Annotated in this window: 59 protein-coding genes, 1 tRNA gene and 1 pseudogene (2 of these 61 only partly in view); 35 read left to right on the top strand and 26 right to left on the bottom strand. The window is 71.6% G+C overall.

Features of this window, described 5'->3' with window-relative positions:
- The 4 genes from DVK06_RS03460 to DVK06_RS03445 all read left to right on the top strand — a co-directional run.
- On the top strand, positions 1–299 hold the 3' end of the coding sequence (locus DVK06_RS03460) for a PGF-pre-PGF domain-containing protein (RefSeq protein WP_121599288.1). Its footprint begins 1,237 nt before the window's first position; only the last 299 of its 1,536 coding nucleotides appear in the window; its start codon lies beyond the left edge, outside the window; its stop codon occupies positions 297–299.
- Between the two features lie 115 nt (positions 300–414).
- Complete coding sequence (locus tag DVK06_RS03455; protein WP_121599287.1) at positions 415–1,305, top strand: hypothetical protein; 891 nt, start codon at positions 415–417, stop codon at positions 1,303–1,305.
- Positions 1,306–1,487: 182 nt separating this feature from the next.
- On the top strand, positions 1,488–2,651 hold the full coding sequence (locus DVK06_RS03450; protein ID WP_121599286.1) for a signal peptidase I: 1,164 nt from the start codon (positions 1,488–1,490) through the stop codon (positions 2,649–2,651).
- A 3-nt stretch (positions 2,652–2,654) separates the two neighbouring features.
- The gene (locus DVK06_RS03445) at positions 2,655–3,932 is read left to right on the top strand and encodes a DUF5305 domain-containing protein (protein WP_121599285.1); all 1,278 of its coding nucleotides are present in this window, start codon (positions 2,655–2,657) and stop codon (positions 3,930–3,932) included.
- Positions 3,933–3,968: 36 nt separating this feature from the next.
- On the opposite strand, the gene DVK06_RS03440 is transcribed toward DVK06_RS03445, so the two are convergent.
- Complete coding sequence (locus tag DVK06_RS03440) at positions 3,969–4,859, bottom strand: NAD(P)-dependent oxidoreductase (RefSeq protein WP_121599284.1); 891 nt, start codon at positions 4,857–4,859, stop codon at positions 3,969–3,971.
- Positions 4,860–5,036: 177 nt separating this feature from the next.
- On the bottom strand, positions 5,037–5,231 hold the full coding sequence (locus DVK06_RS03435) for a heavy-metal-associated domain-containing protein (RefSeq protein ID WP_053771772.1): 195 nt from the start codon (positions 5,229–5,231) through the stop codon (positions 5,037–5,039).
- A 127-nt stretch (positions 5,232–5,358) separates the two neighbouring features.
- Here DVK06_RS03435 and DVK06_RS03430 point away from each other — a divergent pair, with 127 nt between their 5' ends.
- Both DVK06_RS03430 and DVK06_RS18610 read left to right on the top strand, forming a co-directional pair.
- Entirely contained in the window at positions 5,359–5,949 is a 591-nt protein-coding gene (locus tag DVK06_RS03430) for an AsnC family transcriptional regulator (protein WP_053771771.1), read from the top strand.
- Between the two features lie 68 nt (positions 5,950–6,017).
- Positions 6,018–6,169, top strand: a tRNA-Gln gene (locus DVK06_RS18610).
- Positions 6,170–6,307: 138 nt separating this feature from the next.
- Here the strand turns inward: DVK06_RS18610 and DVK06_RS03425 are convergent.
- Entirely contained in the window at positions 6,308–6,733 is a 426-nt protein-coding gene (locus tag DVK06_RS03425; RefSeq protein WP_121599283.1) for a low molecular weight phosphatase family protein, read from the bottom strand.
- 103 nt (positions 6,734–6,836) lie between these two features.
- A pseudogene (locus DVK06_RS03420) lies at positions 6,837–7,488 on the bottom strand (hypothetical protein).
- Between the two features lie 96 nt (positions 7,489–7,584).
- Between DVK06_RS03420 and DVK06_RS03415 the strand changes: the two are divergent.
- Positions 7,585–8,073 (top strand): hypothetical protein, encoded by a 489-nt coding sequence (locus DVK06_RS03415; protein ID WP_121599282.1) that lies wholly within the window; start codon positions 7,585–7,587, stop codon positions 8,071–8,073.
- Positions 8,074–8,123: 50 nt separating this feature from the next.
- On the opposite strand, the gene DVK06_RS03410 is transcribed toward DVK06_RS03415, so the two are convergent.
- The 6 genes from DVK06_RS03410 to DVK06_RS03385 all read right to left on the bottom strand — a co-directional run bounded on the left by DVK06_RS03410 (position 8,124) and on the right by DVK06_RS03385 (position 12,639).
- On the bottom strand, positions 8,124–8,501 hold the full coding sequence (locus DVK06_RS03410) for a hypothetical protein (protein WP_121599281.1): 378 nt from the start codon (positions 8,499–8,501) through the stop codon (positions 8,124–8,126).
- A 111-nt stretch (positions 8,502–8,612) separates the two neighbouring features.
- Positions 8,613–9,056 carry a hypothetical protein gene (locus DVK06_RS03405; protein WP_121599280.1) on the bottom strand — a complete coding sequence of 148 codons (444 nt, stop codon included), beginning with the start codon at positions 9,054–9,056 and terminating at the stop codon, positions 8,613–8,615.
- A gap of 433 nt (positions 9,057–9,489) precedes the next feature.
- Complete coding sequence (locus tag DVK06_RS03400; RefSeq protein ID WP_121599279.1) at positions 9,490–10,542, bottom strand: cell division FtsA domain-containing protein; 1,053 nt, start codon at positions 10,540–10,542, stop codon at positions 9,490–9,492.
- The gene (locus tag DVK06_RS03395; RefSeq protein WP_053771766.1) at positions 10,539–11,024 is read right to left on the bottom strand and encodes a FlaD/FlaE family flagellar protein; all 486 of its coding nucleotides are present in this window, start codon (positions 11,022–11,024) and stop codon (positions 10,539–10,541) included. The genes DVK06_RS03400 and DVK06_RS03395 overlap by 4 nt, the downstream gene beginning before the upstream one ends.
- A gap of 182 nt (positions 11,025–11,206) precedes the next feature.
- A complete protein-coding gene (locus tag DVK06_RS03390) occupies positions 11,207–12,040 on the bottom strand; it encodes a phosphatase PAP2 family protein (protein ID WP_121599278.1) in 834 nt (277 codons plus the stop codon).
- Positions 12,041–12,120: 80 nt separating this feature from the next.
- Positions 12,121–12,639 (bottom strand): zinc ribbon domain-containing protein, encoded by a 519-nt coding sequence (locus DVK06_RS03385; protein ID WP_121599277.1) that lies wholly within the window; start codon positions 12,637–12,639, stop codon positions 12,121–12,123.
- 138 nt (positions 12,640–12,777) lie between these two features.
- Here DVK06_RS03385 and DVK06_RS03380 point away from each other — a divergent pair, with 138 nt between their 5' ends.
- The 3 genes from DVK06_RS03380 to DVK06_RS03370 all read left to right on the top strand — a co-directional run bounded on the left by DVK06_RS03380 (position 12,778) and on the right by DVK06_RS03370 (position 16,573).
- Complete coding sequence (locus DVK06_RS03380; RefSeq protein ID WP_121599276.1) at positions 12,778–13,686, top strand: pantoate kinase; 909 nt, start codon at positions 12,778–12,780, stop codon at positions 13,684–13,686.
- Positions 13,687–13,874: 188 nt separating this feature from the next.
- On the top strand, positions 13,875–15,266 hold the full coding sequence (locus DVK06_RS03375) for a signal recognition particle protein Srp54 (protein WP_053771762.1): 1,392 nt from the start codon (positions 13,875–13,877) through the stop codon (positions 15,264–15,266).
- A gap of 89 nt (positions 15,267–15,355) precedes the next feature.
- Positions 15,356–16,573: an MFS transporter gene (locus tag DVK06_RS03370; protein ID WP_121599275.1), complete on the top strand. Its 1,218-nt coding sequence runs from the start codon at positions 15,356–15,358 to the stop codon at positions 16,571–16,573.
- Between the two features lie 36 nt (positions 16,574–16,609).
- On the opposite strand, the gene DVK06_RS03365 is transcribed toward DVK06_RS03370, so the two are convergent.
- A complete protein-coding gene (locus DVK06_RS03365; protein WP_121599274.1) occupies positions 16,610–17,029 on the bottom strand; it encodes a DUF2237 family protein in 420 nt (139 codons plus the stop codon).
- Between the two features lie 108 nt (positions 17,030–17,137).
- On the opposite strand from DVK06_RS03365, the gene DVK06_RS03360 reads away from it, so the two are divergent.
- Genes DVK06_RS03360 through DVK06_RS03350 form a run of 3 tightly spaced genes read left to right on the top strand, consistent with a single transcriptional unit; the run spans position 17,138 to position 20,170 of the window.
- On the top strand, positions 17,138–18,931 hold the full coding sequence (locus DVK06_RS03360; RefSeq protein WP_121599273.1) for a helix-hairpin-helix domain-containing protein: 1,794 nt from the start codon (positions 17,138–17,140) through the stop codon (positions 18,929–18,931).
- Positions 18,928–19,470, top strand: a complete 543-nt coding sequence (locus tag DVK06_RS03355; protein ID WP_121599272.1) for a Mut7-C RNAse domain-containing protein — start codon at positions 18,928–18,930, stop codon at positions 19,468–19,470. Before DVK06_RS03360 ends, DVK06_RS03355 begins: the two co-directional genes overlap by 4 nt.
- A gap of 55 nt (positions 19,471–19,525) precedes the next feature.
- Positions 19,526–20,170 (top strand): hypothetical protein, encoded by a 645-nt coding sequence (locus DVK06_RS03350; protein WP_121599271.1) that lies wholly within the window; start codon positions 19,526–19,528, stop codon positions 20,168–20,170.
- A gap of 23 nt (positions 20,171–20,193) precedes the next feature.
- On the opposite strand, the gene DVK06_RS03345 is transcribed toward DVK06_RS03350, so the two are convergent.
- The 4 genes from DVK06_RS03345 to DVK06_RS03330 form a co-directional block, all read right to left on the bottom strand.
- On the bottom strand, positions 20,194–21,027 hold the full coding sequence (locus tag DVK06_RS03345; protein ID WP_121599270.1) for a class I SAM-dependent methyltransferase: 834 nt from the start codon (positions 21,025–21,027) through the stop codon (positions 20,194–20,196).
- A gap of 63 nt (positions 21,028–21,090) precedes the next feature.
- Positions 21,091–21,564 carry a hypothetical protein gene (locus tag DVK06_RS03340; protein ID WP_121599269.1) on the bottom strand — a complete coding sequence of 158 codons (474 nt, stop codon included), beginning with the start codon at positions 21,562–21,564 and terminating at the stop codon, positions 21,091–21,093.
- An 89-nt stretch (positions 21,565–21,653) separates the two neighbouring features.
- Positions 21,654–22,490: a deoxyribonuclease IV gene (locus DVK06_RS03335; protein ID WP_121599268.1), complete on the bottom strand. Its 837-nt coding sequence runs from the start codon at positions 22,488–22,490 to the stop codon at positions 21,654–21,656.
- Between the two features lie 70 nt (positions 22,491–22,560).
- Positions 22,561–23,409, bottom strand: a complete 849-nt coding sequence (locus tag DVK06_RS03330) for a lipoate--protein ligase family protein (RefSeq protein WP_121599267.1) — start codon at positions 23,407–23,409, stop codon at positions 22,561–22,563.
- A gap of 146 nt (positions 23,410–23,555) precedes the next feature.
- On the opposite strand from DVK06_RS03330, the gene DVK06_RS03325 reads away from it, so the two are divergent.
- The 16 genes from DVK06_RS03325 (at position 23,556) to DVK06_RS03255 (ending at position 39,410) form a co-directional block, all read left to right on the top strand.
- Positions 23,556–24,470: a serine/threonine-protein kinase RIO2 gene (locus DVK06_RS03325; RefSeq protein WP_121599266.1), complete on the top strand. Its 915-nt coding sequence runs from the start codon at positions 23,556–23,558 to the stop codon at positions 24,468–24,470.
- 101 nt (positions 24,471–24,571) lie between these two features.
- Complete coding sequence (locus DVK06_RS03320) at positions 24,572–25,570, top strand: HEAT repeat domain-containing protein (RefSeq protein ID WP_121599265.1); 999 nt, start codon at positions 24,572–24,574, stop codon at positions 25,568–25,570.
- Between the two features lie 60 nt (positions 25,571–25,630).
- The gene (locus DVK06_RS03315; RefSeq protein WP_121599264.1) at positions 25,631–26,845 is read left to right on the top strand and encodes an ABC transporter substrate-binding protein; all 1,215 of its coding nucleotides are present in this window, start codon (positions 25,631–25,633) and stop codon (positions 26,843–26,845) included.
- A 3-nt stretch (positions 26,846–26,848) separates the two neighbouring features.
- Entirely contained in the window at positions 26,849–27,880 is a 1,032-nt protein-coding gene (locus tag DVK06_RS03310; protein WP_121599263.1) for an NAD(P)/FAD-dependent oxidoreductase, read from the top strand.
- 2 nt (positions 27,881–27,882) lie between these two features.
- Positions 27,883–29,079 carry an iron ABC transporter permease gene (locus tag DVK06_RS03305; RefSeq protein WP_121599262.1) on the top strand — a complete coding sequence of 399 codons (1,197 nt, stop codon included), beginning with the start codon at positions 27,883–27,885 and terminating at the stop codon, positions 29,077–29,079.
- Positions 29,079–29,999: an ABC transporter ATP-binding protein gene (locus DVK06_RS03300; RefSeq protein WP_121599261.1), complete on the top strand. Its 921-nt coding sequence runs from the start codon at positions 29,079–29,081 to the stop codon at positions 29,997–29,999. The genes DVK06_RS03305 and DVK06_RS03300 overlap by 1 nt, the downstream gene beginning before the upstream one ends.
- A 101-nt stretch (positions 30,000–30,100) precedes the next feature.
- Positions 30,101–31,375: an ABC transporter substrate-binding protein gene (locus DVK06_RS03295; RefSeq protein ID WP_121599260.1), complete on the top strand. Its 1,275-nt coding sequence runs from the start codon at positions 30,101–30,103 to the stop codon at positions 31,373–31,375.
- 359 nt (positions 31,376–31,734) lie between these two features.
- Positions 31,735–32,529, top strand: coding sequence for a hypothetical protein (locus tag DVK06_RS03290; RefSeq protein WP_121599259.1), 795 nt, complete (start codon positions 31,735–31,737; stop codon positions 32,527–32,529).
- A gap of 160 nt (positions 32,530–32,689) precedes the next feature.
- A complete protein-coding gene (locus DVK06_RS03285) occupies positions 32,690–33,109 on the top strand; it encodes a metal-dependent transcriptional regulator (RefSeq protein WP_121599258.1) in 420 nt (139 codons plus the stop codon).
- Between the two features lie 207 nt (positions 33,110–33,316).
- A complete protein-coding gene (locus DVK06_RS03280; RefSeq protein ID WP_053771741.1) occupies positions 33,317–33,643 on the top strand; it encodes a NifU family protein in 327 nt (108 codons plus the stop codon).
- Between the two features lie 193 nt (positions 33,644–33,836).
- A complete protein-coding gene (locus DVK06_RS03275; RefSeq protein ID WP_121599257.1) occupies positions 33,837–35,075 on the top strand; it encodes an ABC transporter substrate-binding protein in 1,239 nt (412 codons plus the stop codon).
- A gap of 1 nt (position 35,076) precedes the next feature.
- Positions 35,077–36,336, top strand: a complete 1,260-nt coding sequence (locus DVK06_RS03270; RefSeq protein WP_121599256.1) for an ABC transporter substrate-binding protein — start codon at positions 35,077–35,079, stop codon at positions 36,334–36,336.
- On the top strand, positions 36,336–36,512 hold the full coding sequence (locus DVK06_RS18880) for a hypothetical protein (RefSeq protein ID WP_167551901.1): 177 nt from the start codon (positions 36,336–36,338) through the stop codon (positions 36,510–36,512). The genes DVK06_RS03270 and DVK06_RS18880 overlap by 1 nt, the downstream gene beginning before the upstream one ends.
- Positions 36,509–37,519, top strand: a complete 1,011-nt coding sequence (locus tag DVK06_RS03265; RefSeq protein WP_121599255.1) for an FAD-dependent oxidoreductase — start codon at positions 36,509–36,511, stop codon at positions 37,517–37,519. Before DVK06_RS18880 ends, DVK06_RS03265 begins: the two co-directional genes overlap by 4 nt.
- Complete coding sequence (locus tag DVK06_RS03260) at positions 37,516–38,349, top strand: FAD-binding protein (protein ID WP_121599254.1); 834 nt, start codon at positions 37,516–37,518, stop codon at positions 38,347–38,349. Before DVK06_RS03265 ends, DVK06_RS03260 begins: the two co-directional genes overlap by 4 nt.
- A 26-nt stretch (positions 38,350–38,375) precedes the next feature.
- A complete protein-coding gene (locus tag DVK06_RS03255) occupies positions 38,376–39,410 on the top strand; it encodes a hypothetical protein (RefSeq protein WP_121599253.1) in 1,035 nt (344 codons plus the stop codon).
- A 10-nt stretch (positions 39,411–39,420) separates the two neighbouring features.
- Here the strand turns inward: DVK06_RS03255 and DVK06_RS03250 are convergent, their stop codons facing one another.
- Together DVK06_RS03250 and DVK06_RS03245 are read right to left on the bottom strand one after the other, a co-directional pair.
- Positions 39,421–40,482, bottom strand: a complete 1,062-nt coding sequence (locus tag DVK06_RS03250) for a TrmB family transcriptional regulator sugar-binding domain-containing protein (protein WP_121599252.1) — start codon at positions 40,480–40,482, stop codon at positions 39,421–39,423.
- Positions 40,483–40,593: 111 nt separating this feature from the next.
- Positions 40,594–42,915 carry an alpha-amylase family glycosyl hydrolase gene (locus tag DVK06_RS03245; RefSeq protein ID WP_121599251.1) on the bottom strand — a complete coding sequence of 774 codons (2,322 nt, stop codon included), beginning with the start codon at positions 42,913–42,915 and terminating at the stop codon, positions 40,594–40,596.
- A gap of 104 nt (positions 42,916–43,019) precedes the next feature.
- On the opposite strand from DVK06_RS03245, the gene DVK06_RS03240 reads away from it, so the two are divergent.
- A complete protein-coding gene (locus DVK06_RS03240; protein WP_121599250.1) occupies positions 43,020–45,137 on the top strand; it encodes a glucan 1,4-alpha-glucosidase in 2,118 nt (705 codons plus the stop codon).
- A 363-nt stretch (positions 45,138–45,500) separates the two neighbouring features.
- On the opposite strand, the gene DVK06_RS03235 is transcribed toward DVK06_RS03240, so the two are convergent.
- The 5 genes from DVK06_RS03235 to DVK06_RS03215 all read right to left on the bottom strand — a co-directional run bounded on the left by DVK06_RS03235 (position 45,501) and on the right by DVK06_RS03215 (position 48,666).
- Positions 45,501–45,902, bottom strand: a complete 402-nt coding sequence (locus tag DVK06_RS03235; protein WP_053771733.1) for a hypothetical protein — start codon at positions 45,900–45,902, stop codon at positions 45,501–45,503.
- A gap of 231 nt (positions 45,903–46,133) precedes the next feature.
- Positions 46,134–46,319 (bottom strand): hypothetical protein, encoded by a 186-nt coding sequence (locus DVK06_RS03230; protein WP_053771732.1) that lies wholly within the window; start codon positions 46,317–46,319, stop codon positions 46,134–46,136.
- A gap of 95 nt (positions 46,320–46,414) precedes the next feature.
- The gene (gene hisF / locus DVK06_RS03225) at positions 46,415–47,233 is read right to left on the bottom strand and encodes an imidazole glycerol phosphate synthase subunit HisF (RefSeq protein ID WP_121599249.1); all 819 of its coding nucleotides are present in this window, start codon (positions 47,231–47,233) and stop codon (positions 46,415–46,417) included.
- Positions 47,234–47,279: 46 nt separating this feature from the next.
- Positions 47,280–48,287 (bottom strand): glycosyltransferase family 2 protein, encoded by a 1,008-nt coding sequence (locus tag DVK06_RS03220; protein WP_121599248.1) that lies wholly within the window; start codon positions 48,285–48,287, stop codon positions 47,280–47,282.
- Positions 48,288–48,393: 106 nt separating this feature from the next.
- Positions 48,394–48,666, bottom strand: coding sequence for a helix-turn-helix domain-containing protein (locus DVK06_RS03215; protein ID WP_121599247.1), 273 nt, complete (start codon positions 48,664–48,666; stop codon positions 48,394–48,396).
- A 151-nt stretch (positions 48,667–48,817) separates the two neighbouring features.
- Here DVK06_RS03215 and DVK06_RS03210 point away from each other — a divergent pair, with 151 nt between their 5' ends.
- Positions 48,818–49,210: a PPOX class F420-dependent oxidoreductase gene (locus tag DVK06_RS03210; RefSeq protein WP_121599246.1), complete on the top strand. Its 393-nt coding sequence runs from the start codon at positions 48,818–48,820 to the stop codon at positions 49,208–49,210.
- A gap of 100 nt (positions 49,211–49,310) precedes the next feature.
- A complete protein-coding gene (locus DVK06_RS03205) occupies positions 49,311–50,030 on the top strand; it encodes a class I SAM-dependent methyltransferase (protein ID WP_121599245.1) in 720 nt (239 codons plus the stop codon).
- Between the two features lie 67 nt (positions 50,031–50,097).
- On the opposite strand, the gene DVK06_RS03200 is transcribed toward DVK06_RS03205, so the two are convergent.
- Positions 50,098–50,508, bottom strand: a complete 411-nt coding sequence (locus DVK06_RS03200) for a TRAM domain-containing protein (protein WP_053771726.1) — start codon at positions 50,506–50,508, stop codon at positions 50,098–50,100.
- A gap of 116 nt (positions 50,509–50,624) precedes the next feature.
- Between DVK06_RS03200 and DVK06_RS03195 the strand changes: the two genes are divergently transcribed.
- Positions 50,625–51,545, top strand: coding sequence for a dihydrodipicolinate synthase family protein (locus DVK06_RS03195; RefSeq protein ID WP_121599244.1), 921 nt, complete (start codon positions 50,625–50,627; stop codon positions 51,543–51,545).
- A 37-nt stretch (positions 51,546–51,582) separates the two neighbouring features.
- On the opposite strand, the gene DVK06_RS03190 is transcribed toward DVK06_RS03195, so the two are convergent.
- Complete coding sequence (locus DVK06_RS03190) at positions 51,583–52,371, bottom strand: YkgJ family cysteine cluster protein (RefSeq protein WP_121599243.1); 789 nt, start codon at positions 52,369–52,371, stop codon at positions 51,583–51,585.
- 112 nt (positions 52,372–52,483) lie between these two features.
- Between DVK06_RS03190 and DVK06_RS03185 the strand changes: the two genes are divergently transcribed.
- Together DVK06_RS03185 and DVK06_RS03180 are read left to right on the top strand one after the other, a co-directional pair.
- Positions 52,484–53,593 carry an ATP-binding protein gene (locus tag DVK06_RS03185; protein ID WP_053771723.1) on the top strand — a complete coding sequence of 370 codons (1,110 nt, stop codon included), beginning with the start codon at positions 52,484–52,486 and terminating at the stop codon, positions 53,591–53,593.
- Positions 53,594–53,641: 48 nt separating this feature from the next.
- Complete coding sequence (locus DVK06_RS03180; RefSeq protein WP_053771722.1) at positions 53,642–54,088, top strand: DUF5788 family protein; 447 nt, start codon at positions 53,642–53,644, stop codon at positions 54,086–54,088.
- 38 nt (positions 54,089–54,126) lie between these two features.
- On the opposite strand, the gene DVK06_RS03175 is transcribed toward DVK06_RS03180, so the two are convergent.
- Together DVK06_RS03175 and DVK06_RS03170 are read right to left on the bottom strand one after the other, a co-directional pair.
- Positions 54,127–54,597, bottom strand: a complete 471-nt coding sequence (locus DVK06_RS03175; protein ID WP_121599242.1) for a Rieske 2Fe-2S domain-containing protein — start codon at positions 54,595–54,597, stop codon at positions 54,127–54,129.
- A 50-nt stretch (positions 54,598–54,647) separates the two neighbouring features.
- Positions 54,648–54,696: the end of an aminotransferase class IV gene (locus tag DVK06_RS03170; protein WP_121599241.1), read on the bottom strand. The gene runs 872 nt beyond the window's last position; only the last 49 of its 921 coding nucleotides appear in the window; its start codon lies off the right edge, out of view; its stop codon occupies positions 54,648–54,650.

Genomic DNA, 54,696 nt, shown 5'->3' with positions numbered 1-54,696 from the left:
TCGCGCCGAACGAGACGGCGGCGGTCGCGTTCGACGCGACCTTCGAGACCGCCGGCGAGTACGAGCTGGCGCTCGACGGCGCGCCGGTCGGCACCCTGCTCGTCGGTGACCCCGGGGACGAACCGGCCGACGGCGACGGGGAGAGTTCCGAGACAGCGGATGGATCCGACGCCGACGCCGGGAGCGGTCCCACTGAGGAGCCCGGCGGAATCGACTTCGTCGAGCTCGGCGGACTGCTCGTCGCGCTCGCCATCGCTGTGGCCGGCCTCGCGCTGTTCCGCCGGATGCCGCGGTCGTGAACCGCGCGGCGCTCCGCTCCGCTCTCTCGCCTCGTCCCGCGTGCGGCGTCCGACGACTGTCACTCCCGAGACGCCGGCCGACAGTTCTTAACCGCTGGTCGACCTCTTCGAGCGCGTGACACAGTCCGCGACCGACGAGCGCGACCGGCCCGCCGGCGGCCGGACGGACGCCACCTTCCGCCGGGAGCTTCTCGCGAGCGTCCGAGTTGTCGACGTACTCGCTTTGCTCGCGGTCCCGGCCGCTCTCGTCGCCGTGTTCGCGCTCCCGCAGGCGACCCGGCGCTCGCTGGCGTTCGCGTACACGGACCCCACGCTCCTGTCGGCGTTCACGGCGCACTACGTCCACCTCGGCGCCGACCACCTGCTCGGGAACCTCGCCGGGTACGGGCTGCTCGCCGGGGTCGGCTACGCGCTCGCCGTCCTGGGCGGGCGCCGGCGGCTCTTCTTCACCGCGTTCGTCACCTACCTCGGCGCCTTCCCGTTCGCGCTGTCGGCGCTGAACCTCGCCGTCCCGCGGAACGCGATCGGCTTCGGCTTCTCCGGCGTCAACATGGCGCTCGCCGGCCTGCTTCCCATCCTGTGGTACTGTTACGCCCGCGAGCGGTTCGCGCCCGGGGCGTCCGTCGCCGCGCTACCGGCGGTCTTCTTCGCGCTCGTGGGGTGGATCGCGCTGCTCGCGCTGCCGGTCTCGACCGAGGGGGTCGGGATCGCGGGGCTGTCGGTCGGCGTCGCGGGCGCGCTCCTCGCGCTGCTGTACGCGGCCAGCAGCGAGGTCCGGATCCCGCGGCCGCTCCGGGCGCACGCGAAGTCGGTCGCGTCGCGCCCGGGCTACGGCGACCTGCTCGCGGTCGGCGCGGTGGTGGCCGTGGGCTACCCCGTCGTCGGCTTCCCCTCCGACCCCGCCGGCGGCGGCAGCGTCGTGAACCTCTACGTCCACCTCCTCGGGTTCTGCCTCGGGTTCATCGCCCCCTTCGCGCTGTTGGCCGGCGGCGTCTTCGACGAGTGAGCGCCGTCGGCCGCCCCGATTCGCCTCCACCCACGAACTTATTAGGGCACGCCGCCGTTCAGCGATCGACGGCTACCTGACGCTCGGGCGACAGGAATCGCCGCGCGGCGGCGGTCCCCCGAGACCGATTCCAGCCCGTCTCCGAGCCGAGTCCGGCCCGTTTCCCAGCCGAGTCCGACACCATGTCCATCAAACGAACGCTGTCCGTGGCCCTTCAGGCGGCCGCGGTACTGGTCGTCGTCTCGCTCGTCGTCGGCCAGTTCCTCGGACAGCCGATCCTGCTCAGCTACGTCGAGACCGGGAGCATGCAGCCGACGCTCTCGCCCGGCGACGGGTTCATCGCGATCCCGGCGCAGATCGCCGGCGGGATCGGGCCGGGCGACGTGGTGACGTTCGACGCCCAGGAGATCCAGGGGGGCGGGCTGACGACCCACCGCGTCGTCGAGGAGACCGAGCGGGGCTACATCACCCGCGGGGACAACAACCCCTTCACCGACCAGGACGGGGGCGAGCCGGTGGTCCAGGACGCGGACGTCGTCGCGAAGGCGCTCCAGGTCGGCGGGAGCGTCGTCGTGATCCCGCACCTCGGCACCGTCGCCATGGGCTTCCAGTCTGCGTTACAGTCCGTCCAGACGTGGCTCGCGGTGACGTTCGGCGTCCGGTCGTTCCAGGGGACGCAGGGGCTCGCGTACATCGTCTTCGGGCTGTCGATCGTCGCGTACGCGGTCGACTGGTACCTCAACGCCGGCTCCCGCGACCGTGAATCGCGCGACCGGTCGCGCGACGACGGCACCTCCGTGTTCGCGATCCTCGGCGTGCTGGCGCTGGTGCTGATGGCGACCGCGACGGCCGCGATGGTCGTCCCGGGCGGGACCCAGGAGTACGGCGTCGTGAGCGCCGAGTTCGAGTCCGAGAACCCGACGGTCATCGAGCGCGGCACGAGCCAGGAGATCGAGTACGTCGTCCCCAACGCCGGGCTCGTCCCGGTGTACGCGTACGTCACCCCGGCGAGCCCCGGCGTCGACGTCGAGCCGCAGCGCCTCGCCGTCGGTAGCCGCGGCGAGGCGTCGACGACCGTGACGCTGTCGGCGCCCGACGAGACCGGCTACTACCGCCTGTTCGTTGTCGAACACCGCTACCTCGCGGTACTGCCGCCGGGCGTCGTCGACGAGCTGTACGGCGTCCACCCCTGGGCGCCGCTCGTCGCGATCAACGGCCTGCTCGGCGGCGGCATCGTCGGGATCGGACTGCTACTGCTGCGCGGCGAGCCCGCCCGGATCCGGTCGCGCGGCTCCCGCGAGCGCCCCCCGCTGTACAAGCGACTCCTCCGTGAGCTCTACAGGTAACACATGTCTTCAGCGCCCGACGAACGTCGACTCCGACTCAGCGCCGTACTGAACGCACAGTCCACCGCGATCCTCGCGGTCTGTCTCCTCCTCGTCGCGGTCGGGGCGGGGCTCGTGTACACGACGCACGTCGACCCCGGGACGGAGACGGAGCAGCGGACGGTCTCGTCGCTCACCGTCGAGAGCGAGTACCGCCACAGCGCGACCGTGACGGAACCGAACGCCGTCTTCGAGACCGGGCGCGTGCTCGACGGGCGCGACACGTACTTCACGCGGGTGGCCCCGGAGCTCGACGTGAGCGTGGCGACGAGCTACGCCGCGTCGACCGCGGAGAACGTGACCGTCCAGGTCGACTCCGCGCTCGTGATCCGCAACGTCGGCGAGGAGGGGACCGTCTACTGGCGCGAGACGGAGCCGCTCGCGTCGGAGACGGCCTCGGGCGTCGCGCCCGGCGAGACCGTGAACGCCTCCTTCACGCTCAACAGCACGGCGATAGACGGGCGCGTGGCCTCGATCGAAGAGCAGCTCGGCGCCTCGCCGGGCGAGACGGAGACGTTCGTCACGACCGAGGTCGCCGTCGACGGGTCGATCGGGGGCGTGCCGACGGCCTCGACGCAGACGCTCGACATGACGGTCAACCACGGGGGCAACACCTACTCCGTCTCCGAGCCGGGCGTCCAGTCCGACACGACCGAGCGGACCGAGCCGGTGACCGTCGAGCGCGAGTACGGCGTGCTCCGGTCGTTCGGCGGCCCGCTCCTCCTGCTCGTCGGGCTCGCGGGCGCCGGCGGGATCGCCTACGCGCGGCGGGAGTACGACCTCGCGCTCACCGAGGCGGAGCGCGAGTACCTCTCGTACCGCGACGACCGCTCGGAGTTCGCGGAGTGGATCACGACGTTCCGGCTCCCGGCGTCGGTCCACGAGCGCCCGACCGCCGAGGCCGGGTCGCTGCGCGACCTCGTCGACTTCGCGATCGACAACGACACCGGCGTCGTCGAGGACCCCGAGACCGGCGCCTTCCACGCGGTCGCCGGCGAGTTCGTCTACACCTACCGCCCGCCCGCGCCGTCGACGGGCGACGGCCCCGCCGACGGCGAGGCGGTCGCCGGCGACGACCCGGGAGCGACCGCCGCGGTCAGTTCGGACTCGGCCGCGACCGCCTCGGCACCGGCCGAGGACGGCGACTCGCCGGGCGCCGCCCGCGACGCCGCCGACCTCGACGGCCGCTCCGCCGACGCGACGGGGTCGGACGAGCGGGACGAGCCGGGCGAGCGGGACTGACCCTCCTCGGCCGCGATCGCCGCTTCTGACCGCGGTTCAGTCGCCACCGCTCCCGTTCATCTCCTCGTCGCGCCAGGAGTGTTCCGGCTCCCACCCGAGCAGACGCTCCGCCTTCGTACAGTCGAAGACGGACTCGTCGCCGTCGAGGTCGCAGTCGGCGGGGAGGTCGCCGAACGCCGCCTCGATCGTCGCGGCGGTGTCGCGGCCGAGGAAGTTCTCCGCGGCGACGATCAGCACCGCCTCGTGGCCCTCGATCGTGGTCTCGGGGTCGATCGCGGCCTCGATCGCCGAGACCGCGTCCCGCACGTCGACGTACGACCAGCAGTTGCCGCTCGGGTCGGCGGTCGCGGGGTCGAACGCCTCCCGGGCCTCGCGGCGCCGCTCGTCGCCCGGGTAGGTCACCCACGAGAATCGCAGCGAGACGACGGGGACGCCGTGGCGGCGGGCGGCCGCGGCCGCGACCTCCTCGCCGACGACCTTCGAGAGGCCGTACGGGTCCTCCGGCTCGGTCGGCGTCGCCTCGTCGATCGGGAGGCGGTCGGGGAGCCAGTCGTCGTCGGCGAAGACGGTGCCGTAGAGGCTCTCACTCGACGCCCACGCGATCCGGGCGCCCGCGGCGCCGGCCGCGTCGAAGACGTTGTACGCGCTCTCGACGTTGTTCGCGAACACCCGTGAGCCGGCGTGGTCCTCGGGGTGCGGGATCGCGGCCAGGTGAACGACCGCGCCGGGCGCGGCCGCCCCGATCACCTGTCGCGTCTCCCCGTAGTCGGTGAGGTCCGCCGCCGCGTAGTCGACGTCGTCGCGGCGCTCGTCGCTCGGGGGCGTCCGCCGGTCGACGGCGACGACCTCGCGGCCCGCGTCGGCGAGCGCGTCGACCGTGCGCGCGCCGACGCCGCCGGCGCTTCCCGTGACAAGTACGGTGTCCATGTCACCGCGAGCGCGACTCCGGGTCATAGGTGCGACGATCCCGGAACGCTCGGTCGTGCCGGTCGCGTCGGTCGCCCCGGCCGCGGTCGGGCGCGAGGGCTATGCTCGCGCTGGGTATGTATGAGTCATGCCAACGAGTAGCAACAATACGATCGCGCTCGCGCTCGGACCCGTCGCCTACGCCGAGGCCTCGTAGCCGGCGTCCTCGATGGCGGCCACGACGGCGTCGACGTCCACGTCGCCCTCGACGGTCGCGGTCCCCGCCTCGTGGTCGGCGCTCGCGGACTCGACGCCCGGCAGCTCACCGAGCGCGTCGGTCACGTTGTCCTCGCAGCCGGTACACGACATGCCGTCGACGTTTACCGTCGTCATGTCCGGGCGTAGCCGCCGCGGACACAACTGCCTTTCCGTCGTCCCCGCAGGCGACCGGTTCCCGGGGTCGCTCTCGCGTCGCTCGACCGTCGGACCGCTTTTGACCGCGCCGGTCGAACGCCCGCCCATGCGCACCCTCGACGAGACAGACCGGGAGATCATCCGGCTGCTGCTGGCCGACGCGCGGCGCCCGTACAGCGACATCGCCGAGCGCGTGGACCTGTCGGCGCCCGCGGTGTCCGACCGCGTCGACCGCCTCCGCGAGGTGGGCGTGATCGAGGGGTTCACCCTCCGGATCGACGGCGACGCGCTCTCCGACGGGCTGCGGGTCCTCGCGACGCTCGCCGTCGCGCCCGCGGACGCCGAGCGCGTCCACGAGTCGGTCGCCGCCCACGAGCGCGTCGAGCACGCCTTCCTCACCGCCGACGGCGAGGTGACGGTCGTCGCGCGCGTCGAGGAGGGGACCGCCCGCGACCTCGTCGACGACGCGGTCGGCCTGGACGCTGTGACCGAGCTGTCGGTGCGGCCGCTCGACGCCCACGACTGGTCGCCCGCCGTCGGCGACGCGGACCTCGCGGTCGAGTGCGTCGAGTGCGGGAACACCGTCACCGCCGAGGGGGAGTCGGCCCGGATCGACGGGACGCTGTACCACTTCTGTTGCGGCTCCTGCCGAGAGAACTTCGAGGAGCGCTTCGACCGGATCGAGGAGGGCGCGTAGTCGGGGGACGCCCCCGACGCGCCGCGGAGAGTAACGTACTTGAGTGCCCGCCGGTTAACCGAACTTGCAGTCCCGTGGTGTAGTGGCCAATCATAATGGCCTTTGGAGGGAATCCGTCCGCGTTCGCGGCTCAAACGCGGCTGTTGGGCGTTTCTGCTGGAACGCCCCGTCGGATACCCGAAGTCAGCCATTGACGGCGGTTCGAATCCGCCCGGGACTACTTTGCGCCGAACAATCTCGTGAGGCGCAAATATCCGCAGCGGTTCGAACCCAGTGGACGAGCGCAGCGAGTCCTCGCGGTTCGAATCCGCCTAGGACTATTTCCGGCCGACTTGTGGGCCCCGCCGTTCGACACCCTCTACGCCTCGTCGAAGAACTCGTCGAAGAGGGCGACGACTCGCCCCTCTATCTCGTCGCGGATCTCGCGGACGCGCTCGATTTCCTGCCCGTGCGGGTCGTCGAGCGCCCAGTCGCGGGCATCGACGCCGTCGGCGAGCGTCAGCGTCGAGCACCCCATGGTGGCGACGACGTCGCAGGCGTTCAGCTCTGCGGTCGAGACCTCGCGGGGGACGCGATCGGAGAGGTCGATATCGAGCTCTCCCATCGCTTCCACGACCTCGGGATGGACCTCGTCGGCCGGATGCGTGCCGCCGGTGACGACCTCGACGCGGTCGTCGAGGCCGCGCTCGCGGCGCTCGCGCTCCGCGAACGCCGCCGACATCTGACTCCGGCCGGCATTCTGGACGCAGACGAACCCGAACGTCACGACGTCGTCGTCGTTCATACCCGTGCGTCCCGGCGCGCCCGATTAACGCTTCCTAAGAGGGCTATAGAGCGCTATGTATTCCGCGCGTCGGCGCCGAGGGGCGGGCATCGGCGACGGGCACTCACTCCAGCACTACCGAGAACCCCCACGCCGCCGACGACCGGGGCTCGGCGTCGTCGGACACGACCGCCATCGTCGTCTCGAACCGGTACTCGCCCACCGGGAGGCAGGCGTCCTCGCCGGGCGTCGCGTACAGGCCGACGAGCCGCTCGCTCGACTCGCCGGGGTCGAGCGCGAACGTCCGGGACTCCTCGGTCGTGGCGATCGCGTCGGTCAGCCGCCAGCAGTCGGGTTCGGCGGGATACTCGCCGTCCGCCGGCAGGCAGACGAGCGCGTTGCTCCCGTCGGAGACGTACTCGAAGTGGACGGCGCGCCCTCTCGCCGACGCGCACCCGTTCGTCGCCCGCGTTCGTCAGCGTCGTGCGTAGCTGCGGCGGGTGGTCGGTCGTCGCGGCCTCGCTCGTGACCTCCACGCTCGGCTGGACCGGGAAGTCCATGTCGCCGTCGGTGGCGACGATCAAGACGCCCGGGCCGCCGGTCCCCTCGGGGCGCGTCCCGCCGGCGTCGCCGTCGTTCCCGTCCGACCCCGGTAGGCCGTCGCTGTCGGACCCGTCGCCGTCCGAGCCCGTCGACGCACACCCGGCGAGCGCGATCAGTCCGCCCGCGCTCGCTCCGCCCACACCCCGGAGGTACCGCCGTCGAGTCGGTGTCATCGGTCCGACAGCACCAGTGAGGGTATAGCGTTGTTGTCGGGGATCCGCCCGCCGATCGTGTGTGTCATTTTTTACCATGCGGATCGTGGGTGTCCCATGGACATCTCCGATTACCGGGCAGAGGTCGCGGCGAACCGGCGCGAACACGGCTTCGAGGCGGTCGACGGGCGGACGGACGAGTTCGACCGGCTGTGGACGGCGCGCGAGACGGACGACACGGTCGGCGAGGTGGTCGTGCTGGCGACGCTCGTCGAGGCCGACGGGGCGGACGCGGAGACGCTGCTCGACGCCGCGGCGGCGTTCCGCGACGTACTGGCCGACACCGTCGACCCCCGACCGGGACGCGCCGACGGCGGCGAGGCGCCGACGCCCGTCGGCTACGTGACGCTCGCGACGCCGGACCCGGACGCGTCGCTGCTCGACGCGATGTCCGGGTTCACGGTCGCGAAGCGACGGACGAACGTGTTCCCGCTCGTATACGACACCGAGGCGGAGCGGCTCCACCGTCACAAGGTCCCGCGGCTGAAGGGTCGCGGCATCTACCGCCGACAGGCGATCGACGCCGAGCGCCTCTTTGGCGTATAACTAGTCGATTCCCGATTGTTCCGCCCTCGGTCCGCTGCGTACGGCGACAACTATGCTGGGTGGCTCGTGCCGGTAATCGTCACGAACCGGCCGTCACGAGAGACCGCTATGTCCTCCCACGAGCGCATTTGCTCCGACTGCGGGTCAGCGGCGAACGTCTCCGCGTCCTCCCGGGTCTCGAACGCGAGAACTCGTGTGGCATTCTCCGTCTCGGCACTCGTGTGAGCGGTGCCGCTCGCCGCCGGTTCCCCGTCGGCGTCGGCGACCTCGACGCCAGGTGGCTCGGCGCGGACAGTCATCCCGGTGCCAAGTCGACGGACAACACCCGCCAGCGTTTCGTCCGTGGCAGTGTACCGTCCCTCGCCGTCACGGGCATCGATGATCGCCTCGACGGCCGCACGCTTATCGCCCAGCGGGTCGGGTGCCATACTGGCGAAGGCCTCGACAACGACCCCGGCCTTGATGCCGACGACCCAGTCGGTGTCGGGGGCACCGAACAGGCGATACCCTTCGTACTCGTCGAGCGGTTCGAACGCCTTCTAAATGGGCTCACCCGATTCGGGGGTCTGGAACTCTTCGACGATTTCCTCGGCGAGGAGGTCCGTCTCCAGTACGGACAGTCCTCGTCCGCCGGCACGGATCTCCATTGCTGCTCGGCTCGGCTCGATGTCGAGCACCGGGTGCGCTTTGCCGTCTTGATACAGCGCCGTCGACTCGAAGGACGCTCCCCGGTCCTGTAGATACGTTGCTAGCTCGTCGAAACGCCGGACGCGGAACGGGTACCAGCGTTGGGCCGGGTCGGTGTCCGAAGCGAAGACGCGATCAGGCGCTGGGAGCCACGTGGCGGGGTAGGGAATGTCGGGGCTCCCGTCGACGACTGACCCGACCCCCGAACAGCCAGCCAGGCCGACGAGCGTTGCCGTCGTGGCGGCCGTCTTCCCGCGACGGAGCAGGGTTCGACGCGTCCAGGAGGGCTCTTCCATATGTGCGGCAATGCCTGCTCTCCCGCCAAGTCTCTTGTGGATGGCGTTGCCGGCGAGTCCGCTGGAAGGGTCGCCTGGTTCGCCTCGTACCGGTACCGCCCCCTGTCTATCGCTCTAGGCACCCGTGAGTAACGAGTGACCACTGACCGACACGCGCACTGTATTCGGCACGGCTCGAAGAACATATCACCTGCTGAAGATCTCACCAGAGCTGAATAATTGATAGTGGATCGACCGCGAACACCTCCAAAGCCCCAGCCGTACCGCACAGCCCCACACCTCCCCAGCCTCGCGGTTCCCTCCGCTTCGCTCCGGTCGCCGCAGTCCCCCGCACGTGTCTGCGAGCGCCACCGCGTTGGCCTCGATCGGCGGAGCGCGGATCGGCCGCTGTGAGAATTAAAATTGGTAAAAAACCGGACCGCTCGCGCGCCGCTCAGACGAGCCGCGCCGCGATGCGCGCCGCGCCGTCCGCGGCCGCGGTCGCGGGGTCCTCGGGCGAGACGACCTCGACGTCGCGGTCGAGCTCCTCGCTGAGGCGCTTCTCGAACTCCTCGGTGAGCCCGGGGATACACGCCATGCCGCCGGTGATGGCGAGCGGGCGCCCGAGCGCCAGCTGGTAGGGCTTCATGTGGTCGTTCGCGAGTTCGGGGAGGAACTCGTTGGCGACGACGTCGACCGCCTCGTCGATGTACCGGTCGATCGGCTCCTGGACGCCACGGTCGACGGTGAACTCGTGGCTCCCGCCGCCCGGCTGCTGGACCACGTCGGTGAACGGCTCGAAGTCGTACACGTCGCCGTGCTGCTCCTTGTACTCCCGAGCGGTCGTCCGGTCGATGTGGACGCGCCCCTGCGTCTCCTCCTCGACGGCCGCGACGATGCGGCGGTCGACCTCGTTGCCCGTCACCGAGCCGGTCGAGAACGGCGAGAGCTGCTCGCCGCGCCGGTAGGCGCACGCCTCCATCGTCGTCGAGCCGAGGTTCACCGACACGAACACCTCGTCGATCGCGTCGAGGTCGTCGCCGTAGGCGGGGATCGCCCCGCACAGCGACTCGGGGTAGCTCCGCGTCTCGACGCCGCCGATGGAGGAGCCTTCGATCACCGACTTGAGGTTCTCGACGCCGGCCTCGTTGTCGATGGTCGGCACGGCGTAGACGACCGTGCTGTCCTCGGGCACATCGTGGGCGTCCACGACCGCCTCGAAGAAGCGCTCGGCGTCCGCGACGCTGTCGTCGTCCTCGGGGAGCCCCGAGCGCAGCATGAAGCGCACGCGGTCGGGGTACTCGACCGCCGCCTCCTCCCCGAACAGCACCTTCTCCTCGCCGGTGATGGCGTCCTCGTAAGTCGCCAGGCAGGTCAGCACCGAGTGGCGTTCGCGGCCGCCCCGCCCGTCGGGGATGTCGAGCACCGTTCGGGTGCTGCCTAATTTCACGCCGACCGCCGCCGATTCGTCCGATTCGTTGATGTCCGTGGATTCGTCGTCGCTCATTGGTCACTCGCACACGAAGCGATCCGGACGATGGAGACGAGGCTGATCCGGTGGTCCGCGGGCGTGAACGGCCGGTCGCGCGTCGGGGCGTCGAACCCCTCGAGGCGGCGCGTCAGCGCCGCGACCGCGTCGTCGCCGACCCAGTCGAGTTCGCCGTAGTAGGATAGCGCGTCTCGGGCCCGCACGTGACCGCCGACGTCGACGAGGTAGCCGAGCCACTCGCCGAGCTCGCGTTCCGCCGCCGGCGACGCCGGGATCGCCGTCAGGTACGGCTTCTCCCCCGCGCCCCCGCCGTTCAACCGCGCACCACGCCGACGCTGGAGCAGCTCCGTGAACACCGCCGAACGCGCCGCCTGCTCGGCTCGGTTCCGGTTCGGCCGCCGGAGCGCCCGCTCCCGAGGCGCTCCGTCCGCACCGTCTCGCGGTGCGTCCGCGATCCGGCGCAGCTCCCGTACGTCGTACCGTCGTGGATTCAGACTCATGTTCCGTCCGTCGTTCGCGTCCGTACCGGCACTGTCGCGGCGGGGTTATATGATAGTTGGCCCTCAGTTATCAGCGGTGAGAAACTACCGCGCCGGCGGGCCCGACGGCGAATCGGTTCTGACCCTTGCTCGCGGCGAGCCGGTCCGGGTCCCCGCTCTCGGCGAGCCGGCCGCCGCGCCGCTCAGCCGACGATCCGGTTCGCCGCCGCGACGCTCCCCGCCGCGAGGACGCCGCCGGCGACGACGTCCGTGACCCAGTGGATGCCGAGGAACACGGTCGCGACGACGATGCTGCCCGCCAGCGCCCCCGCGACGTAGGTCCACCGCGGGAACTCCTCGTGGGTCGAGACGGCGGCGAGGAACACGGTCACAGACAGCGCGGCGTGGAGGGAGGGGAAGACGTTCGTGGCGGCGTTCACCTGCGAGGTGAGCTGGGTGACTCCCCCGAACCAGTCGAGGAGCAGCGGCTCGACGGGGGCCGCGCCCGGGTCGGCGCCCGGCGCGGTCGGGTAGTTGCGCGGACCGTACGCGACGACCCCGGCGTAGCAGGCGATCGCCACCGCGTAGTTGACCGCGTACGCCGCGACCAGCCGCTTCAGCGGGCGCAGCCGTTCGGCGAACGCGTACGCCGCGACCGGGAACGCGACCAGCACGACGTAGCCGACGACGTACATCGGGCCGAAGTAGTACACCGCGGCCCGCGGGACCGCGTCCTGTATCGCGGCCACGAGGTCGCCCTCTATCGCGTAGACGGCGGTCGTCGCGCGGTAGCCGTACTCGAAGGAGAACGCCTCGATCCGCCGTATCCACCCCTTGTTGACGGCGAGGACGAGGGCGAGCCCCGCGACGTACGGCGCGATCCCGACGGCGCGCTCGCGGAGCAGGTCGCGGTCCGAGAGGACGGCCCGCATGCGGTCCGGACCGACGCAGACCGGAAGCAGCACCGCGAACGCGGCGAGCGCGGCGCCGCCGACGAGCCCGGCCACCCCGACGAACCCGGCGGCCGACGCGGTCATCGGGACTCACCGGTCATCCGTTCACGGGCACGCGGGGCGGCGGAGCAATCAGTCTCTCGGTAGCGGTGGGACCGTCCGCGTCACCGGGCGTCCGACTCGGCCCACGGGAGCGGCTCGGTACACCAGTGACAGAAGTCGAGGTCGGCGTCGACCTCCTTGCCGCAGTTGGGACAGGCCACCTCCAGCGTCTCGCCGTCCTCGCCGGTCGCGGCCGCCGGCGGCGGGGACTGGACGCCTCCCGGGCCCTCGTCGCCGTCGGCGCTCGCGGCCCGCCGCCGCATCGCCTCGGCGGCGGCCTCGGCGCGGTCGCGTTCGGCGGCCTCGGCGCGGCCGACGAGGTACGCGTCGAGCGCCGACAGCGCGGACAGGAGCACGATGGGCAGCGTCACGTCGGTCGGGACCGCCGCCGTCAGCGCCGCGGGGTCGGCCAGCGGGTCGACGGGCTCTACGTCGTACAGCGCGAACAGCGCGACCCCGCCGCCGACGATCGTCAGGTGCCACAGCAGCGCCCGCCCCCACCGGCGCAACGCGAGGTGGCCGAGCCCCGGGAAGACCAGCGCGAGCAGGGCCGCGAGGACGGGGCGCAACTGGTTTCGCATACGGCCCGGCTTCGACCGGCCGGTACTTAGGCCTGCGGTGTCGCCCCGAGCGCCCCCGTCGGCCGAGCCGTCTCCCGGTCCGCGACCGCTCCGGTCGGGATAACAACCGTTAATCGCGGCCCGTTCGTCGGCGGGCACATGATCAGCCAGCGGGCGACCGCGTTCGTCCCGGGCCACGTCACCGCCTTCTTCAGCGCGCACCCCGCCGACGATCCGGCGGTCGCCGGGTCGCGCGGCGCCGGGCTGACCCTCGCCGACGGCGTGACCGTCCGGGTGTCGGCGCCGGCCGGCCCGGTCGACGGCGACGGGGACGACAGCGACGCGGCGGACGCGAGCGACCGCGACGCGAACGCCGACGGCGGTTCGCGCACCGTCGACGGCGAGAACCGTTCGATCGGCGCGGTTGACGACGTCCTCGCCGAACTGGACGCGACCGCAGCCGACGTCGCGGTCGAGACCGACCTCCCGATCGGGGCCGGCTTCGGCGTCTCCGGCGCCGCGGCGCTGGGGGCCGCCCTCGCCGCGAACGACGCGCTCGACCGCGCCCGCACAGAGAACGACCTCGTCCGGATCGCCCACGCCGCGGAGGTCGGCCGCGAGACCGGCCTCGGCGACGTGGTCGCACAGGCGCGCGGCGGCGTCCCGGTCCGGCTCGAACCGGGCGCGCCGGGGGTCGGCGAACTCGACGGCGTGCCGGCGACCGCGCGCGTCGAGTACGTCACCTTCGGCGAACTGTCGACCGAGGCGGTCCTCGGCGGCGACACCGACGCGCTCACGGCGGCCGGGGAGGACGCGCTCGACCGGCTCCGCGCCGATCCGCGCCTCCCGACGCTGATGGACGCGGCCCGCGGGTTCGCCCGCGAGGCGGACCTCCTCGTCCCCGAGGCCGCCGAGGCGATCGACGCGGTCGACGCGGCCGGCGGCGAGGCCGCGATGGCGATGCTCGGCCGCACCGTCTTCGCGCTCGGCACCGGGCTCTCCGACGCCGGCTACGACCCCGAGGCCTGCCGTATCGACGCCGCGGGCGCGCGGCTGGTCGAGCGGTAAGCGAACGGCGAGATGGTCGCGGTCGACGCCGGCGGCGAGGCCGGGGCGGGTTCTCCTGGCGGTAGCCGTCAAGAGATCCCGGTTCTCGGAGGAGTTGGAGGTGTCTTCCTCGGGATCTCCGACCGACGACGCATCTCGCGGCCGCCGACGAACAAAGCTTTACCGCGTCGCCCGCCTATCTCCGGCAAATGGTACTCGACGACCTCGGTACGTCCCTGCGGAGCAGCCTCGACAAGCTCCAGGGGAAGTCCCGACTCTCCGAGAGCGACGTCGAGGAGATCGTCAAGGAGATCCAGCGCTCCCTGCTGTCCGCCGACGTCGACGTCTCTCTCGTGATGGAGCTGTCGGACTCGATCAAGTCCCGCGCGCTCGAAGAGGAGCCGCCGGGCGGCACCACGGCGAAAGACCACGTCCTCAAGATCGTCTACGAGGAGATGGTCGAGCTGGTCGGCGACTCCACCGAGCTCCCCTTAGAGAACCAGACGATCCTCCTCGCCGGCCTCCAGGGGTCGGGGAAGACCACCTCCGCGGCGAAGATGGCCTGGTGGTTCTCGAAGAAGGGCCTCCGCCCCGCGGTGATCCAGACGGACACCTTCCGGCCGGGCGCGTACGACCAGGCGAAGCAGATGTGCGAGCGCGCCGAGGTCGACTTCTACGGGAACCCCGACAACGACGACCCGGTCGACATCGCGCGGACGGGCCTCGAAGAGACCGCGGACGCCGACGTTCACATCGTCGACACGGCGGGCCGCCACGCGCTCGAAGACGACCTGATCGCGGAGATCGAAGAGATCGAGGGCGTCGTCGACCCCGACCGCTCGCTGCTCGTCTTAGACGCCGCGATCGGCCAGGGCGCGAAGGAGCAGGCCCGGCAGTTCGAGGAGTCGATCGGCATCGAGGGCGTCGTGATCACCAAGCTCGACGGGACCGCGAAGGGCGGCGGGGCGCTCACCGCGGTCAACGAGACCGACTCCTCCATCGCTTTCCTCGGCACCGGGGAGACGGTCCAGGACATCGAGCGCTTCGAGCCCTCCGGGTTCATCTCGCGGCTGCTCGGGATGGGCGACCTCAAGCAGCTCTCCGAGCGCGTCGAGCGCGCGATGCAGGAGACCCAGGAGGAGGACGAGGACTGGGACCCCGAGGACATGCTGAAGGGGGAATTCACCCTGAAAGACATGAAGCGGCAGATGGACGCGATGAACAAGATGGGGCCGCTCGACCAGGTGATGGACATGATCCCCGGGCTCGGCGGCGGGATGATGGACGAGCTGCCGGACGACGCGATGGACGTCACCCAAGACCGGATGCGCCGCTTCGAGCGCATCATGGACTCGATGACCGAGGAGGAGCTGGAGAACCCCCGCGTCGTCGGCCAGTCGCGCACGGAGCGGATCGCCCGCGGCTCCGGCACCGACGAGGAGACGGTCCGACAGCTCTTGGAACAGCACTCGATGATGGAGGAGACCATCGGCCAGTTCCAAGGGATGGGCGAGGGCGACATGCAGCGCATGATGAAGAAGATGGGCGGCGAGGGCGGCGGCCTCGGCGACATGATGGGCGGCGGCAAGGGGCCGTTCTGATCGGGTCGGCCGTCGCCACCGGTCGCGTCGCGACCGGTCCTCTGCCTCCTTCCGGCCTTTTAATTCGGTGACCGGTCAACGACGACTCGATGAACCGAGACCGGATCGGCGAGTACGACGCCCTGATCCTCGTCTCGCTCGTCTGGTTCCTCGGGAAGTTCGTCCGCTACCTCTTCCCCCCGCTGTTCGAGTCGATCCAAGGCGCCTACGGCGTGAGCAACGCCGTCGTCGGGACCGCGTTCACGGGGTTCATGATCGTGTACGCCCTCCTCCAGTTCCCGAGCGGCGCGGTCGCCGACCGGCTCGGACCGGTCCGGGTGATCGTCGCGGGCGCGCTCGTCGCCGGCGCGGGCTCCCTCGCGGTCGTCGTCGACGCCCCCTTCGCCGCGCTGGTCGCCGCGATGCTCGTCATCGGGGCGGGCACCGGCGTCCACAAGACCGTCTCGGTGCGGCTGATCGCCCGCGTCTACCCCGCGCGCACCGGGCGGATGCTCGGCGCGCACGACACGCTCGGCGCGATGGGCGGGGTCGCCGCGCCGGCGGTCGTCGTCGCCGTCCTCTCGGCGCCGCCCGCGTTGGCGGCGGTCCTCGCGCGGCTCCCCGGCGCGGACTGGCGGGCGCCGTTCCTGCTCACCGGCGTCCTCGCGGTCGGGCTCGCGGCCGCGACCGCGGTCCGGCTCTCGGGGTCGGCGGCCGCCGACGGCGCGACCGACGGCGACGACGACCCCGGCGCCGCGGCGTACCTCCGCCTGTTCCGGAACCCGCGGTTCGCGGCGTTCGTGCTGGTGACCGTCGCCTTCTCGTTCGCGTACAACGGGACGGTCGCGTTCCTCCCGCTGTACCTCTCCGAGGCGGCCGCGCTCCCCGCGACGACCGCGAGCCTGCTGTACTCCGCCCTGTTCGCGGTCACGTTCGTCCAGCTCGCCTCCGGCGACCTCTCGGACCGCCTCGGACGGCTCCCGGTGATGGTCGCCGCCCTCGGGCTCGCGACGGCCGCGCTCGGCGGCCTCGTCGCGCTCGCGGGCGCCGGCGCCGTCCCGCTCGGCGCGCTCGTCGTCGCGCTGGGGCTCGGGTCCCACGGCTTCCGCCCGGTCCGCGGCGCCTACCTCGTGGAGGCGCTGCCCGACCGGCTCGCCGGCGGCGGGCTCGGCGTCGTCCGGACGCTGCTTATGGGCGGCGGCGCGCTCGCGCCGAGCGCGGTCGGCATCGTCGCCGACGTGGTCGGCTTCCGACCCGCCTTCGGACTGCTCGCCGGGTCGATGGGGCTCGCCGCGGTCGTCGCCGCCGGGCTCTGGGCGACGGAGTGACCGGTCGGCGGCCCGTCAAGCCCGCGGCGCCCGCGCTCAGTCGAGGCTCCCGGGCTCGAACGTCTCCGGGTCGAACTCGTGTTCGCGGAGCCGGTCGGCGTCGACCGCGCGCAGCACGGACTCGTTCGTGGCCTCGAGGACGACCGGCGGCGCGACCCCCGCCTCGGCCGCCTCCGTCCAGCGGCCGACGCAGAGGCACCAGCGGTCGCCCGGCTCCAGCCCGGGGAAGTCGAACTCTGGGCGCGGCGTGATCAGGTCGTTGCCGCGGTCGCGGCTGTACCGCAGGAACTCGGCCGTCACGACCGCACAGAGCGTGTGTTCCCCCACGTCGCCGTCGAGGTCGCGGCAGTACCCGTCGCGGAGGTACCCGGTCGTCGGCTCGCCGCCGCAGGGGGCCAGTTCGCCGCCGAAGACGTTGCGTTCGCCGGGCTCCCCGTCGGAGTCGTCGGTCGACATACAACGGGGTTCGGCCGCCGCCGACATAAGCGACCGGCGGGTCGCCGTCCGGCGGCCGTCGGGCGTTCGGCCGGCCGTATAAGTGCCGCGCCGTCGAACGGTCGCGTCATGAGCCGGAACGACGAGGTCGCGACCCGCCTCGAGGAGTTCGCCGACCTCCTCGAGGCGACGGGCGTCGAGTACAAGCCGACCGCCTACCGACGGGCGGCCGAGAACGTCCGCGACCACCCCGCGCCGATCGAGGGGCTCGCGGCGGAGGGCGAGGACGCGGTCGCCGAGATCGACCGGGTCGGTGACGCCATCGCCGCGAAGGTCGTCGAGTACGTCGAGACCGGCGAGATCGAGGAGCTGACGGAGCTCCGCGAGGAGCTGCCGGTCGACATGGCCGGGCTGACCGCGGTCGAGGGCGTCGGCCCCAAGACGGTCGGCTCGCTGTACGACGCGCTCGGAGTCACCGACCTCGACGAGCTGGAGGCCGCGGCCGAGGCGGGCGAGATCCGGGAGGTGTCCGGGTTCGGCGCCAAGACGGAGGAGAACATCCTCGAGAACGTCCCGTTCGCCCGCGAGGCCCGCGAGCGTACCCGCCTCGGCGACGCCCGGCCGCTCGCGGACGACGCGCTCGCGTACCTCGCCGCCCGCGACGCCGTCGAGTCGGTCGAGGTGTGCGGGTCGATCCGGCGGTGGAGGTCCACCATCGGCGACGTCGACCTGCTCGTCGCCAGCGAGGCGCGCGAGCCGATCGTCGAGGCGTTCACCGACTGGGACGCCGCGGACGCGACGATCGAGGCGGGCACCGGGAAGGCGAGCGTGCGCGCCGACGGCACCCGCGTCGACCTCCGGATCGTCGACCCCGACGAGTTCGGCGCCGCGCTCCAGTACTTCACCGGGTCGCGGGCGCACAACGTCGCCGTCCGCAACCGGGCGATCGACCGCGGGCTCAAGCTGAACGAGTACGGGCTCTTCGACGTGAGCGACCTCGACGAGGAGCCCGCCGCCGACGCGGACGACGACGGCGGAGACGCCGCCGAGGCGGACTCGACGCGCGCCGGCGAGCGCGTCGCCGGCGAGAGCGAGGACGGGGTGTACCGCGCGCTCGACATGGAGCCGGTCCCGCCCGAGCTGCGCGAGGACCGCGGCGAGGTCGACGCGGCCGCCGAGGACCGGCTCCCGCCGCTCGTCGAGCCGGGCGAGCTCCGCGGCGACCTCCACACCCACACCGACTGGTCCGACGGCGGCTTCTCGATCGCGGAGATGGCGCGGGCGGCCGACGAGCGCGGGTACGACTACCACGTCGTCACCGATCACGCGACCGGGCCGGGGATGGTCGGCGGCGTCGGCCTCGACGAGTCCGACATCGAGGAGCAGGCGGCGGCGGTCGCCGAGGCCGCCGAGGAGGTCGGGATTCCGATCCTCCACGGGATCGAGGCGAACATCGACGCCGACGGCGGGCTCTCGACGGACGACGAGACCCTCGCCGCGCTCGACCTGGTGGTCGCGTCGCCGCACGCCGCCCTCGGACAGGACCGCGAGGCGGCCACCGAGCGGCTGGTCCGGGCGGTCGAACACCCCCACGTCGACGTGCTGGGCCACCCGACCGGCCGCCTCATCAACGAGCGGCCGGGGCTCGACCCCGACGTGGAGGCGATCGCGGCGGCCGCGTCGGCGGCCGGCACCGCGATCGAGGTGAACGCGAACCCCGCTCGGCTCGACGCCGACGGGGAGTTCGTCCGGGCCGCGATCGAGGCGGGCGCGACGATCGCCGTCAACACCGACGCGCACGCCCCGCGCGAGCTCGACAACGCGCGCTACGGGGTTCACACCGCGCGGCGGGGGTGGGCGCGGGCCGCCGACGTGCTCAACGCGCGCTCGCTCAACGGGGTCCGATCGTTCCTGCTCGAATGACGAGCGGCGACGGCGGCGACGCGCCCGACGGTCGGGGCCCCACAACCGGGGGGAACCCCCCGGTCCTGCTCGACGTCATGTGCGGGAAACTGGCGACCTACCTGCGCCTGTGCGGCTACGACGCCGCCTACGCGCTCGACCGCGGCATCGAGGCCGACGACCGGCTCCTCGACCTCGCGGCCGACGAGGGGCGGACCCTGGTCACCCGCGACCGCGACCTCGCGGCGCGGGCCGACGCGACGGACGGCTCCCCCGAGGCCGTCCTCCTCACCGAGCGCGACGTGCTCGACCAGCTCCGCGAGTTCGACGCGACGGGGTTCACCGTCGAACTCGCCGCCGAGCCCTCCCGGTGCGGCTCGTGTAACGGTCCCGTCGAGCGCGTCGACGCCGAGGCGAACCCCGCTCCGGCCGACCGCCCCGACTACGTTCCGGACGACGTGGGGACCGACCGGCCCGGATGGCGCTGTGCCGAGTGCGGGCAGTGGTTCTGGAAGGGGGGCCACTGGGACGACGTGGCGGCGCGGCTCGACGGGCTCTGACCCGCCCGGCGGCCGAGCGTAACCGGTTTGCCCGCCCGCCGCGTACCGGTCGGTAATGGAACGCGAACGGGCCGTCGACCGCCTGGAGTCGCTCGTCGACCGCGTCGAGCGCGAGCCGATGCCGGTGCCCGTCCGCGAGGTGTGGGCGTTCGGCGACGTGGCGCTCGGGCTCGACCCGGTCGACCGGCTCGACGTCTACCTCACGAAGGACGTGATCATGGGCGGCGACGGCGACGCGGCCGCCGCCTTCGAGGCCGAGTACGGCGTGAAGGGCGTCGGCACCACGGTCGACGCCGACTGGGCCGAGGCGCACCCCGACCGCGTCCGGACGAGCGACAACGGCTACGCGGCGCCCGAGAAGTGCCTCGCGGCCGAACTCGTAGAGGACGACGAGCCCATCCACCTCGAAGTGTGTAACGCGGGCTTCGAGGACAACGTCCGCCAGCGGCTGAAGGGGGCGCTCGCCCGCGACGCCTACGAGGAGGTGCTCGACCCCCGGGGGGTCTGCCTGTGGGTCGACGGCGAGCGCGACGACGAGGCGTTCGACCGCCTCCGCGAGGCCTCGCTCGCGATGCCGACGCTGCCCGCCGCGCTCGGGATGCTCGGCGCCGACGAGGACGCGGCCAACGCGGCCGCCGACGTGCTCAAACGACGGCGCGCCGAGCAGGAGGGCGCCTCCGTCCGCGGCGACATGGTCTGACCCGGCGCCCGGGGCAACGGGGGTCAGCCGCTCGACGCCACCCGTCCGACGGTCACGTCGAAGGGGACGTACTCGACGCGCTCGTACTCCTCGGCGCCGATGGCGTCGACGACCTCGCGGCCCATCTCGCGCCAGCGCCCCCGGAGGTCGTCGTAGGCCGCCTCGGAGGTCGCGGCGACCAACTCCTCGCGGTGGTCGGCTAGGCCCGCGCCGGAGGCCTTCCGGGCCGCCGACCGCAGCGCGGTCTCCGCGTACGGCGGCTCGGTCCGCTTCTCGTGGACGTAGCGTCGCGTCCGCACATCGACCAGCCCGGCCGCGCCGAACGCCTCGCGCACCCGGTCGCCGAGCGCCACGTCGGTGTCGACGCCGGCGACGTACGCCTCGCGCGCCTCGCGCTCTAAGCGCTCCTCGGCGTCGACCGTCGAGGCCACCCGCACGTCGGCGTTGTCCGGCTCGACCGCGGCGACGAGGTCCCCGGAGACCCGGGCGAGCTCACGCACCGCCGCGGTCGGGGCCGGCAGGTTGATCAGGAGCGCCTGACAGACCGCCAGGTCGACCGCGTCGTCGGCGACCGGCAGCCGGGTCGCGTCCCCAGCCAGGTAGCCGATCCGCCCGTCGCTCTCCTCGCGGGCGACCCCGAGGAGGTCGCGGTCGGCGTCGACGCCGATCACGGTCGCGTCCGCGTCGCCCGCAGCGTCCGCCTCCGCGGCCAGCACGCGGGTCAGCTCCCCCGTGCCGCAGCCGACGTCGAGGACGCGCTCGCGGCTCGGCAGGTCCAGGTCCGCGAGCGCGTCGCGGCCGTCGTCCCACATCCCGCGGCGGGTGTGTTCGAGGTACTCGGCGGAGAAGCGTCGCACGGGCCCGCTTCGCGGCGGGCGGAAATAAACGTCAGGAGATCGGTCGCGGGCGGCTCCGCGTCCTCACTCGTCGCCGCGTTCGCCGTCCCTGCTACCGGACCCGACCCCGAGCAGGTCGGCGGCGAGGACGGCGGTCACGCCGGCGCAGTAGCCGACGAACGCGCTGGTCACCCCGACCGCGGCGAAGCTCACCGTCACGTCGCCGATCGCCGGGTTCCCCCCGTTGATCCCGGGGACGCCGACCACCGTTCCGAGGAGGACGAACCCGCCGAGGACGGCCGCCGGCACGACGCCGACGGCCAGGCACGCCGGGCCGCCGCACCTCGCGTACGCGCCGGCGGCGGCGAGCGGCCCGGGCGCGTAGAACACCAGCAGCGGCAGTATCCGATCGGTCAGGGCGCTCGCCGTCGTCACGCCCGCCGTCTCGGCGAGGAACGCGGCGACGAGCGCGAGCGCCACGGCGCCGGCGAACCCGACCACCAGTCCGACCGCGCGGCCGCGGCGGCGTCCCAACAGCAACGCCTTCGTGGTGGGCATGTCCGTGGATCGCTCGCGAGGTCACTTAAAACCGCGTCGGACGGACGGCGTCCTCGGGGCCGACGGCGTTCGGCGCCGCGGAGCTCGTCTCAGTCGTGACGCAGCTCCCGCACCCGGTCGATGTTCCACGCGAAGCTCTTCCCGTCCTCGGTCGGCGTCTCCAGAGCCAGCGGCACGTCGACCAGATCGGGGTGGTTGAGGATGCGCTCCATCCCCGCCTCGCCGATGTGCCCCTCGCCGATGTGAGCGTGCTCGTCCTTGTTGGTGCCGCACTCGTGTTTCGAGTCGTTGAGGTGGATGTACTCCAGGTGCTCTAACCCGACCACGTCGTCGAACTCCGCGACCGTCTCGTCGACCGCCTCGGGCGTCGAGAGGTCGTAGCCCGCCGCGAACGCGTGAGCCGTGTCGACGCAGACGTCGATGTCCGTCTCCGTGCGGTCGACGATCCCCGCGAGGTGTTCGAACTCGCCGCCGAGCTTCGTCCCCGCGCCCGCGTCGCTCTCGATCAGGACCGTCACGCCGTCGGGCACGTCGAGGTCGTCGATCACCGACGCGGCGTTGTCGAGCCCGCCCTCGACCCCGGCGCCCGTGTGCGCGCCGAGGTGGACGTTGACGTACGGGATACCCAGCTTGTCGGCGGCGTCCACCTCCTTTTGCATCGAGTCGAGCGACTTCTCCCGGAGCCCCTCCTTCGGCGTACAGAGGTTCACGAGGTAGGAGGTGTGGATCACCCACGGTCCCTCCAGGTCGCGCTCGGTCCCCTCGCGGAACCGCTCGGCCTCGTCGTCGCCGATGTCCGGGTCCTGCCACACCTGCGGCGAGTGGGTGAATATCTGCCCGCAGTTGCCGCCGACCTCGACCTGGTTCGCCACGGCGTTGTCCACGCCGCCCGCGATGGAGACGTGCGCGCCGACCTTGAGGCTCATACCGGGTACACGGAGGCGGTCGAAAAAGCCCCTTCGGAACCGGGAATCCCCGCCCCGCCCGCCGAGGCCGCTACGCCCCGCCGCTGCCGGGGCGCGTTCGGACCCACGCCTCGTCGCGGTACTTCTCCGCGACGAGCTCTTCGGCTCGTTCCAGCTCCGCCTCCGTCCACGAACCGTCCGTCTCCACGGTCGCGTCCGGCGCCGCTCCCGCCCAGTCGGCCAGCGCCGCCTCGACGGCCGCGACCGCGTCCGCCCGGTCGACGTCGACCAGCTCGTCCATCCCGACGACGCGGTCGCGGAACGCTCCGGGTGTCACCGGGGGGTCGGCGAAGACGCCCAGATCGCGGTCCGCTTCCACGGAGAACGTCAGCGACCCGTGCTGAATCACCGCCTCCCGCTTGCGGTACTGCGCGTTGCCGGCGATCTTGCGCGGTCCATTTCGGCCGTCGTCGGCAACCACGTCGTGCGCCGCGTGAAGCTCGCGGAGGTAACACGCCGGGTGGTACAGCTCCGGCTGCGGCTCCTCGACGTAGTCGGCGTCGATCCCGAGCCGGTCGAACGCGTCGAGGACGGGCTCGCAGAGCAGGTGATAGCAGTCGAGCAGCTCGCTCGGCACTTCGTCCGCGGGGACCGCGATGGAGTACGCCACGTCCCCGCGACCGTCGTGGTAGATCCCGCCCCCGCCCGTCTGCCGGCGGGTCACGTCGATCCCCTCGCGCTCGCAGAACTCCCAGTCGACCGTCTCCGGCTCCTGATGGCGCCCGAGGGTGAGACAGCTCGGCTCCCAGCGGTAGGTGCGGAGCGTGGCGGGCCCGCCCGCCGCGGCGGTCTCGGCGGCGACCTCGTCTAACGCCATCTGCATCGGGCCGGGGCGGGCCTCCTCGCGGATCAGCCGCCAGTCGACGGCGGGCGCGGTCATACCGCTCCCGTGGGGCGCCGCTCCGAAAGCGGTTGCGCTCGACGTCGCGAACGGCGAGATTCGGATTTGTTATCGCAGTATGCGATTTATCGGCCACCGATCCCGAACGCGCGTCCCTTTTACCAATCGCCGGAGTAGGGGCGCGCATGGTGCGAAACGTCGCCGGCGACATGGCGGAGCTCGACCCCGAGGACTTCTACCTCCTCTCGGGCGTCGAGCAGGGGATGCGCTTCTCGGAGTGGGTGCGCCGCGACAAGCTCCCCGACTACGCGGACCTGACGCGCGAGGAGGTCGACTACCGGATCGACCGGTGTCTCGACCGGGAGCTGATCGAGCGGAAGACGATCCAGTACGAGGGGTACCAGCTCACCTTCGAGGGGTACGATGCGCTGGCGCTCCGGACGTTCGCCGAGCGCGAGACCATCGACGGCGTGGGGTCGCCCCTGGGGCTCGGCAAGGAGGGCGACGTGTACGAGGCGCAGTCGTTCCGGCCGCTCGCCCTGAAGTACCACCGCGAGGGGTACACCAACTTCCGCGAGGTGAACCGCGAGCGCGAGTACACCGCCGACCGCGACCACGTCTCGTGGCTCTACACCGCGCGCAAGGCGGCCGAACGCGAGTACGAGGCGATGGAGGAACTGTACCCCGACGTGAGCGTCCCGCGGCCGGTCGATCACAACCGGCACGCCATCGTGATGGAGAAGTTCCCGGGCGTGGAGCTGTCGCGCGCGAAGCTCGACCCGGAGCAGGCGGTCGGGGTCCTCGATCTGATCCTCCGGGAGCTGACGACCGCACACGACCTGGGCTGGGTCCACGCCGACGCGTCCGAGCACAATGTCGCCGTCGCGGAGAGCGGCGTGACGGTCTTCGACTGGCCGCAGGCCGTGCCCGTCGACCACGAGAACGCGCGCGACTTCCTGAAACGCGACGTCGAGAACCTCACGCGGTACTTCGCTCGCAAGTATCCCCACGAAGTGCCCCGAGAGGCCGATATCGACGGCATCGCCGCCGCTATCGCCGACGGCTCGTTCGACAGCGTTCGGGCGTTCGACGACCGATAAATCGGATAGCGCGATATACAATTCTCATCGGGCAGTACGGTCCTGCCCGACGCGGAACCACCGCGTTGAAACCGGTCGCTCGCGAGACTCCCGAACAGATCATGGAGGACTCGGACCCCGACCGCCTCGCCGCCCGGATTACCGAGGGAGACGCTGAGGCGGTCGTCGCGACCGTCGCAGACCTCACGGCGGTCGACGCCGAGACTCGTAAGCGCGCGCTGCGCGCCGTCGGAGACGCGGTCGACGACGGGACCCGCCTCGACGGGGCGGCCGTCGGGCCGCTGACGTCGTTCCTGACCGACGACGACCGGGCGGTTCGGCTGACGGCCGCGAAGCTGTTCGTCGCGCTCGCGCGGACGGCACCGGAGGCCGTGACCCCCGCCGTCGATTCGCTCGGGGAGCGGCTGGCGGACGACGCGGAGTTCTACTACGTCCGGGCCCGCTGCGCCGAGGCGCTCGGATACGTCGCCGTCGAGTCGCCCGAGGCGGTCGCGGACCCGGCGACGCTGGCCGACCTCCGCGTCGGACTGGAGTTCGACGAACCGGAGGTGAAAGAGAAGCTCGCGAAGGCGCTGGCGCACGTCGCGCTCGGCGATCCGAGCCGACTCCGCCACCACGTCGACTCGCTCGCCGAGCACCTCGACGCCGGCGACGAACTCGTGCGCTACCACCTCTGTACCGCGCTGGTCGCGATAGGCTGTGAGCACCCCGAGCGACTGACGGCCGCCGAGGTCGCCCTCGGCGAGCGCCTCCGCGACGAGAGCCCGTACGTCCGGGGACGCGCCGCCGAGGCGCTCGGCCTGCTCGCCGGAACCGAGCCGCCGAAAGAGCGCGCCGACGCGGGCGAGGCGCTCGACGAGGTCGACGCCGACGCGGCGCCGTCCTTCCTTCTCGACCGCGCGGAGTTCTGCCGGCGCCGACTGGGCGATCCCGCGTCAGATCCGGTGTCCGGCGTCGGCACCGTCGAGTCGGTCCGCGAGGGGACGGCCGACGCGGTCGCGGCGATGACGGTCCCCGACGACGGCGTCTGCCCGCACTGCGGCCTCGACTTCGCCGACGGCGGTCCCCCGATGTGTCCCCGCTGCGGGACGCCTCGCTGAAAATTTTGGCCGGCCTAAAGATTCGGAACTCTTTTGAAGAGTTAGGCGAGCCTAAAACGTATGGCAAACGAACGGCCCGACCGGCTGGAATCGTCTCGACGGGACTACGTCAAGTACGGCGGTGCGGTCGTCGGCGGGGGCCTGCTCGCCGGCTGCGCGGGCCGGTCTGACTCCGGCTCGACGCCTGACGGCAACGACACGGAACCGGCGGCCGAAAACGAGACGACGACCGGGGAGGACGACGAGGCGGCGAGCGACGAGGAGTCGACCGAGGACACCAGTTACTCGGTGGAGATGGCGCCGGTCGGCGAACTCACGTTCGAGAAGCCGCCAGAGAGAGCCGTCGCGTACTGGAGTACCTACGGCGACATGCTCGTCGCCCTCGGCCAGGGCGACGCTCTGCTCGCGACGGCGTACGGGCCGGGGAGCTACCCTGCGTACCCTTACGAGGAGATACCGGGCATCGACTTCTCCCCCGATCAGACCGGCTCGCTGTACGCCGACGGCGGGGTCAGCAAGGAACTGATCTACGAGATGGACCCCGACGTCCTCCACTTCGACCCGAACATTATGCGCCAGTGGTTCGGGTTCGACGACGGCGACATCGAGGAGATCACCGGCGATCTCGGTCCCTTCGCCGCGAACTACATTCGCCGGAAGGGAGACGAGTGGCACGACTACCCGTATTACTCGCTGTACGAGGCGTTCGGGAAGGTCGCGGAAATCTACCAACAGCAAGAACGGTTCGAGGCGTTCGACGAACTCCACGACGAGTTCATCGGCGACATCCAGTCCCGACTGCCGCCCGAGGACGAGCGGCCGGCGATCGCGCTCATAACCTCCACCTCGGACATGGAGAAGGGCGATATCACCGGCTACCCCATCGAGGACCAAGTCGGCAAGAAGCAGTACAACGACCTCGGGGTCAAGAACGCGTTCGCCGAACTGGAGACCGACGGCGCCTTCTACAAGGTGGACTACGAGGGGCTGCTCGAAGTCGACCCGGAGATCATCGTCGCCCCGTGGGGGCTGATGGAGTCCGAGGAGACGTTCGAGAAGAACTTCGTCCAGCCGATGAAAGACGACCCGGTCGGCAGCGAGGTGTCCGCGGTCAAGAACGATCGCGTGTTCCGCGGGGGCGCCGCGAACCAGGGCCCGATCATCAACCTCGTGAACACCGAGATCGCCGCCCAGCAGATATATCCGGACGTCTTCGGTGAGGAACAGCTGTTCGACCGGCAACGCGTTTCCGACATCGTCAACGGCGACATCTGACCAATGAGCACCACCGACCCCGAACCGACACGCGACTGCGACCGCGACGTGGCCGTCGTCGGCGGCGGCCCGGCGGGCTGTTCCGCGGCCGTGTTCTGCGCCCGCGAGGGGCTCGACACGGTCGTCTTCGACCGCGGGCGCTCGTCGCTCAAGCGCTGCGCGCACCTCGAAAACTACCTCGGCTTCCCGGCCGGGATCGACGTCGAGACGCTGTACGGGCTGATCCACGCCCACGCCGAGACCGCCGGCTGCGAGATCGACTCCGACCTCGTCGAGTCGGTCGACCGCGCCGACGACGGTGAGGGATTCGTCGTCACTCCGCAGGAGGGCGACCCCGTCACCGCTCGCCGCGTGATCGCGGCGACGCGCTACGACGGCTCGTACCTGCGCGGACTCGACGACGGCGCGGCGATGTTCGAGACGTACGAGCACGACGGCGAGGAGCACGACTGGTTCGACCGCGAGTATGCCGACCGCGACGGGACGACGCCCGTCGACGGGCTCTACGTCGCCTCGCCCTCTGACGAGGCCGACACGCAGGCGATCATGGCCGCCGGCCGCGGCGCCCGCGTCGCGCACCGCGTCATCGCCGACGCCCGGATCGACGCCGGCTGGTGGGAGGCGGTCGCGGACGGCACCGACTGGGTGCGCCGCGAGGCCGAACTCGACGCCGAGTGGAGCGACCGCGACCGGTGGACCGAGTGGTTCGACGACCACTACGGCGAGGACGCGCCCGTCGACACGGACTCCGAGCGATACCGGCGCGTCCGCGCGGCGGCCATCGACGACTCGCTCTCGTCGTACGTCGAGCCGGACGAGATCGAGGAGCGCGCGACCGCGGGGCAGGCCGCGCTCGCCTCCCACCTCGACGCGGACCGAGTGGCCGGGGCCGTCGACGCCGAAACGCTGCTGGACGCGGTCGACACCGACACCCTGCTTGACGCCCTCGACGACGAGACGCTGCTCGACGCGGTCGACGAGGAAAGCGTTCGGGACCGCGCCGCCGAACTCGGCGCGACACGGGGGGGATCCTGACCGTGGCGACGGGCACCTCCGCCGAAGCGGCCGGCTGGCGCGAGCAGTGGTTCGGCTGGTTCGACGGCTCGCTGTTCACGCTGTGTGCGGCGAGCCTCGCGGTCGTCGTCCTCGGCGGGCTCGCCCAGGTGAGCTTCGGCGCGTTCTCGATGACGATCGTCGACGCGTGGCAGGCGGTGTTCGACCCCCGCGTCCTCTTCGACGCGCAGACGTGGCGGGCGTTCCTCCTCGGAGCCGAACTCCCCGAGATGGGCAAGCAGAGCCTCATCGTCTGGAACATCCGGCTCCCGCGGGTGTTCGTCGGGATGCTCGTCGGGATGAACCTCGCCGTCTCCGGCGCCATCTTCCAGGCGGTCACGCGGAACGAGCTGGCGAGCCCGTTCATCCTCGGCGTCTCCTCCGGCGCGGGCCTGATGATCCTGCTCGTCCTCGTCGCGTTCGCCGGCGCGACGCTCGCGATACCCTTCCTCGCGGTGTCGGCGGACCTGTCGCTGTCGCTGACGACGGTCGAACTCGGGATCTCGTCGCTGTTGCCCGTTCTGGCCGCCCTCGGCGGGGCCGCCGCGTTCCTGGTCGTCTACGTCATCGCGTGGAAGAACGGGACCTCTCCGGTCCGGCTCGTGCTCGCGGGGGTCATCGTGGGCACGGTGTTCAGCAGCCTCCAGACGGCGCTGTTCTTCTTCGCGGACGACATCGGCGTCGTCCAGTCGGCCATCGCCTGGACTACCGGCTCGCTGACGGGCACCGACTGGGAGCAGGTCCGGATGGCCCTGCCGTGGACCGCCGTCGCGATGCTGCTCGCCTTAGTCAGCTCCCGCCAGCTGAACGTCCTGCTGCTCGGCGAGCGGACGGCCAGCTCGCTCGGGATGAGCGTCGAGAAGGTCCGGTTCGCCCTCTCCGGCGTCGCGGTGCTCGCCGCGGCGGCGAGCATCGCCGTGGCGGGCATCGTCGGCTTCGTCGGGCTGATCGTCCCGCACATGGTGCGCAACATCGTCGGGAGCGACTACCGGAAGCTGGTGATCGGCTGCGTGTTCGCCGGCCCGGCGCTGCTGGTCGCCGCCGACGTGGGCGCGCGCCTCGGCATGGCGGTGCTCGTCGGCTCCGACGCGCAGATCCCGGTGGGCATCGTGACGGGGCTCGTCGGCGGACCATACTTCCTCTACCTGATGCGCAAGCAGGAACAGATGGGGGAGATCTGATGGCGCTCGAACCGACCGCGGGCGAGTCGGAGCGACTGACCGAGACCGAGGCCGACGCGGGTCGGGACGCCGAGGCCGACGGGCGCCTCGACGGCGAGGAGCTCGTCCTCTCGTACCCGTCGACCGACGGGCCCGTCGTCGACGGCGAGTCGATCACGGCCGAGGCGGGCGCGGTGACGGCGCTCGTCGGCCCGAACGGGTCCGGAAAGAGCACGCTGCTGAAGGGGCTCGCCGACCAGCTCGCGCCCGCCGCCGGCTCGGTGCTCGTCGACGGGCGGGCGCTCGACTCGTTCGACAAGAAGGAGCTCGCACGGACGATGGGGCTGCTCTCGCAGGAGAGCACGTCGCCGAACAGCATCACCGTCGAGGACCTGGTGTACCACGGGCGCTACCCGCACCGCGGGTTCTTCGAGACGACGACCGACGAGGACGAGGCGGCCGTCGACCGCGCCATCGAGCTGGCGGGCTGCGGTCACCTCAGGGACCGCGAGGTCGGCAGCCTCAGCGGGGGGCAGAAACAGCTCGCGTGGATCGCGATGGTGCTCGCGCAGGACACGGACGTGCTCCTCTTGGACGAGCCGACGACGTTCCTCGACCTCCACCACCAGATGGAGGTAATGGAGATCATCGAGACGCTCCGGGACGAGAGCGAGGTCACCGTGGTCGTCGTCCTCCACGACATCGAGCAGGCGGCGCGGGTCGCCGACCGCGTGGTCGCGCTCAAGGACGGCGCGATCCGCGCCCGCGGCACGCCGGAGGAGGTCGTCACCGAGGACCTGCTCGCCGAGGTGTTCGAGATCGACGCCGCGGTCGATCAGACTCCGCGCGGTCCCCGGATCGAGCCGCTTCGCGCCCGGCACGACGACGACCGCGAGCGCCCGAGCGAGCGCGTCGCGCGGGCCGACGGCGGCGACGAGTAGGGTCGCGACCGGCGCGGTCGATCCCGGGTCGTCGGCGAACGGCGCTCCGCCGGGAATCGACGGATCAGAATCCTTTTCAATTTTTAGGTCAGCCTAAAAATATGGCAGACGAACGAAGCCAACGTCGGGCGCCGACCCGGCGAGACTACGTGAAGTACGGCGGCGCGGTCGTCGGCGCGGGAGTGCTCGCCGGCTGTACGGGCGGCTCCGAGGGCCCCGGGTCGAACGCGACCGACGACGAGACGACCGGCGGGTCGAACGCGACGGACGGGTCCGACGCGACGGGAGACTCGAACGGCTCGACGGCCGACCCCGGCTACACGGCGACCATGGCGCCGGCCGGCGAAGTCGCGTTCGACGCGGTCCCGGAGGACGTCATGGTCTACAGCCTCCTGTACGCCGACCTGGCCGTCGCGCTCGGCCACGGTGACGCGGTCAACTCGCTCGGCTTCGACGCCGACGCCGGCGGGAACACGCTGGACGCCTACTACGCCGACCTCGACGGCGTCTCCTTCGACCGCGACGGGCTCGCGCAGCTCAACACGGGCTCCGGGGGCGGCATCTCCGTCGACCGCGAGTTGCTCTACGAGCTCGACAGCGACCTCCACCTCGCGGACCCCTGTCTGTTCGTCTCCTTCGACGGGTGGACCGAGGACGATGTCGCCGAGATCCGCGACAACGTCGGGCCGTGGTTCGGGAACATCTACAGCCGGCGGCGCTCGCAGCCGCCGGAGCCGTGTCGGGACCGGTACGAGTACTACGCGCTCCCGGACGTCGGCGAGCGCGTCGCCGCCGTCTTCCGGGAGGAGGAGCGGTTCGCCGCGCTCGACGCGGTCCGCGAGGACCTGCTCGAGACGGTCCGGAGCGACCTCCCGCCGGCCGAGGACCGGCCGACGGTCGCGACGCTCATCTACATGGACGGGACCTACTACCCCTCGCGGACCGACGGCCCCGGGTTCGCGAACGCGCACGTCCGACCGCTCGGCGCCCCCGACGCCTTTGCCGGCGACGAGGTCACCTACGAGACGACGTACGACCACGAGGCGCTGCTGGAGGTCGACCCCGACGTCGTCCTCCACCAGTTCGGGATCGCCTCCTACTACGACGTGGGCGCGGTCCGCGAGGAGCTGGCGGACCACCCCGTCGCGAGCGAACTCGCCGCGGTCGAGAACGACCGGTTCTACTCGTCCGGGAACCCGGTTCAGGGCCCGATCATGAACCTGTTCCAGCTGGAGATGACCGCGAAGCAGCTGTACCCGGAGCGGTTCGGCGAGTGGCCCGGCTACGACCACGGCGACGCCTACCCCGCGATCCCCGACGGCGAGCGGCTGTTCGACCGACAGCGCGTTGCGGACATCATCAACGGCGACGCCTGACCGCGGACCGACGCCCGACGGACGCGCTCTCCCCGCGCGAGGTCGACTGGTCGCCCGACCGGCTCGCGAGCGTGAGACCCGCGCGGGGCGAACTCCCGGCGGCGCGTCCCGTCTCGGGACCGTGACGACCGGTACTTTCTTATATTTTTAGGCCGGCCTAAACCATATGAACGGAAGCGACCACGGGAACGTCGAATCGACGCGGAGAGGCGGTCTCCCCCGCGCAAGCACGTCGACCGGCGCGAGTCACTCGACCGGCCGGACGGGCCCCGTCTGACCCATGGCGCGGACAGACGCCGTCGGGCCGACGGGCGCGACCGCACGGAGCGGACTCGAAACCGCCGCCGAGGGGGCCTGAGATGGGCGTCGACACGTACGTCGAACGCGCTCGGACCCGCGTTCGGACAGAACGGGAGGCCCTCGACGCGAAACGGGCGGCGTTCGAGCAGTTCAATCGCCGGGTGCGGTCGGTGTCGACCGACCCGACGCCGGCCGCGTCGACGAGCGCCACCGCCGTCACGGGGACGGAGCGGCGCGTGCGGTCGGCCGACGACGCGCGCTGTCGTGATGTCCGCCAGGCGTTCGAGGAGACGGTCCGGCCGCACAGCCTCGACGACGTCGAAGGCTCCGGCGACGAGTCGCTGCTGGAGACGGTCCGCTCGGAGCTCACCGAGTCGATCGCGCTGGCGCTCTCGCCGGCGACCGACGCCTCGTTCAGTCCGCAGCTGAAGCGGACGGTCGTCGCCGAGACGACTGCCCGTCGGAACGAGGTCGTCGCGCTCGAGGCGGCGCTCTCCCGGGAGGCGGCGCACCTGTCCGACGCCGCCGACGCCGTCGACGCCGTCACCGAGCGCATCGTCGACCTCGACGAGACGCCGCTGACGGCGCTCGGTTTCGAGGCGCTCGAGGCGCGACACGAGACGCTCGACGAACTCCGATCGCGGTGCGCGGACCTGGCGCGGCGCCGACAGGAGTTTCTGACCGGCACGACGAACAACGGAGTCGAGGCGGGCGTTTCCCACCGCCAGCTCCCCCCGTACCTCTACCGCGACTTCCCCGTCGATCACCCCGTCCTGTCGACGGTCGCGACGCTCGAGGCGACGTGTGACGACTGCCAGCGAACGGTGCGGAGACACCTCGTTCGGAGGGTATGACCGTGGGAAGCGGACCGCGAGGTCGGCGCGCTCGGGCGTGGGCCTGGACGTACCTCGCGATTTTCGGTCCCGGTGACGGGCGTGGGGAAGAGGACGGCGCCGACGACGCCGACGGACCGTCGTCGACGGGGGCCGACGGCGAGACGCGAGGGGGTGAGCGATGACCGGCGCCCCGCAGTACCTCTTGGCGGTGTACATCCTCGGGCATCGGAACGGGGAGCCGATCGGGACGGGCGCGGTGGCCGAGGCGCTCGACCGGTCGCCGGCCACGGTCACCGAGACGTTCCAGCGGCTCGACGACGACGGCCTCGTCGAGTACCGGCCGTACGAGGGCGCGAGGCTGACGGACGCGGGACGCGAGCGAGCCGCGGAGCTACACGAGACCTACGTGACCGTCTCGTGGTTCTTCCGGAGCGTCTTGGACCTCGACGACTCGGAGGGCCAGGCGATGCGGGTGGCGGGGCTCGTCAGTCCGATCGTCGCCGAACGCCTCGCGGATACGCTCCCCGTCGAGACGGGCGATGGCCCGGGAGCCGACGCGGACGACGCGTCGGCGACGACCGACGGCGAGCGGTCTTGACCCGGGCCCGGACGCGTCCTCACCCCGGTCGAATCCGGCAGACCGGTATCGACCGCCGTCCCGTTTTAGGCGGTGCGAAAAATAACAAAACGTAATTACTTATCAGCGGAATATCAGTATATGTCCTATATATAGCCTCTATCGCGTGTTTTTAGGGTACCCTAATACCACAGTTTTATGATACTATGCGTTGAATGTGGGGGCGCAATGAGCGCAGAAGGACTCGAACGGCAGACGCGGAGTTACCTGAGCAACGAAGTCCCGCAGATCCAGCAACACGGCGGCAGCTTCGAGATCCGCGACGTCGACGAGGAGGCGGGAACGGCGACCGTCGCCATCGGCGGCGCGTGTTCGGGCTGCGGTATCGCCCCGATGACGATGAAGGCCATCGAGCGCCGCCTCCCCGAGAGCGTCGACGGCCTCGAAGACGTGGAAGTCGTGCGGTCCGGCGGTCCGCGAGCCGCGGTGATGCCGTCGAAGACCGACGAGATGGACGAGATGGACGAGTACGAGGACTACAGCCCGCCGTTCTGACCGGGGAACCGCACGAGTCCGTCCCCGTCTTCGGGGAGAGCGCTCGAACCACGGACCCCGACCGGTCCCCGTGACCGCGCTCGACCACCGCCTCGACCGGCCGGTTCGGGCGCGGTTTCCCCCGACTCGCCGAACTCTTTAGGCTCGCCTAAGATTCGAAACCGATTTATTTCTTTAGGGTGGCCTAAACCACATGGACTCAGACGCAGAGCGGTCCGGGGCGACTCGGCGCGACGCGATCAGGTACTGCGGCGTCGCCGGCGTGGGAGCGCTCGCAGGCTGCGCCGCAAGCCAGTCGCCGGAGGACACGAACTCGACCGACGGCGGCGGGAACGAGGCCGGCTCGGGGGACGGCGGCTCCGACGGATCGGGTGACCCCTCCGCGGACGACGGCGGGAGCTACACCGCGTCCATCTCGCCGACGGGCGAGGCGACGTTCGAGTCGCCGCCGGAGACGGTGTTCACCCGGCTCACCCACCACGCGGGCATGGCGTTCGCGCTCGGCCGCGGGAACGACGTTACCGCCCTCCACGCCCCGGACTACTACGACGGCCTCTGGAACCAGTTCGTCGAGCGCCTCCCCGGCGTCTCGCTCGACTGGTCCGGGCTCTATTCCTCGTGGCAGCCGGACAAGGAGAAGCTGTACGAACTGAACAGCGACGTCCACCTCGCGGACCCGGCGTGGATCACGCGGCAGGACGCGTGGAGCCGGGACGATATTGACGAGATCGGCGAGCGCGTCTCGCCGTGGTTCGGCAACTCGCTCTCGGACCGCCACCAGGAGCCGCCCGCGGAGTGGGCCGAGGGCTACCAGTACTACGGCCTCTGGGAGCAGTTCGAGATCGTCGCCGACGCGTTCCGGGAGCGCGAGCGCTACGAGGCGCTCGCGGCCGTCCGGGAGGACCTCCTCGCGACGATCGACGAGGGGCTCCCGCCGGAGTCGGAGCGGCCGACCGCGATCATGATCGCCGCCGCGGACGTCGAGGAGATGTACGCGTACACGCTGAGCAACCCCGGCTTCCTCACGTCGCACACGCGCCCGCTCGGGCCGCGCGACGCCTTCGAGGGGAGCGTCGAGTCCGGCACGGTCGTGGACTTCGAGACGATCCTGGAGGCCGATCCCGACGTGATCCTCTACCTCGGCGGGTTCGAGCCCGGGACCGACATGGCCGGCCGGCGGGCCGCCTTCGAGGACGACCCGGTCGGCTCCGAGGTCGCGGCGGTCAGGAACGACCGGGTCCACCCGCAGGGCGCCCGGTACCAGGGGCCGATCCTCAACCTCTTCCAGTTGGAGATGACCGCGAAGCAGCTGTACCCCGAGGCGTTCGGCGAGTGGCCCCGCTACGAGGAGGGTCCGTACCCGGAGATCCCCGAGGCGGAGCGGCTGTTCGACCGGCAGCGGGTCGCGGACGCGATCAGCGGGGACTACTGAGATGACCGACGAGACCGATCGCTCTGAGCGCGTCGACAGGCGCAATTACCTCCGGTACGGTGGGGCGGTCGCGCTCGGCGGCCTGCTCGCCGGCTGTACGGGCGGCGGGCCGTCCGACGGCGACGGGTCACAGCCCTCGACGACCGACGACGGATCGTCGGCCGACGGCGACGGAGACGGCTCCGACGGCGACGCCTCGGGCGACGGGATGGCACCGTACGAGGCCTGCATCGAACCCGTCGGCTGTCTCACCTTCGAGTCGGTCCCCGAGACGTACGCCGTGTACAACGGGGGCTGGGCGGACATGGCGTTCGCCCTCGGCCAGCAGGACGGGTTCCTCACAGCGGGGAACATGATCCCGTCGTTCTTCTTCGAGCCGTTCGACCTCGACGTGCCCCCGCAAGACGAGCTACCGTCCATGTGGGCCGACGGCGGCTGGGACAAGGAGAGCTTCTACGAGCTCGACCCCGACGTGTTCCTCATCGACCCGAACTACCTCCACGGGACCGGCTGGGACGGCTCGTGGAGCGAAGCGGACACCGCCGAGATCCGCGAGAACATCGCCCCGTTCTTCGGCAACAACATGCGGCGTCGCCGCGGATTCCACGACTACGAGCTGTACGGGCTCTACGAGGGGTTCGAGCGGCTCGCCGACCTGTTCCAGGAGCGCGAGCGCTACGAGGCGCTCGCGGCGGTCCACGAGGAGCTCCGGACCGAGATCGCCTCTCGGCTGCCGCCCGAGGAGGAGCGGCCGGAGGTCGGACTGATAAACAGCGGGTCCAACCCGGCGAGCGGTGAGATATATCCGCTGTACACCCGCGGCGAGGGGTACGAGATGAAGCCGTACCGCGATCTCGAAGTGAAGAGCGCCTTCTCGGAGGAGCTGGCCGAGAGCGGCGCGATCGGCTACGAGCGACTGCTGGAGGTCGACCCGGAGATCATCGTCGTCCACTGGGGGATCGGCACGACGGGCGACACCGACTCCTTCTCCGCCTCCGCGTTCCGCGAGCAGTACGTGACGCCGATGGAGGAGGACGAGGTCGGAAGCGAGCTCACGGCCGTCAGCGAGGGCCGCGTGTACCCGGGCGCGTACGGTGAACAGGGACCGATCGTCAACCTGCTCCAAACCGAAATGAAAGCCCAGCAGCTGTACCCCGAGGAGTTCGGCGAGTTCGATCCCGAGGCCTTTCCCGAGGTCCCGGAAGAGAACCGACTGTTCGATCGCGACCGTGTCAACGACATCATCGCGGGTGACCTCTGATGCGCGCGCGCGAGTGGACCGTCGCGGCGACGTACGGCGATCCGTCGGAGTACGGCGTCCCCGCCCTCCCGCAGTGGCGCGTGGCGCGTGGCCCCGACGGCGCGGTCGCGTTCGCGGCGGCGGACGCCGACGAGCCGTTCATCACAGCCGACAGACCGGTCGAGGTGCGCCGATGACGACCCGTCCCGACACCACGCCAGCCGCGGACCCGGACTCGCGGACCGACGCCGACGTGGCCGTCGTCGGGGGCGGCGCCGCGGGGCTGTCCGCGGCGACCTTCGTCGCCAGGTACGGCCTGGAGACGACCGTCCTCGACGGCGGCAAGGCGGCGATCACGCAGTGCGCTCACGTCGAGAACTACCTCGGGTTCCCCGCGGGGATCGATCCCAACAGACTCCTCGAACTGGGTCGAACGCAGGTCGAGACCGAGGGCGGTCAGGTGGTCGACGAGCGCGTCACCGCGGTCCGGCCGGCGGACCCCGACGGCAGCGAGTCCGACGCGTTCGCCGTGGAGACCGGGTCCGGAGAACTGATCGCGGACCGCGTCGTCGTCGCCGCCGCGTACGACGGCGAGGTGCTGGACCCCCTTGCCGACGCGGTCGCGGACACACGCGCAGGCACGGAGGCGGCCGACGACGCCGACGGGTCGCCGCCGGACCCGTTCGTCCCCACAGACGGGGGGCGCACCGAAGTACCGGGACTGTACGTCGCCGGCTGGATGAGCGACGAGACCGTCCACCAGGTCGGCGTCAACGTCGGCCACGGCGCTCGCGTCGGCCTGGCGCTCGCCCGCGACGACATGAGCGACCGGTACTGGCCGGCGGTCGGCGAGCGCTACGTCGACTGGGTCGTCCACGACGGGCGCTACGGCGGCGACGGCTGGGACGACCACGTGGACGAGTGGTTCGAACGGGAGATGCTGCCGGCGGACGACGGGGTCGACCGGTCCGTCGTCGACGCCGCCCGCGAGGATCTCAAGACCGAGTTCCTGGATCGGTGCGTCACCGCCGAGGAGCGCGAGCGGCGGGACCGCCGCGGGCAGCTCCGGCTGCTCGATGCCCTCGATGACGACGTGGTCCGCGAGTACGCCGCCGAGACGTTCGGCACCGACCCGGCTTCGATCGGACTGCCCGATGAGGCGGCGGACGGCCCCGCTGAGGGCCGAGAGGTCGGGGACCGATGACTGACACCGGCGCGGACGGCCCCGACGGCGGGTCGACCGACGCGAGCAGGGACGTGGTGGTCGTCGGCGGCGGCGTCGCCGGGCTCACGGCGGCCGTCTTCACCGCACGGCAGGGGCTCGACACCCTCGTCGTCGACCCCGGCGAGTCGATCCTCCGGCGCAACGCGCACCTCGAGAACTTCCCCGGGTTCCCGCTCGGGATCAACCCCCGACAGCTCCTCGACCGCCTCGACGAGCAGGCCGCCGGCGCCGGCGCGGACCGGTTCGACGGGCGGGTCACCCGGGTCGCGACGATCGGCGCGGTCGACGACGCCGCGGCGGACGACCCCGCGGCGAACGCGCGACCCGACGCCGCCGCGGACGGCGCGCGGTTCGTCGTCGAGACGGACGGCGCCGACCCGGTGCGAACGCGGTACGTCGTCGCGGCGACGAAGAACGAGGTCGGCTACTTGGAGGGGGTCGACGGCGCCGGGATCGTCGACCGCGGGAAGGCGTACGTCGACGTCGACGAGCGCGGTCGGACCGGCGTCGACGGGCTGTACGCGGCGGGGCGGCTCGCCGAGAAGCCCCATCAGGCCGCGGTCTGCGCAGGCCACGGCGCGGAGGTCGCGGTGACGCTCTTGGAGGACGACGACGCGCCCTTCTACCACGACTGGGTCGCGCCGGAGGGGTACTTCACCGACCGCGGCCGCGACGTGCCGCCCGGCTGCGAGGAGATCGACGCCGACGAACGCCGGGCACGCGAGGCCGCCGCGCTCGACGCGGCGCGCGAGCGGTCCGTCGAGCCGCACCCCGACCCCCAGGAGACGCACCCGAGCCTCGAGGACTGAACGCACGCGACCGGATCCACTCAACCGTGATCGGAACCACCCTACTCGACATCGCGGACCACATCGAATCGCTCGCGGCCGACGACGGCGAGTTCTCGCTCGTCTGCGCGCGGTACGGCGACCGGCCCGTGCCTGCCGCGGGGCTGCGCTTCGAGAGCCGCGAGACGGCCCGCGCGGCGGCCCGCGCGACGGAGCAGTACCGCGACACCCTCCGCCGGTACGACCCCGAACTCCCCTTCTACGACGTGGTCGTCAGACAGGAGTTCGCGGAGCCGCCGTCGGGGTCGACGGAGCGGGACGACGGCGGCCCGACGTTCGCCCCCGGGGAGGGCGGGTCGCCGCCCGCGGAGCTGGCGGACCGGATCGTTGACGGTACCGCCCGCCGGGCACCCGGCGGGGACGACGCGCCGACGGACCGCCGACGCGCGGGCGAGGCAGGGAGGCGCGGCCGGGCCCGCGACCGCGTCGAGTTCTGCCACGCGGCGGCCGCGGCGACGTTCGAGGCGCTCTCGGCCGGCGGCCACGACCGCGCCGAGTCGGCCGCGATGAACGCGTACTTCTCGCTCGCCGAGCGCGTCGCCGACCCCGACGACCTCTGTCTCTGCCTGCTCGAAGCGATGGCGACGGCGCTCGACCGGCACCTCGACCCGGACGCGCAGGCGTCGGTGCTGGCCGCAGCCGCCGAGCGCCTCCCCGAGCCGTCGGAGTCGGCCGCCGCCGACCCGGTCGACGCGGCGTTCGACCGCCTCGCGGCCGTCGGTCTCGTCGAGGGGTACGAGCGCGCCGACGAGGCGGGGTTGGCTGCGCGACCCGGGGTTCCGGCCGACGACGCGACGGTCCGGGTCTCCGGGTACGCGCTGTCGCCCGCCGACGGGCGGGTCGCGACGCTCCCGGCCGCGCTGGAGCTGTGCCGTCGGGACTCGCGCGGCCGGATCGCCGGCATCTCCCTCCTCGGCGCGGCCGGCGACGCGACCGGCTCCGACTGGTGGGTCCGGGTCGACCCGGACGCGCCAGCCCTCGACGGCGGCCCGTCGACCGCGTCGGTCCCGTCGGCGAACTGACGCTCCCGCCCTACTCCCCGCCCGGTTCGATCCGCACCAGGTCCGCCTCGACGTCCTCGACGAACGCGCCCTGTCCCCCGACGGTGACCTCGCCGTCGCCGGTCGCGACGACGAGCGAGTGCTCGACGGGGAACTCGTTGTTCGTCGGCTCCACCATCCCCTGTTTCGTCTCGACGACGCGCCCGACGACCTCGGCGGGCTCGTCGTCGTCGGTCCACCGCCCGCCGACGGTCACCCGCGGCGGGTCGCCGGCGCGGAGCCGGAGTGTCGCCTGGAGGACGGTGTGCCGGAAGTCGGTGTACTCCGCCGGGAGCGGCGCCGGGTCGGCGACGGCCAGCTCGGTCGCGGCGGGCCAGTAGTTCCCGAGGAAGGAGCCGGCGATCACCGGCGCGAGCTGCTCCTGCGCGAAGGCGATGGCCTGCCGGTCGGTGGTCGAGCGCCGGAGCAGCTCCGGCGGGGAGACGACCCCGGCCGCGGAGTCGACGGTGAGCAGGGTCGGCATCGCCTCGCCCCAGGTCCGGACGACGTTCGCGACGCCCGCCAGCCCGGGGTCGTCGGCGTCGAGGTCGGCGGCCGCGTCGGAGACGACGAGCAAGACGAGCACGCCGCGGTCCACCGCGTCGACGAGCACCTCCTTCACCTCCGGGAGCTGCTTTGCGGTGATCGACAGCGCCACCTCGCTCTCGGCGTCGGCCAGCAGCGACCGGATCCGCTTGATCACCGTGGCCCGCGACTTGATCACCTCGAACTGCTCGGCCTGGCGCTCGACGCGGGAGTACCGCTCCGCCAGCCCGGGCCGCATCGCGTCCACGTCGGACCGGAGCCGGTCGATAACTTCGTCCGGCGGGTTCGCGCGGATCGTCGTCGGCACGACGTGGTCGTTCACCTCGACGAAGCCGCGCTCCGCCAGCGACTCGCTCACGCTGTAGACGTACCGCTTCGAGACGCCCGCCGCGTCGGCGACGGTGCTCGCCTTCGCCTCGCCGTGTTCCAGCAGACTGAGATAGGTGTCGACCTCCTTGTCGGAGAGCCCGAAGCGACGGAGGAGGTCGGTCAGCGTCCGGTCGTCCATACGAACGCCTCTTCCGAGCGACACTTATATGAGTCGGTCCCGGGCGACCTCGCCGCGCCGCCGACCGGCGACGCCCGGTCCGTCACCGGAGCGCGGCGACGGCGTCGACCGCTATCGGAGCACGGCGACGGCGTCGACCGCGACCCGGACCTCGCCGTCGCCGTCACCTGCGACCGCGCTCCCGTCGCCGAACAGGTCCGCCTCGACCGGTCCGGGGACGGCGACGGTCGCCGGCTCCGCGGCGAAGTTGACGACGACGAGCAGGGGGTCGGCGTCGTCGCTCGTTCCGGCGTCACCGGCTCCCGCGCCCGCCGGCGGCGTCCGCTCGTAGGCGACCACGCGCTCGGCGTCGCCGTCGACGACGCGGGCGTCGGCTGCGCGACCGTCGAACGCCACACCGCCGCGGCGCAGGAGCGGTTCGGCGTCGCGCAGCGCGGCCAGTTCGCGGTGGAAGTCGGTGAGGTCGTTGTCGCCGTCGTGCCACCGGATCGGGCCGCGGTACGTCTCGTTGCCCCGCTCCTGGCCCGCGTAGATCATCGGCGCGCCGGGCAGCGTGAACGTCACGGCCGCGGCCGCGCGGAGCGCCTCGCGGCCGTGCTCCGCGAGGTACCGGTCCTCGTCGTGGTTCTCGACGTAGCGCATCTGCGCGGCGGGGTCGTCGAAGCCGAGCCACTCGACGCGGGCGAGGGCGGTCTCGACCGCGTCGGCCGGTTCCTCGCCCGCGCCGACGGCGCGGAGCGTCTCGTACAGCGACGTGTCGTAGTGGCGGTGGAACTCCCCCTCGCCGTAGAACGGGTCGTGGGGGAGCGTCTCGTCGAGCAGGAGGGTGTCGTCGGGGACGCGCGCGGCGACCTCCTTCCAGAAGCCGTGCGGGACGCCCCACGCCACGTCCGCGCGGAAGCCGTCGACGACGCCGGCCCACTCGTCGACCACGTCGAGCAGCCACTCGCGGACCGCCGGGCTGTCGTAGTTGAGGTTCGGGATGCGGCCCCACTCGAAGTAGTAGTCCGGGGCGTCCCCGTCGCCGACTTCGGCCCAGTCGATCCCCGTCACGTCGGCGGCCGCGTCGGTCCGCCGGTAGTGGTCGGCGTACGCGTCGACGCCCGCCGAGTGAAGCTGGAACGCGGGGTGGTCGCGGGAGGTGTGGTTGATCACGAGGTCGAAGACCACGCGGATCCCGGCGTCGTGGCACGCCTCGACCAGGGACTCGAACGCCTCGCGGGAGCCGAGGTCCGCGGCGGTGTCGTAGTAGTCGGTGACGTGGTAGCCGTGCTCGGTCGGCGACGCGAGGACGGGGGTGAGCCACAGCGCGTCGACGCCGAGGTGGTCGAGGTACTCGACCCGGCGCTCGATCTCCGCGAACGTCGTCGGGAGCGTGTCGCCCGCGAACGAGCGGACGAAGACCTCGTAGATCGTCGGCGACTCCGCCCACCCCGGCGTCGGGTTCGGGTCGCGCACCGCGACCGCACCGTCGCCGCCGGCCGCGGCGCCCTCCCGCTCGATCCGGACCGTCTCCGCGGCCCCGTACCGCTCGCCGTGCGGGACCGCGTGGATCCGGACATCGTCCGGGAGGTCGTCGAGGGGGACCGAGAGCGTCCGCCCGTCCGCCCGCGACTCGATCGCCGCGACCGTCTCGGGGTCGGCGTCGCGGTCGTCGACGAGGAACGTCGCGTCGAGCGCGTCCGGGTCACCGCCGCGCTCGACGTCGTCGACCGCGGGCGCGGGCTCGACCGCGGCGGTCAGGCGGAGCCGGTCGCTCGCCGCCGGGTCGTCGGCCTCGACGACCGACGCGTCGAGCGAGAGCCGCGGCCGACCGGGACCGGGCACCTCGCAGACGCCGTGGAACGCGGCCGAGCGATCGCCGTCGGGGACGAAGCCGAAGCCGTGGCCGCCCGGCGGGACGCGGACCGAGGCGACCCACTCGCCGCCGTCGCGCTCGGCGCGGTCGAGCGCGAGCCGGTTCTCGTTGTGGGGCCACAGCAGGGAGACGCGGTCGACTTCGCCGTCCTCGACGCCCAGGTCGTCGGCCGGGACGCGGATCTCCGCCCGGCGGCGCTCGTCGGGGAAGGCGCGGACGCGCTGCCGGTGGGTCCCGTCCGGCGCGTCGACCGCGAGGACGTAGGTGCCGGGGGCGTCGGGCGCGAGGTGGACCACCGGGTCGTCGTCGCGACCCGTCTCGCCAGCCCGCAGCACCGCCGCCGGACCGTCGGACCCGGCCGCGTCCGCTGCCGCCGAGCCGTCGGGGTCGACCGTCGTCGCCGAACTCGGCGGGCCGGTCGCGGTCGGGTCGGGGCCGTCGCCGGGGGAGAGGTCGCTGTCGGCGGGCGCGTCGCGGACGGTCCAGCGGTAGGTCCCGTCGGGGTCGGGACACCGCGGCGCCAGCTCGACGGGCTCGCCGACGCTCGTCGTTCGCGGGGGGCCGGGTTCGTGCACGCTCCGCCTCTCGTCGCGCCGCGGTTTGAGGGTTTCCGTTCCCGGAACGAATGAACAATAATTACACCAAAGATTCATATCGACCGGTGGCGTGTATTCGCGTAATGCAGCTCCGCGACGCCCTCGACGATTACAAGCGCCACGCCGGCGACGGGACGCGCTTCCCCGGCGAGCGGCGCACCGTCTCCGGCCGGTTCTCGGGCGGAAACGGCCGGCTCGTCCACGTCGGCGACGACGGCGAACTCCGCGACTTCGGCTACCCGCTCACCGGCCGGACCGGGCTCGTCCGGTCCCGGATCGGGCTCGCCGTCGGTGACGAGGTGGCCTGGCTCGACGAGGCCGAGACGAGCCAGCGGTACGTCGGCGACACCGCGCTGGTCGAGACGGTCCACGAGACGCCGCGCGCGACGGTGACCCGCCACGACCTCACGCTCGGCGACGCGCACCTCACCCGGGCGTCGGTCGAGTTCGCGGACGGCGACGTCGACCCGGCGGACGCCTCGCTCGTCGTCTACGCCCGCTTCGCGCCCGACGGCCGCGACGACCGCGTGGGACAGCTCCGCTACGACGACGCCGTCGAGGTGTACCACGCCGACGAGCGCGACTTCCTCGCGAGCGCGACCGGCTTCGCCGACCTCCGGGGCCAGCTCCCGGCGACGTTCCCCGAACTGCTCGACGACGACCCCACCGAGCTCCCGCGCGACCGCGACGGCGACCGCTACGAGGAGGAGCGCCTCTCCGGCGAGGTCATCGCCGACGTGCCGTTCGATGACGGGGTCGCGACCGTCGCCACGCTCCTGACGGACCGCGCCGAGACCGACCGCGAGGCGGCCCGCGAGCGCCTCGCCGACCTCTTCGCCGACCTCGACGACGTCGACGCGCTCGCCGAGGCGGCGGCCGACGCGCTCCCGTCGGTGCCGGAGTCGGCGCCCGCTCGCGAGTCGGTCGTCGCGGACCTGCGCGTCCTCTCGCTGCTCTCCGCGCCGACCGGGCTCCGGATCGCGGGGCCGGACTTCGACCCCTACTACGAGCACTCCGGCGGCTACGGCTACACGTGGTTCCGCGACGACGCGGAGATATCCGGGTTCCTGCTCGGCGCCGCCGACGCCGTCGACCTCGACCTCGACGACTGGCACGCCCGCTCCGCCCGCATGTACGTCGACACGCAGCGCCCGGACGGCTCCTGGCCCCACCGGGTGTGGCCGCGGAACGGCGCGCTCGCCCCCGGGTGGGCGAACGCCCGCATCGAGGACGGCCCCGACGTGGACTACCAGGCCGACCAGACCGGCAGCGTCGTCGCGTACCTCGCCCGGGCGCGGGCGACGGGCGTGGACGTTGCCGGCCTCGACGCGACCCTCGTCGCCGCGCTCGCGGGGCTCGACCGGACGCTCGAACCCGACGGCCGCCCCGTCGTCTGTCAGAACGCGTGGGAGGACTCGGCGGGCCGGTTCGCGCACACCGCCGCGACGTTCCTGGAGGCGTACAGCGAGCTCGCGCGGCACGGCGAGGGGCTCAGCGTGGACGCGCTCGACGACCCCGACGCCGTGCCCGGCGCCGCGTCGCTGCCGGACGACCTCGCCGCGCACGCCCGCGACCGGGCCCGCGAGGTGTACGACGCGCTCGACGACCTGTGGGTGCCCGAGCGCGGCTGTTACGCCGTCCGCGAGACGCTCGACGGCGGCATCGACGACCGGCTCGACTCCGCGACGCTGGCGCTGGCGGCCGCGCACCGCTCGTTCGACGCGCTCGGCGCGGCGGACGGCGAGGGCGGCGCGGTCGACGACGAGCGCCTCGACCGGCTGGTCTCGCACGTGGAGACGGTCGTCGACGGCCTCTCCCACGAGACCGACGACATCGCCGGCCTGATCCGCTACGAGGGCGACGGCTGGCGCCGGGCGGACCAGCTCTCGGAGAAGGTGTGGACCGTCTCGACCGCGTGGGGCGCGAACGCCTGCGCGGAGCTCGCGGCCCTGCTCGCGGCGCACGACGACCCGCGCGCCGCGGAGATGACGGCCCGGGCCCGCGACCTGCTCGCGCACGTCTCGCCCGGCGGCTCCCTGTGCGAGCCGACGACGTACCTCCCCGAGCAGTTCTTCGACGACGGGACGCCCGACAGCGCGACCCCGCTCGGCTGGCCGCACGCGATCCGACTGGCGACGGTCGCGCTGCTCGACGACGAACTGCCGCAGTTCGCCGACCGCGCCGCCGCGGACGACGACTGACCGACACGCGGCGACTATTTCTCGATGAATCCTGAGCGGCGGCGCGTGCCTGCGAGCGGCCGGAGCGGCGGCCGCGAGGAGCACGCGCGAGGTCGCCGGCGCGTAGCGCCGCCGGCGAGACCGCAGGGAGCGTCGCGACCGAGGACCGCAGCGAGCTGAGGGAGTCGAGCGCGGCTGGGGCTTTGGCGGTGTTCGCCGCTCCGCTCACGACGAGTTATAAATAAACGGCTCTGTTGAAATCCTATTATTCAGACACATTACCGACTGAAACAGCCGGCCGATTAGAGCCTCGAATACGACATGGAACGCCTGTATTGGGAGTGGCCAGACCTCGACTGACCAGTTCAGTCTCCTCGTGAAGTCTCAGTCTGACCCAAACACCGCCCGGGTCAATGCACCACCGTAGGCAAGTCGTGAGCCGATCCACAGTGCACCGAGCGTGACGCCTATTGCCAAGAGGTCGGGAATCGGCTCTGGGAGGCGGCCGCTTGCTGTGCGAGCGAGTCGGCCCGCTAGAGAGAAACTGCCGAACCAAACTATTAAAAAAGCAACGTGCTGATGGAGAGACTTCTGTCGGCGTGCATGGCGGTAACCGACGACAAGAAAGCCCACGAGCAGCAGGACGGCTAGGATTAGGAAGGCGAGAGAGCGGAGTTGTCCATCGAGCGCAAACGCCGAGGGGATGCCGATCACCACGGCGAGAACGAAGATCGTCTGGGCGATAAGTCCGATATCTATCTCAGTATTGGAGGGCTGTTCGGACACAAATCGTGGTCACAAACGATGAAATATAAATATACTCCACATGACTAAAGTTTGTTCATCCGAATTGGTTGTATTCTACGACACCGACTAGTCCGTCTCTCTTGACGGCCACCGTTATCTAAGATACTTCGCTGAAATCACGCTCTGTACTGAGCGATTGGGGTGAGAACTATCAGCTGCGGAGGATTTCAACAGAGCCAAATAAACCCCAAAACCACGACAAAACCGCTCCTATTGCCACTCGTCGCGGGGCACGCAGTCGGACTCGCGGACCGTGATCCACCGCGTGGTCCGCTCGTCCGGGTCGACGTCCCGCTCGAAGAACGTCACCTCGCCGCCGTCGTCGCCGTCCGTCCGTTTACAGACGAGTTCGGGCGACCCGTCGCGAACACGCGCGGATGACGTGGACGTGGACATACGTCACGATTCGCGCTCGGTCGGATAATAACTGTTGGTTTCAGTCGCGCAAAAATAGAAACTACGAACGTAGTTACTCCCAAGCCGGGCCGCGCTCAGCGCCGCACCGGGACGCCGCGTTCGTCGAGGTACGCCTTCGTCTCCTCGATGGAGTAGTCGCCGAAGTGGAAGATGGAGGCCGCGAGCCCGGCGTCGGCGTTCGCCTCGGTGAACACCTCGTACATGTCCTCGGGGCTGCCGCACCCCGATGACGCGATGAGCGGCGTCGACACGGCCTCGCCCACGGCCTTCATCAGCGGAACGTCGTAGCCGTCCTTCGTTCCGTCCTTGTCGATGGAGTTGACGAACAGCTCGCCCGCGCCGCGCTCCTCGGCCTCCTTCGCCCACGAGACGGCGTCGATGCCGGTGCCCTCGCGGCCGCCCTTCTTCGTGCACTCGAACCACACCGTCTCGCCGTCCTCGTCCTCGTAGAAGTGGTCGCCCTCGTCGTCGTACCGGCGGCGGGCGTCGACGGAGATGACGATGCACTGGCTGCCGAACGCGGCCGCGCCCTCCTCGATGAGCTCGGGGCGCTCTAAGGCGCCGGTCGTGATAGACACCTTGTCCGCGCCGGCGCGGAGCGTCTCCTTGATGTCGGCCTTGGTGCGGATGCCGCCGCCGACCGTCAGGGGGATGAAACACTCGTCGGCGACCGCGTTCACCACGTCCAGCATCGTCTCCCGCCCCTCGGCGCTGGCGGTGATGTCGAGGAAGACGAACTCGTCGGCGCCCGCCTCGTTGTACTTCTTCGCCAGTTCGACGGGGTCGCCCGTGTACTCCAAGTTCTCGAAGTTGACGCCGGTGTACACCGCGGCGTCGCCGTCGTCGTCGAGGTCGACGTCGATACAGGGGATGATACGCTTCGTGAGTCCCATTCGTTGGCGAAGCGTAGACCGCGCCGTCGGTTAAAAGGCGCGGGGCTCACTCGGCGCCGGTCGCGTCGGCCGCCTCGCCGGCCGGCGCCCCCTCGCCGCGGCCCCCCGCGTCCCGTCGGTCGTACTTCGCGACGGCGCGGTCCGCGCGCGTCGAGACCCCGTTCGGGTTCTTGGCGGGGCTCCGGTCCCGCCGTCGCGCGACGATCCCGTCGGAGGCGCCGCCGGTGAGCCCGACGATCACGTCGCGACCCGTCGCGGCCCAGCGCGAGGGGGTCGACTCGCCGCGGACGACGTCCCGCGCCGCGGAGAGGGCGTCGCCGGCCGCGTGGGATCCCGCCCGGAGGAGGACGGTCGGCCGCACGCCGTAGTTCTTCAGGAGGCGATAGGCGAGCCCGCGATACTTCCAGCCCCACTCGTGGGCGCTGCGTCCGCCGTCCGCGGCGGTCGGAGTCGGCAGTTCCTTCCGCGCGGCCATCTCCGGCCGCCACGCCACTTCGCGGTCCATGCGCGCCAGTCGGTGGGCCGCGTCGCGCGCGCCGCCGACCCGGAGGTACTCGTCGAAGCCGTCGAGGTCGCGGAGGGCCTCGGGCCGGAACGCGACGTTCCCTCCCTCGAAGTAGGTGACGTCCCGGCCGGCGATCCGGTTGCGCTCCGGTTCGCTCGGGTCGTCGACCTCGTCGACCGCGCGGTCCGCGTCCGTCTCGCTGGGCGGGATCGGGGCCACCGGGCCCGAGACCACGGGGGCCGCGTCGAGGCCGTCCGCGACCGCGTCGCGCCACCCCGGCTCGATGCGGTTGTCGTAGTCGACCAGCGCGACCGCGTCGCCCGTCGCCACCTCGATGCCGGCGTTGCGGGCGACGTTCACCGTCCGGTCGGAGATCTCGACCAGCACGTCGACGTCGTCGCGGTCGCGAACCATGCCGGTCGTGCCGTCGGCCGAGGGGCCGTTGACCACGATAACCTCGGCGTCGGGGGCGCTAGCCGCCAGCGCGTCGAGGCAGGCGGCCAACCGGTCCCGACCGTTGAGCGTCGGGACGACGACCGAGAGGTCCATACGACCCGTTATCGGGGCGAGGAGGTAAAAAGGGCAACGTGTGCGTTCGATCGGCCCGACCCGACGCCGCGCCGACCGCGGCCGGCGATAACGGTCCGAGGACCGCTCAGATCGTCAGGTAGTACACCTGCTTGCGCGCGTCCTTGAAGCTGTACCGCGAGTCGACGAGGCCTTCCTCCTCGAGGCGGTTGAGCGCGTAGCGGACGGTGCGGTCGGGCAGCAGCGACTCCTCGGCGAGGCTGCCCTGCGAGAGGGGCGCGTCCCCCTCCAGTACCTTCGCGACGAGCTTCGCGCTCGGGGGAAGCTCGCGCAGGCGGTCGCGATACTCGCTCTCCGACAGGCGGTCCTGGTCAGCGGTCTCCGCGGGACTGGTACTCATGTCTCACACGAATTCCGTGGGTAGTGGTAAAGGTTGGCTACATATAGGGGAATCCGCCTGTGATAATATAATGTGTTAATATCACTCCTCGGCTCGCTTTCATACACGATCGATCAGGCGTGTTTTCCGGCGGCGGCCCGTACGCCGGCTCGTGATCCCCGAGTCCCACGTCGACATCCTCGAAGCCGAGTCGTACGCCCACTTCGCGACCGTCGGGCCCGACGGCCTCCCCCACGTCACGCCGGTCTGGGTCGACCACGAGGACCGCGAGTACGTCCTCGTGAACACCGCCCGCGGGCGACGCAAGGAGCGGAACGTCCGCGACAACCCGAAGGTCGGCGTCAGCGTGCTCGACCCCGACGACCCGTACCGCTACGTCTCCGTCCGCGGCGAGGCCGAACTGACGGAGGAGGGCGCGCGCGCCCACATCGACGCGCTCGCCCGCCGGTACTTCGACGTCGACGAGTACCCGCACCACGACGAGGAGGAGGGCGCCCGCGTGATCGTGAAGATCCCCGCCGAGAACGTCGCCACGAGCGGGTGACCGGCGACCGCCGTCGGAGCGGTCCGGACCGCCCGCACCGAGGCCCGCGCCGGACCGCTTCCAGTACGGTTTTGTCGGTCCGGCGTCCACCACGGACAACGTGAAGGGACAGGACTGGTACCAGGCCGACGAGGTCGCCGAGGAGTACGACGACGTCCGCTTCTCCGGCGGCGGACAGCTCATCGACCGCCGGGAGAAGGAGGCCGTCCTCGCCGCGTTGGGACCCATCGATCCAGGTCACCGCGTGCTGGAGGTCGCCTGCGGCACCGGGCGGTTCACGACGATGCTCGCCGACCAGGGCGCGGACGTCGTCGGGCTCGACGTCTCCCGCGAGATGCTCGAACAGGCCCGCGAGAAGGTCGCCGCCGCCGGGCACGCCGACGCCGTCGAGTTCCTCCGCGGCGACGCCTCGCGGCTCCCGTTCCCGGACGACCACTTCAACACGGTCGTCGCGATGCGCTTCTTCCACCTGATGGACGACCCGGTCCCGTTCGCGAAGGAGCTCCGCCGGGTCAGCCGCGATCAGGTGTTCTTCGACACGTTCAACAGCCGTAGCCTGCGGACGCTGTACACCTGGCTGCTCCCGATGGGCTCCCGGCTCTACTCGGAGCGACAGGTCGCCGCCATGCTCGGCGACGCGGGCCTCACGCTCGCGAACGAGGAGCACGACTTCGTGCTGCCGTACGGCTTCTACCGCGAGCTGCCGGGCGCGGTCGCGCGGCCGTTCCGGGCGCTCGACGAGCTCGCGGGCGACACGGTCCCCGGCGACTACGTCGCCTCGGTGTCCTACTGGGACGCCAGGGTGCCGGACGAGAAGTGAGCGGCGCGCCGCCGCTCGTCGCCTGTCCCGTCGTCAGAAACTGCCGCCGCCTCGCTTCGCCGCCGCTTCAGCCCGCTTCCTCGACCACTTCGCCGACGGCGAAGTTCGACTTCACTTCGGTCACTTCGATCTTCACGCGCTCGCCGACCTCGGTGTCGGGGACGATGATCACGTAGCCGCGCTCGACGCGGGCGATCCCGTCGCCCTGCTTGCCGAGGTCCTCTATCTCGACGTACCGCATCTCGCCGGGCTCGACCGGCGGCTGCGGTCCGTCGTCGTTCCGGGAGGGGGCGGCGTCGGCGTCGTCCGTCGACGCCGCGGTTCCGTCGCGGGCGACGAGCGCGACGCGGTACGTCTCGCCCGGCTCCAGCGACCCGGTCTCGATCTCTCGGTTGGGCACGTCGACGACGTACTCGCCGTCGTCGGCCTCGCGAACTTCCGCGCTGAACAGACAGAGGAGCTTCTCGGAGATTTCCATAGTAGACTCCATCGGAATCTGGGAGCGGGTCAGTATAGTTGTACCGCCGACACTGTTAGGCGACGGGAGCGGGGCAGGCACCAACGCCTTTGTCGGCACCGGTCGAAGGGCCGTCCATGCCACTCTTCGATCTGCCGCACGCAGCCGTCTCGCCGCCGATAGTGACGCCGTTCGTCCCCGACGGCGACGCCCCCGGCGGCGAGGTCGACGCCGACGCCCTCGCGAGCCACGTCGACGCGCTCGTCGAGGCCGGGATCGACGGGGTGGTCCCCTGCGGGACGACCGGCGAGTTCGCGAGCCTCGACGACGGCGAGCGGCGGACCGTGATCGAGACCGTCGTCGACGCGGCCGACGGGCGAGTCCCGGTCATCGCCGGCGCGGCCGACACCGCCGTCTCGCGGGTCAGAGACCACCTGTCGGCCGCCGCGGCGGCCGGGGCCGACGCGGGGCTCGTCACGCTCCCGTACTACCACACGTCGACGGACCCGGACGGGCAGCGCGCGTTCCTGGAGGCCGTCGCCGACGACGCCCCGCTCCCGATCCTCCTGTACGACATCCCGGCGACGGTCGGCGAGGGCATCGACCTCGACGCGCTCGCCGACGCGGCGAGCCGCGAGTCGGTGATCGGGATGAAGGACACGACCGGCGACCTCACCGGCCTGGAGGCGAAGGTCGGCGGGACGCCCGACTCCTTCGCCGTCTTCCAGGGCGTCGACGCCCAGCTGTACCCGAGCGCGAGCCTCGGCGTCGACGGCGGGATACACGCGCTCTCGCAGGCGATCCCGGAGGTGTTCGACGCGCTCGGCGAGGCGATCCGCGACGGCGACGACGAGCGGGCGCTGGCGCTCCACCGCCGCGCGGTCGCGCCGCTGTTCGCCCGCTGCGCCGACCACGCCTTCGCGCCGGCGACGAAGGTGGCGGCGGCGCACCGCGGCTTCATCCCCGACCCGGCGGTGCGCCCGCCGCTCACGCTCCCGGACGAGACCGCCCGCGAGGCGATCCGCGACGACGTGGACGCGGCGCTGGACGTGGTCTGATCCGCGAGAAGCCGGACCGCGGACCCGCAGCCGGCCGCTACTCCCCGCCGATCGGCGTCCCGTCGGCCTCTTTCGGTCCCTCCGAGTCGAAGACGACGACATCCCCGTCGGCCCGCTCGCGCGCTCCGGGGTCGTAACTGTCCCGGACTCCGATCGCCTCCTCTAACTCGCGCACCGCGCGCTCCTTCAGCGCGGCCGCGAGCTCCTCGGCGTCCTCGCGGGAGATGTCGCGACCGAGCCCCTCGCACTCGTGGGCGCGGACGACGCCCGCCTCGTCGACCGCCTCGCCCATCGGCTGGCTCGTCCCCTCCAGGGCGACGCTGAACGGGTACGTCCGGCAGATGAGCGGGCGCGCGTCGTGGACGGTACACGCCCCCTCCCCGCCCGACTCCTCGTAGAAGGTACAGTCGCCGCAGCCGTCGGTCGCGAGCGCCCACTCGAACGTCTCGCCGGTCGGCTCGCCGTCACCGTCGGCGGCGAGGCCGAACGGCATCGGCCGCGCCACGTCGCGCCAGTCGTACGCCTCGCCGAACTCGTCCTCGGCGGCGTCGGCGACGCGCCGGACCTCGTCCGGGAAGACGGTCGCGGTGTGCGGCTCGCGGTCGGCGGCGCCGTCGCCGTGGCAGTCGGGGGTATCGCCGTCGCCGTCTGAGCCCCCCTCGTCTGCCCCCTCTCCCGCGGGCGCGCCCCCCGGCTCGTCGGGGGCGTAGCCGGTACAGCAGCCGCCGCAGCGCGTACACTCGAACCCGATGGACTCGATGGCGTCCGCCAGGTCCGCGACCGCGAGGTCACGGGCGGCGTTGAGTTCGGCTTCGAGCGACTTCATGTGTTACCCCTCCGTGACGCGCGCGAAAAACCCCGACGGTCCCAAGCGAACCGGAGCGATATATATCCCTCTTAGCAAGCCCCATGACCGGGCGGGAGACGAGTCAACACGTATGGCCGCGAAGCCGCACGCGCGACTGCCACCGGCGTACGACTCCCTCCGGGTCGGTATCGCGCTGTTCGACGTCGCCGACGGTACCGTAGAGAGCGCGAACGACCGCTTGGAGTCGCTCGTCGGGTACTCGACCGCGGAACTCCGCGGGCTGTCAGTCGGTCGGTACACCGCCAACACGTACCGCTTCTCCGAGTCGGAGTTCGCCGACCGCCTCCGCGAGGCCGCCGCCGGCGGCTCGCCCGAGTTCACGTGGCGGATCAAGCGGCGTGACGGGGAGTTGGTCTGGGTCCGCGTCTCGCTCTCCCCGTGGTCCGGCGACCGGGGGCTGGAGAACGACGCCGACCGACGAACAGACGGCGACGGAGAGCGCGAGACGGGCGCGAGACGGGTCCTCGCCGAGGTGCGCGACATCAGCGAGCACTACGCTGCGAGCCGGCGCGAGGCACTGTTCTGGCGCGTGCTCCGACATAACCTCCGGAACGAGGCGAACAAGATCATCGGGTACACCGGCGAGATCCTTCGGACGACCGACGACGACGGCGTTCGCGAGGCTGCCGCGGATGCGCGCGAGGCCGCGGTGGGGCTCGGCGGCGTCGCGACCTCGGTCAAGGAGATCCAGCAGGCCGTCAGTCGGTCGGAGCCGCCGCGTTCGCACCGACGGGCCGCCGCCGCCGCGCGCGACGTCGTCGCCGCGCTCGAACCGTCGTACCCCGACGCCGAGTTCGTCGTCGACGAGCGCAGACCCATGTGGATCCACGTCGACGCCGCGTTCGACCACGCGCTTCGCCACGCGGTCGAGAACGCGGTCCGGCACGCTGACGAGCCGGACCCGACCGTCGAGGTGACCGTCCGCCCGTCGCCGAACACGGGGCGCGTGGAGATCCGCGTCGTCGACGCCAACCCGCACATCCCGGAGGCCGAGGTCGACGCCCTCGACGCGTTCGGCGAGGTGACGAACACCCGCCACGGGACGGGCGTCGGCCTCTTCGTGATGAAGTGGTGTATCGAGTCGCTCGGAGGAGAACTCGAGTTCGAGCGCCGAGACCCCCGCGGCAACGTCGTCCGGCTCTACCTCCCGGCGAGGGAGCGGCCGGCGCCGTCAGGCTGACGGCGCCCGGCGAAGGAGCGAAGTGCGCCCGCGACCTACCGATCGGCCGTGAAGGAGTTCGAGCGAAAACAGCTCCTGGAACGGGTCGAACGGGAGTCGTCGACGATCGGCGTCGACATCCCGGAGTCGATCGAGATCCAGGGGGAGGCGATCGACCTCCGGTCGTTCGTCTTCGAGATCAAGCGGCGCGACTCGGTCCCGCCCGGCGAGCGCGACCGCGTCGAGCGCGCCAAGCGGAACCTCCGCCGCGAGCGGCTCGACCGCCTGGCGCCGATCGAGGACAACGAGGTGAGCTACGAGGAGGGCGAGCGGCTGGCGGCGTCGGTCATCGGCATCGACCGCGCGCTGGAGGCGTTGGAGGGGCTCGACGCGCCCGACCCGGAGACCGAGGCCAAGCGCCAGGAGGCCGCCGACCAGAAGCGCTGGATGAACTTCCTGAAGAAGGCGCTCGGGCGCGAGGACGCCGGCGGCGGGAGCGGTCGCACGCGGTTCTGACCGCCGGCGAGGGGGCGGTCGCGGCCCCCCGGCCGCGCTCAGTTCCCGGTGAAGTCGATCCGCGAGCCGCTGCCGTCGTCCTTCCCCGCGGAGGGGCCGAGCCGGACGAACTCGTAGGCGTCGTCGTCGAGGTACACCGCGCCGTCCGCGACCGTCACGCCGACCGATTCGAGGACGGCGCCCTCGCAGGGCCCGAAGTTACAGTTGCCGCCGTCGGCCTCGAACGTGGCGCCGTGCGTCTGACAGAACACCTCGCCGTTGCGCACGAACGCCCCGTCGTCCTTGTCGAGGCGCACGTCGGTCCAGTGCTGGCAGTAGTTCCGGAACGCGCTCACCTCCCCGGCGGCCCGCGTGAGGATCGCCTCGACCTCCGGGGCGTCGCCCTCGCCCTCGCCGAGGTCGCCCTCGCCCTCGTCGACCGTCTCGGGGTCGACCGGGCGCAGGGTCGCGAGCAGCGTGCTCTCTTCCGGGACCTCCTCGACGCCGGCGATCCGACGGGTCTCGTCCATGTCGTCCGGTGGGATGGGACCGATTTGAACGCTGTGGTCCCCCGCCGACCTCAGAGCCGCTCGCCGTCGTAGTGAGTCTCCTCGATCCGCCGGTCGAAC

The organism is Halorubrum sp. Atlit-28R, from assembly GCF_003665955.1.
Taxonomy (GTDB): Archaea; Halobacteriota; Halobacteria; order Halobacteriales; family Haloferacaceae; genus Halorubrum; species Halorubrum tropicale.
Note: the sequence above shows the minus strand (reverse complement) of the source record. Positions and strands in the feature narration are given on the sequence as shown.

Coding starts and splice junctions, on each gene's coding strand:
- DVK06_RS03355 (WP_121599272.1), top strand. CDS start 18,928: ATGACGAGCGGCGACGGCGGCGACGCGCCCGACGGTCGGGGCCCCACA.
- DVK06_RS03395 (WP_053771766.1), bottom strand. CDS start 11,024: ATGAGTCTGAATCCACGACGGTACGACGTACGGGAGCTGCGCCGGATC.
- DVK06_RS03415 (WP_121599282.1), top strand. CDS start 7,585: ATGGACATCTCCGATTACCGGGCAGAGGTCGCGGCGAACCGGCGCGAA.
- DVK06_RS03185 (WP_053771723.1), top strand. CDS start 52,484: ATGGCCGCGAAGCCGCACGCGCGACTGCCACCGGCGTACGACTCCCTC.
- DVK06_RS03300 (WP_121599261.1), top strand. CDS start 29,079: ATGGCGCTCGAACCGACCGCGGGCGAGTCGGAGCGACTGACCGAGACC.
- DVK06_RS03335 (WP_121599268.1), bottom strand. CDS start 22,490: ATGAGCCTCAAGGTCGGCGCGCACGTCTCCATCGCGGGCGGCGTGGAC.
- DVK06_RS03400 (WP_121599279.1), bottom strand. CDS start 10,542: ATGAGCGACGACGAATCCACGGACATCAACGAATCGGACGAATCGGCG.
- DVK06_RS03370 (WP_121599275.1), top strand. CDS start 15,356: ATGAACCGAGACCGGATCGGCGAGTACGACGCCCTGATCCTCGTCTCG.
- DVK06_RS18880 (WP_167551901.1), top strand. CDS start 36,336: ATGCGCGCGCGCGAGTGGACCGTCGCGGCGACGTACGGCGATCCGTCG.
- DVK06_RS03445 (WP_121599285.1), top strand. CDS start 2,655: ATGTCTTCAGCGCCCGACGAACGTCGACTCCGACTCAGCGCCGTACTG.
- DVK06_RS03350 (WP_121599271.1), top strand. CDS start 19,526: ATGGAACGCGAACGGGCCGTCGACCGCCTGGAGTCGCTCGTCGACCGC.
- DVK06_RS03240 (WP_121599250.1), top strand. CDS start 43,020: ATGCAGCTCCGCGACGCCCTCGACGATTACAAGCGCCACGCCGGCGAC.
- DVK06_RS03175 (WP_121599242.1), bottom strand. CDS start 54,597: ATGGACGAGACCCGTCGGATCGCCGGCGTCGAGGAGGTCCCGGAAGAG.
- DVK06_RS03430 (WP_053771771.1), top strand. CDS start 5,359: ATGCGCACCCTCGACGAGACAGACCGGGAGATCATCCGGCTGCTGCTG.
- DVK06_RS03200 (WP_053771726.1), bottom strand. CDS start 50,508: ATGGAAATCTCCGAGAAGCTCCTCTGTCTGTTCAGCGCGGAAGTTCGC.
- DVK06_RS03340 (WP_121599269.1), bottom strand. CDS start 21,564: ATGCCCACCACGAAGGCGTTGCTGTTGGGACGCCGCCGCGGCCGCGCG.
- DVK06_RS03410 (WP_121599281.1), bottom strand. CDS start 8,501: ATGGCACCCGACCCGCTGGGCGATAAGCGTGCGGCCGTCGAGGCGATC.
- DVK06_RS03250 (WP_121599252.1), bottom strand. CDS start 40,482: ATGGACGACCGGACGCTGACCGACCTCCTCCGTCGCTTCGGGCTCTCC.
- DVK06_RS03375 (WP_053771762.1), top strand. CDS start 13,875: ATGGTACTCGACGACCTCGGTACGTCCCTGCGGAGCAGCCTCGACAAG.
- DVK06_RS03195 (WP_121599244.1), top strand. CDS start 50,625: ATGCCACTCTTCGATCTGCCGCACGCAGCCGTCTCGCCGCCGATAGTG.
- DVK06_RS03360 (WP_121599273.1), top strand. CDS start 17,138: ATGAGCCGGAACGACGAGGTCGCGACCCGCCTCGAGGAGTTCGCCGAC.
- DVK06_RS03365 (WP_121599274.1), bottom strand. CDS start 17,029: ATGTCGACCGACGACTCCGACGGGGAGCCCGGCGAACGCAACGTCTTC.
- DVK06_RS03295 (WP_121599260.1), top strand. CDS start 30,101: ATGGCAGACGAACGAAGCCAACGTCGGGCGCCGACCCGGCGAGACTAC.
- DVK06_RS03435 (WP_053771772.1), bottom strand. CDS start 5,231: ATGACGACGGTAAACGTCGACGGCATGTCGTGTACCGGCTGCGAGGAC.
- hisF (WP_121599249.1), bottom strand. CDS start 47,233: ATGGGACTCACGAAGCGTATCATCCCCTGTATCGACGTCGACCTCGAC.
- DVK06_RS03265 (WP_121599255.1), top strand. CDS start 36,509: ATGACGACCCGTCCCGACACCACGCCAGCCGCGGACCCGGACTCGCGG.
- DVK06_RS03270 (WP_121599256.1), top strand. CDS start 35,077: ATGACCGACGAGACCGATCGCTCTGAGCGCGTCGACAGGCGCAATTAC.
- DVK06_RS03390 (WP_121599278.1), bottom strand. CDS start 12,040: ATGACCGCGTCGGCCGCCGGGTTCGTCGGGGTGGCCGGGCTCGTCGGC.
- DVK06_RS03220 (WP_121599248.1), bottom strand. CDS start 48,287: ATGGACCTCTCGGTCGTCGTCCCGACGCTCAACGGTCGGGACCGGTTG.
- DVK06_RS03280 (WP_053771741.1), top strand. CDS start 33,317: ATGAGCGCAGAAGGACTCGAACGGCAGACGCGGAGTTACCTGAGCAAC.
- DVK06_RS03260 (WP_121599254.1), top strand. CDS start 37,516: ATGACTGACACCGGCGCGGACGGCCCCGACGGCGGGTCGACCGACGCG.
- DVK06_RS03315 (WP_121599264.1), top strand. CDS start 25,631: ATGGCAAACGAACGGCCCGACCGGCTGGAATCGTCTCGACGGGACTAC.
- DVK06_RS03310 (WP_121599263.1), top strand. CDS start 26,849: ATGAGCACCACCGACCCCGAACCGACACGCGACTGCGACCGCGACGTG.
- DVK06_RS03275 (WP_121599257.1), top strand. CDS start 33,837: ATGGACTCAGACGCAGAGCGGTCCGGGGCGACTCGGCGCGACGCGATC.
- DVK06_RS03440 (WP_121599284.1), bottom strand. CDS start 4,859: ATGGACACCGTACTTGTCACGGGAAGCGCCGGCGGCGTCGGCGCGCGC.
- DVK06_RS03215 (WP_121599247.1), bottom strand. CDS start 48,666: ATGAGTACCAGTCCCGCGGAGACCGCTGACCAGGACCGCCTGTCGGAG.
- DVK06_RS03190 (WP_121599243.1), bottom strand. CDS start 52,371: ATGAAGTCGCTCGAAGCCGAACTCAACGCCGCCCGTGACCTCGCGGTC.
- DVK06_RS03290 (WP_121599259.1), top strand. CDS start 31,735: ATGGGCGTCGACACGTACGTCGAACGCGCTCGGACCCGCGTTCGGACA.
- DVK06_RS03230 (WP_053771732.1), bottom strand. CDS start 46,319: ATGTCCACGTCCACGTCATCCGCGCGTGTTCGCGACGGGTCGCCCGAA.
- DVK06_RS03285 (WP_121599258.1), top strand. CDS start 32,690: ATGACCGGCGCCCCGCAGTACCTCTTGGCGGTGTACATCCTCGGGCAT.
- DVK06_RS03405 (WP_121599280.1), bottom strand. CDS start 9,056: ATGGAAGAGCCCTCCTGGACGCGTCGAACCCTGCTCCGTCGCGGGAAG.
- DVK06_RS03325 (WP_121599266.1), top strand. CDS start 23,556: ATGGTGCGAAACGTCGCCGGCGACATGGCGGAGCTCGACCCCGAGGAC.
- DVK06_RS03385 (WP_121599277.1), bottom strand. CDS start 12,639: ATGCGAAACCAGTTGCGCCCCGTCCTCGCGGCCCTGCTCGCGCTGGTC.
- DVK06_RS03330 (WP_121599267.1), bottom strand. CDS start 23,409: ATGACCGCGCCCGCCGTCGACTGGCGGCTGATCCGCGAGGAGGCCCGC.
- DVK06_RS03320 (WP_121599265.1), top strand. CDS start 24,572: ATGGAGGACTCGGACCCCGACCGCCTCGCCGCCCGGATTACCGAGGGA.
- DVK06_RS03380 (WP_121599276.1), top strand. CDS start 12,778: ATGATCAGCCAGCGGGCGACCGCGTTCGTCCCGGGCCACGTCACCGCC.
- DVK06_RS03425 (WP_121599283.1), bottom strand. CDS start 6,733: ATGAACGACGACGACGTCGTGACGTTCGGGTTCGTCTGCGTCCAGAAT.
- DVK06_RS03450 (WP_121599286.1), top strand. CDS start 1,488: ATGTCCATCAAACGAACGCTGTCCGTGGCCCTTCAGGCGGCCGCGGTA.